At 65.1% G+C, this 49,353-nt stretch carries 42 protein-coding genes, 2 tRNA genes and 3 pseudogenes; 20 read left to right on the forward strand and 27 right to left on the reverse strand.

Features of this window, described 5'->3' with window-relative positions:
- Positions 1-202: pseudogene (locus Q319_RS26955) on the reverse strand (IS4 family transposase); the annotation flags it as partial.
- An 867-nt stretch (positions 203-1,069) separates the two neighbouring features.
- Here Q319_RS26955 and Q319_RS0108470 point away from each other — a divergent pair.
- A complete protein-coding gene (locus Q319_RS0108470) occupies positions 1,070-2,755 on the forward strand; it encodes an acyl-CoA carboxylase subunit beta (RefSeq protein ID WP_029481840.1) in 1,686 nt (561 codons plus the stop codon).
- Between the two features lie 116 nt (positions 2,756-2,871).
- Complete coding sequence (locus tag Q319_RS0108475; RefSeq protein WP_029481841.1) at positions 2,872-4,083, forward strand: acyl-CoA dehydrogenase family protein; 1,212 nt, start codon at positions 2,872-2,874, stop codon at positions 4,081-4,083.
- A gap of 48 nt (positions 4,084-4,131) precedes the next feature.
- Here the strand turns inward: Q319_RS0108475 and Q319_RS0108480 are convergent, their stop codons facing one another.
- Positions 4,132-4,662 carry a hypothetical protein gene (locus Q319_RS0108480; protein WP_029481842.1) on the reverse strand — a complete coding sequence of 177 codons (531 nt, stop codon included), beginning with the start codon at positions 4,660-4,662 and terminating at the stop codon, positions 4,132-4,134.
- A gap of 78 nt (positions 4,663-4,740) precedes the next feature.
- Between Q319_RS0108480 and Q319_RS0108485 the strand changes: the two genes are divergently transcribed.
- The gene (locus Q319_RS0108485; protein WP_029481843.1) at positions 4,741-6,447 is read left to right on the forward strand and encodes a helix-hairpin-helix domain-containing protein; all 1,707 of its coding nucleotides are present in this window, start codon (positions 4,741-4,743) and stop codon (positions 6,445-6,447) included.
- Between the two features lie 204 nt (positions 6,448-6,651).
- On the opposite strand, the gene Q319_RS0108490 is transcribed toward Q319_RS0108485, so the two are convergent.
- Together Q319_RS0108490 and Q319_RS0108500 are read right to left on the reverse strand one after the other, a co-directional pair.
- Positions 6,652-7,218, reverse strand: coding sequence for a CAP domain-containing protein (locus tag Q319_RS0108490; RefSeq protein WP_029481844.1), 567 nt, complete (start codon positions 7,216-7,218; stop codon positions 6,652-6,654).
- Positions 7,219-7,436: 218 nt separating this feature from the next.
- Entirely contained in the window at positions 7,437-8,732 is a 1,296-nt protein-coding gene (locus Q319_RS0108500; protein WP_029481845.1) for a tetratricopeptide repeat protein, read from the reverse strand.
- A gap of 327 nt (positions 8,733-9,059) precedes the next feature.
- Here Q319_RS0108500 and coaE point away from each other — a divergent pair, with 327 nt between their 5' ends.
- Positions 9,060-9,689, forward strand: coding sequence for a dephospho-CoA kinase (gene coaE / locus Q319_RS0108505; RefSeq protein ID WP_029481846.1), 630 nt, complete (start codon positions 9,060-9,062; stop codon positions 9,687-9,689).
- Between the two features lie 4 nt (positions 9,690-9,693).
- Here coaE and Q319_RS0108510 read toward each other — a convergent pair whose 3' ends face one another.
- The 7 genes from Q319_RS0108510 to Q319_RS0108540 all read right to left on the reverse strand — a co-directional run bounded on the left by Q319_RS0108510 (position 9,694) and on the right by Q319_RS0108540 (position 18,241).
- A complete protein-coding gene (locus tag Q319_RS0108510; protein ID WP_029481847.1) occupies positions 9,694-11,364 on the reverse strand; it encodes a CTP synthase in 1,671 nt (556 codons plus the stop codon).
- A gap of 128 nt (positions 11,365-11,492) precedes the next feature.
- Positions 11,493-12,332: a PilW family protein gene (locus Q319_RS25455; RefSeq protein ID WP_029481848.1), complete on the reverse strand. Its 840-nt coding sequence runs from the start codon at positions 12,330-12,332 to the stop codon at positions 11,493-11,495.
- The gene (locus Q319_RS0108520; protein WP_029481849.1) at positions 12,329-12,742 is read right to left on the reverse strand and encodes a hypothetical protein; all 414 of its coding nucleotides are present in this window, start codon (positions 12,740-12,742) and stop codon (positions 12,329-12,331) included. The genes Q319_RS25455 and Q319_RS0108520 overlap by 4 nt, the downstream gene beginning before the upstream one ends.
- A 16-nt stretch (positions 12,743-12,758) precedes the next feature.
- A complete protein-coding gene (locus tag Q319_RS0108525) occupies positions 12,759-13,235 on the reverse strand; it encodes a pilus assembly FimT family protein (protein WP_029481850.1) in 477 nt (158 codons plus the stop codon).
- Complete coding sequence (locus Q319_RS0108530) at positions 13,232-15,388, reverse strand: DUF4900 domain-containing protein (RefSeq protein ID WP_029481851.1); 2,157 nt, start codon at positions 15,386-15,388, stop codon at positions 13,232-13,234. The genes Q319_RS0108525 and Q319_RS0108530 overlap by 4 nt, the downstream gene beginning before the upstream one ends.
- A gap of 99 nt (positions 15,389-15,487) precedes the next feature.
- Positions 15,488-17,632 carry an SF1B family DNA helicase RecD2 gene (gene recD2 / locus Q319_RS0108535; RefSeq protein ID WP_029481852.1) on the reverse strand — a complete coding sequence of 715 codons (2,145 nt, stop codon included), beginning with the start codon at positions 17,630-17,632 and terminating at the stop codon, positions 15,488-15,490.
- A gap of 27 nt (positions 17,633-17,659) precedes the next feature.
- Positions 17,660-18,241 carry a Uma2 family endonuclease gene (locus Q319_RS0108540; protein ID WP_029481853.1) on the reverse strand — a complete coding sequence of 194 codons (582 nt, stop codon included), beginning with the start codon at positions 18,239-18,241 and terminating at the stop codon, positions 17,660-17,662.
- 47 nt (positions 18,242-18,288) lie between these two features.
- On the opposite strand from Q319_RS0108540, the gene Q319_RS0108545 reads away from it, so the two are divergent.
- On the forward strand, positions 18,289-19,467 hold the full coding sequence (locus tag Q319_RS0108545; protein ID WP_029481854.1) for an exonuclease SbcCD subunit D: 1,179 nt from the start codon (positions 18,289-18,291) through the stop codon (positions 19,465-19,467).
- Positions 19,468-19,561: 94 nt separating this feature from the next.
- Positions 19,562-22,297 (forward strand): AAA family ATPase, encoded by a 2,736-nt coding sequence (locus Q319_RS0108550; RefSeq protein WP_029481855.1) that lies wholly within the window; start codon positions 19,562-19,564, stop codon positions 22,295-22,297.
- Between the two features lie 86 nt (positions 22,298-22,383).
- On the opposite strand, the gene Q319_RS0108555 is transcribed toward Q319_RS0108550, so the two are convergent.
- The 3 genes from Q319_RS0108555 to ppsR form a co-directional block, all read right to left on the reverse strand.
- On the reverse strand, positions 22,384-23,409 hold the full coding sequence (locus Q319_RS0108555) for a PIN/TRAM domain-containing protein (RefSeq protein WP_029481856.1): 1,026 nt from the start codon (positions 23,407-23,409) through the stop codon (positions 22,384-22,386).
- 79 nt (positions 23,410-23,488) lie between these two features.
- Positions 23,489-24,865: an MFS transporter gene (locus Q319_RS0108560; protein ID WP_029481857.1), complete on the reverse strand. Its 1,377-nt coding sequence runs from the start codon at positions 24,863-24,865 to the stop codon at positions 23,489-23,491.
- Positions 24,866-24,942: 77 nt separating this feature from the next.
- Positions 24,943-25,779 (reverse strand): pyruvate, phosphate dikinase/phosphoenolpyruvate synthase regulator, encoded by an 837-nt coding sequence (gene ppsR, locus Q319_RS0108565; RefSeq protein ID WP_051655218.1) that lies wholly within the window; start codon positions 25,777-25,779, stop codon positions 24,943-24,945.
- 158 nt (positions 25,780-25,937) lie between these two features.
- On the opposite strand from ppsR, the gene ppsA reads away from it, so the two are divergent.
- Positions 25,938-28,313, forward strand: coding sequence for a phosphoenolpyruvate synthase (gene ppsA / locus Q319_RS0108570; protein WP_029481859.1), 2,376 nt, complete (start codon positions 25,938-25,940; stop codon positions 28,311-28,313).
- Between the two features lie 62 nt (positions 28,314-28,375).
- On the opposite strand, the gene Q319_RS0108575 is transcribed toward ppsA, so the two are convergent.
- Together Q319_RS0108575 and Q319_RS0108580 are read right to left on the reverse strand one after the other, a co-directional pair.
- Positions 28,376-29,161: a histidinol-phosphatase HisJ family protein gene (locus tag Q319_RS0108575; protein ID WP_029481860.1), complete on the reverse strand. Its 786-nt coding sequence runs from the start codon at positions 29,159-29,161 to the stop codon at positions 28,376-28,378.
- Positions 29,162-29,206: 45 nt separating this feature from the next.
- Positions 29,207-30,142, reverse strand: a complete 936-nt coding sequence (locus Q319_RS0108580) for an EamA family transporter (RefSeq protein WP_029481861.1) — start codon at positions 30,140-30,142, stop codon at positions 29,207-29,209.
- Positions 30,143-30,350: 208 nt separating this feature from the next.
- Here Q319_RS0108580 and argF point away from each other — a divergent pair, with 208 nt between their 5' ends.
- Genes argF through argC form a run of 4 tightly spaced genes read left to right on the forward strand, consistent with a single transcriptional unit; the run spans position 30,351 to position 33,446 of the window.
- Complete coding sequence (gene argF, locus Q319_RS0108585) at positions 30,351-31,274, forward strand: ornithine carbamoyltransferase (protein WP_029481862.1); 924 nt, start codon at positions 30,351-30,353, stop codon at positions 31,272-31,274.
- Positions 31,275-31,297: 23 nt separating this feature from the next.
- Positions 31,298-31,954, forward strand: coding sequence for an NUDIX domain-containing protein (locus Q319_RS0108590; RefSeq protein WP_281173830.1), 657 nt, complete (start codon positions 31,298-31,300; stop codon positions 31,952-31,954).
- Positions 31,951-32,535 carry a GNAT family N-acetyltransferase gene (locus Q319_RS0108595; RefSeq protein ID WP_034414355.1) on the forward strand — a complete coding sequence of 195 codons (585 nt, stop codon included), beginning with the start codon at positions 31,951-31,953 and terminating at the stop codon, positions 32,533-32,535. The genes Q319_RS0108590 and Q319_RS0108595 overlap by 4 nt, the downstream gene beginning before the upstream one ends.
- Positions 32,532-33,446 (forward strand): N-acetyl-gamma-glutamyl-phosphate reductase, encoded by a 915-nt coding sequence (gene argC / locus Q319_RS0108600; RefSeq protein ID WP_029481865.1) that lies wholly within the window; start codon positions 32,532-32,534, stop codon positions 33,444-33,446. Before Q319_RS0108595 ends, argC begins: the two co-directional genes overlap by 4 nt.
- A gap of 18 nt (positions 33,447-33,464) precedes the next feature.
- Here the strand turns inward: argC and Q319_RS0108605 are convergent, their stop codons facing one another.
- Entirely contained in the window at positions 33,465-34,319 is an 855-nt protein-coding gene (locus Q319_RS0108605; protein ID WP_051655220.1) for an endo alpha-1,4 polygalactosaminidase, read from the reverse strand.
- A 92-nt stretch (positions 34,320-34,411) separates the two neighbouring features.
- Here Q319_RS0108605 and Q319_RS0108610 point away from each other — a divergent pair, with 92 nt between their 5' ends.
- On the forward strand, positions 34,412-34,741 hold the full coding sequence (locus Q319_RS0108610) for a YegP family protein (RefSeq protein WP_029481867.1): 330 nt from the start codon (positions 34,412-34,414) through the stop codon (positions 34,739-34,741).
- A 40-nt stretch (positions 34,742-34,781) separates the two neighbouring features.
- Here Q319_RS0108610 and Q319_RS0108615 read toward each other — a convergent pair whose 3' ends face one another.
- The 4 genes from Q319_RS0108615 to Q319_RS0108630 all read right to left on the reverse strand — a co-directional run bounded on the left by Q319_RS0108615 (position 34,782) and on the right by Q319_RS0108630 (position 38,818).
- Positions 34,782-35,732: an acyltransferase gene (locus Q319_RS0108615; protein ID WP_051655221.1), complete on the reverse strand. Its 951-nt coding sequence runs from the start codon at positions 35,730-35,732 to the stop codon at positions 34,782-34,784.
- A gap of 89 nt (positions 35,733-35,821) precedes the next feature.
- A complete protein-coding gene (locus Q319_RS0108620; RefSeq protein WP_029481869.1) occupies positions 35,822-37,078 on the reverse strand; it encodes a hypothetical protein in 1,257 nt (418 codons plus the stop codon).
- Positions 37,079-37,450: 372 nt separating this feature from the next.
- Positions 37,451-37,526: transfer RNA gene (locus Q319_RS0108625), tRNA-Lys, on the reverse strand.
- Between the two features lie 26 nt (positions 37,527-37,552).
- Positions 37,553-38,818, reverse strand: coding sequence for a glutamate ligase domain-containing protein (locus Q319_RS0108630; RefSeq protein WP_081845952.1), 1,266 nt, complete (start codon positions 38,816-38,818; stop codon positions 37,553-37,555).
- Positions 38,819-38,865: 47 nt separating this feature from the next.
- Between Q319_RS0108630 and purE the strand changes: the two genes are divergently transcribed.
- Genes purE through Q319_RS0108645 form a run of 3 tightly spaced genes read left to right on the forward strand, consistent with a single transcriptional unit; the run spans position 38,866 to position 41,032 of the window.
- Entirely contained in the window at positions 38,866-39,363 is a 498-nt protein-coding gene (purE, locus tag Q319_RS0108635; protein ID WP_029481871.1) for a 5-(carboxyamino)imidazole ribonucleotide mutase, read from the forward strand.
- Positions 39,360-40,478: a 5-(carboxyamino)imidazole ribonucleotide synthase gene (gene purK, locus Q319_RS0108640; RefSeq protein ID WP_029481873.1), complete on the forward strand. Its 1,119-nt coding sequence runs from the start codon at positions 39,360-39,362 to the stop codon at positions 40,476-40,478. The genes purE and purK overlap by 4 nt, the downstream gene beginning before the upstream one ends.
- Positions 40,475-41,032: a GNAT family N-acetyltransferase gene (locus Q319_RS0108645; protein WP_029481875.1), complete on the forward strand. Its 558-nt coding sequence runs from the start codon at positions 40,475-40,477 to the stop codon at positions 41,030-41,032. The genes purK and Q319_RS0108645 overlap by 4 nt, the downstream gene beginning before the upstream one ends.
- A 162-nt stretch (positions 41,033-41,194) precedes the next feature.
- Here the strand turns inward: Q319_RS0108645 and argB are convergent, their stop codons facing one another.
- The 4 genes and pseudogenes from argB to Q319_RS0108665 all read right to left on the reverse strand — a co-directional run bounded on the left by argB (position 41,195) and on the right by Q319_RS0108665 (position 44,628).
- Positions 41,195-41,944 (reverse strand): acetylglutamate kinase, encoded by a 750-nt coding sequence (gene argB, locus Q319_RS0108650; protein ID WP_029481877.1) that lies wholly within the window; start codon positions 41,942-41,944, stop codon positions 41,195-41,197.
- A 77-nt stretch (positions 41,945-42,021) separates the two neighbouring features.
- Positions 42,022-43,101 (reverse strand): annotated as a pseudogene (locus Q319_RS0108655) (PilT/PilU family type 4a pilus ATPase); the annotation flags it as partial.
- 252 nt (positions 43,102-43,353) lie between these two features.
- The gene (locus Q319_RS0108660) at positions 43,354-43,971 is read right to left on the reverse strand and encodes a DinB family protein (RefSeq protein ID WP_029481881.1); all 618 of its coding nucleotides are present in this window, start codon (positions 43,969-43,971) and stop codon (positions 43,354-43,356) included.
- 54 nt (positions 43,972-44,025) lie between these two features.
- A complete protein-coding gene (locus Q319_RS0108665) occupies positions 44,026-44,628 on the reverse strand; it encodes a 5-formyltetrahydrofolate cyclo-ligase (RefSeq protein ID WP_029481883.1) in 603 nt (200 codons plus the stop codon).
- A gap of 112 nt (positions 44,629-44,740) precedes the next feature.
- Between Q319_RS0108665 and Q319_RS0108670 the strand changes: the two genes are divergently transcribed.
- From Q319_RS0108670 to Q319_RS0108685, 4 genes are all read left to right on the forward strand, one after another.
- Positions 44,741-45,211, forward strand: coding sequence for a hypothetical protein (locus Q319_RS0108670; RefSeq protein WP_029481884.1), 471 nt, complete (start codon positions 44,741-44,743; stop codon positions 45,209-45,211).
- Between the two features lie 183 nt (positions 45,212-45,394).
- Complete coding sequence (locus Q319_RS0108675; protein ID WP_029481885.1) at positions 45,395-46,315, forward strand: carbon-nitrogen hydrolase family protein; 921 nt, start codon at positions 45,395-45,397, stop codon at positions 46,313-46,315.
- Positions 46,302-46,850, forward strand: coding sequence for a GNAT family N-acetyltransferase (locus Q319_RS0108680; RefSeq protein WP_245619059.1), 549 nt, complete (start codon positions 46,302-46,304; stop codon positions 46,848-46,850). Before Q319_RS0108675 ends, Q319_RS0108680 begins: the two co-directional genes overlap by 14 nt.
- A 104-nt stretch (positions 46,851-46,954) precedes the next feature.
- Positions 46,955-48,301, forward strand: a complete 1,347-nt coding sequence (locus Q319_RS0108685; RefSeq protein WP_156039241.1) for an RNA-guided endonuclease InsQ/TnpB family protein — start codon at positions 46,955-46,957, stop codon at positions 48,299-48,301.
- A gap of 91 nt (positions 48,302-48,392) precedes the next feature.
- Here the strand turns inward: Q319_RS0108685 and Q319_RS0108690 are convergent.
- Positions 48,393-48,476: transfer RNA gene (locus Q319_RS0108690), tRNA-Leu, on the reverse strand.
- A 181-nt stretch (positions 48,477-48,657) separates the two neighbouring features.
- Here Q319_RS0108690 and rpsO point away from each other — a divergent pair.
- Complete coding sequence (gene rpsO / locus Q319_RS0108695) at positions 48,658-48,933, forward strand: 30S ribosomal protein S15 (protein ID WP_029481888.1); 276 nt, start codon at positions 48,658-48,660, stop codon at positions 48,931-48,933.
- Positions 48,934-49,065: 132 nt separating this feature from the next.
- Here the strand turns inward: rpsO and Q319_RS28220 are convergent.
- Positions 49,066-49,353 (reverse strand): annotated as a pseudogene (locus tag Q319_RS28220) (IS1-like element ISBeg1 family transposase); the annotation flags it as partial.

A 49,353-nucleotide genomic window follows, 5' to 3' on the forward strand; every position in this document is an offset into this window, starting at 1 on the left:
CGCTCCATTGGAGCGTATTCCACGGGAGGGCCTTTTGAAACCATCGGCGGAAGGTACGTTCGTGGAGTCCGCTGTAACGGCTGAGATTCAGGGCATTGATTCGGCCAGGAATGGCCTGCCACACCGGCATCAGGTGGAGGAAAAAACGCTGTTGGGCAGCGGGGAGATTGAGCAGGGTGAGCAGCACAGGTAAAATAGTCATTGGGTCTCCTTGGGTGTGGGCTTGAGAACCTCACCCTACCGGAGACCCGTTTTTTGGGCCACCCCTACTTTTCGTCAAAACTGTCCGAACCATTGATCATTCGGTTACAGGTGAATCTCTGCCTCCTTACGACAGCTCTAGAGGCAGATGTTTTTTTGTCAGCATAGATTTTTCAGGCTTCAGCGTCAGCGGGATCAATGCCGCACCACAGCGTCAATACGATTCGCAGCCCGTCAATGGATAGCAGTCCCATCGCCGTCAAAACCATTGTCGTTGCCACCTCACATTCCGAGGGGTTGGAGTGAGGAGCGTTGCGCTTCAATGTCAGCAACATCACTTCCAGCGCCGTGCGCTTCTTGCCGTCGCTTAACCCGTGGTCATAGGCCAGCGTGGAGTCAATCGCCGCCGCTTCGGAGAAGAAGGTGAGGTAAGCATCTTCACCGAAAGCGCTGTCTACAGCTTTTCAAGCCGCACTCCCAATCACGCCTAGATGCGGTCGTGCGCGGCATGGATAAAGCTGGGTGTTGGAAAATCCCAGCCACGATGACGGTGAAAATATCCCTTCGAAAAGGCCACCGTTAAAGTTCAGCCAGCAGGTCCAGAGTGCGCTTATCCGCCTGAATCTCGCGGGCCATTCACGCCAGAATTTCCTCGTCGGTCTGTTCTGGACGCGGTTCACGCTTGACTTCCTTAAAAGTGATGAATGTGCGCGTGTCCTCGTAACTTCTCTCTTCAGCTTTGCTCATGCGTGGCTTCCGCTCCCCCAGCGTAGCGCGGCAGCTCCGCCCTCACCGTGTCTTCACTCCCCAGAGTGTGCCCATCCTTGCCCCACAACCTAACGAGCGTTTGTTAGACTGTCCGGCACAGATGACCGAAACCGACACCAGCGCCCCGGCGCAGTCTGCCGCCAATTCAGGGCCAGTCAGCTCCGCATGGGCTGAGGCTCTGGCACGCCTTGAGGCCGATCAGAACAAGGTTCACGCAGGCGGCGGAGCAAAGGCACAGGCCCGCCAGCACGACAAGAACCGCCTGACCGCCCGCGAACGCATCGCCCGGTTGACCGACGACGGCACGCCCTTCGACGAGCTGATGACCTTCGCCGGTTGGGAGATGTACACCGACGTGGGCGGCTGCCCCAGCGGCGGCGTGGTCACCGGAATTGGCACTGTGGCAGGCCGTCCGTGGATGGTCATCGCCAATGACGCCACCGTCAAGGCGGGCGCATTCTTCCCCATCACCGCCAAGAAGGTGATCCGGGCGCAGACCATCGCACTGGAAAACCACCTGCCGCTGATCTATCTGGTGGACAGCGCGGGCGTGTACCTGCCGATGCAGGACGAGATTTTCCCCGATCAGGACGATTTCGGGCGCGTCTTTTACCTGAACGCCCGCATGAGCGCACGGGGCATTCCGCAGATCGCCGCCATCATGGGCAACTGCGTGGCGGGCGGCGCGTACCTGCCTGTCATGTGCGACACCCTGATCATGACCGAGGGTTCGGGCCTGTATCTGGCCGGGCCTGCGCTGGTAAAAGCCGCCATCGGTCAGGTCGTGGACTCCGAGGAACTAGGCGGGGCCGACATGCACGCCGCCATTGCCGGAACCGTGGACTACAAGGAGCCGGACGACGACGCGGCCCTGCGGCGGGTGCGGGCGCTGGCCGACTTATACGCGCAGGGCGACGTTGCCCCGTGGGCCAGACGCCGCGCGGAGGTTCGGGAGGCGTCCGGGCGTGACCTGAGCGAGATTGTCGGCTTCGAAAGCGGCAAGACCTATGACGTGCGCGACTTGATCACCTCTATTACGGACGGCGGCGAGTTCCACGAGTTCAAGCCGGAATACGGCGAGACCATCGTGTGCGGCTTCTCGCGGGTGGGTGGCTACCCGGTGGCCTTCGTCGCCAACCAGCGCACGGTCATCAAGAAGAAGCTCAAATCGGGCGGTGAGCCAGGGTTGCGAACACGCATTGAGGTGGGCGGCGTCATTTACGGCGACTCTGCCGACAAGGCTGCCCGCTTCATCCTGGACGCCAATCAGGCGGGCGTTCCCCTCGTCTTCCTGTCCGACGTGACCGGCTTCATGGTGGGCCGCGATTCCGAGCAGGAGGGGATTATCCGCCGGGGCGCGAAGCTGGTGAACGCCGTGAGCAACAGCGTGGTTCCCAAGATCACGATCATCACGGGGGGCAGCTTCGGCGCGGGCAACTACGCCATGAACGGCAAGGCGTTCGGCCCGCGCTTCATCTTCGCGTGGCCCAGCGCCAAATATGCCGTGATGAGCGGCAACGCGGCGGCCAAGACGCTGATGGACATTCAACTCGCGGCCCTCAAACGCGCCGGGCACGAACCGGACGACGAGGAATTGAAACGCCTCTATGACGAGGTCAAGTCCAAGTACGATACCGAACTCGATCCCCGCTACGCCGCCGCCCGCCTGTGGGTGGACGAGATCATCCCGCCCAACGACACCCGTGACCGTCTGATCCGCGCGCTGGACGCCTGCGCGGGCAACCCGCATCAGGACGAGCTGCGGGTGGGCGTGTTTCAAGTTTGAAGATGTCAAACGGTCTAACTACCCAACCGCAAACCGCAAAAACAATCCGCCCCCAGTCCTTAAGCCTTTAGACAGTTTGACTTTCAGACTGTCAGATATTCCCGGAGGGAACACCCATGACCAGCACCCTTGAACGCTCAGCCGCCGCCATCAGCCCCAACGTCCAGCCCATGAACGACGATCAGCGCACGATTGTCAGCGCCCTCAAATCCTTCCTCAAGAACAAGGTGGAGCCGGGCGCTGCCGAGCGGGACCAGACCAGCGAGTTCCCCATGCAGATCGTCAAGGAACTGGGCGAGATGGGCATCATGGGCGCGCAGACGCCCGAGGAATATGGCGGCTCGGCGCTGGATACCGCCACCTTCGCCATGATCATCGAGGAAATCGCGGCAGTGGACGGTTCGCTGTGCCTGACCGTCGCCAGCCACAACTCGCTGTGTCAGGGCCACATTCTGATCGGCGGGACCGAGGAGCAGAAGCAGAAGTTCCTGCCGGACCTCGCCAGTGCCAAGAAACTGGGCGCGTGGGGCCTGACCGAGCCGGGCAGCGGCAGCGACAGCGGCGGTCTTCAGACCAAAGCCGCAGAGCAGGCCGACGGCTCGTGGATACTGAACGGCTCCAAGAACTTCATCACGCAGGGCAGCGTGGGCGGCACCTACGTCATCCTGGCCCGCACCGACGCCGCACGCGAGGGCAAGGGCAAGAACGATGGCATCAGCGCTTTCGTGTTCAACCGCGACGAGGTTGAGGGCTTCAGCATTGGCCGCAAGGAAGACAAGCTGGGCCTGAGGAGCAGCGACACCGCGCAGCTTATTTTTGAAGACATTCATCTGCCTGCCGAAGCTCTGCTGGGCGAGCGCGGCAACGCCTTCAAGGACGTGATGAAGGTGCTGGACGGCGGGCGCGTGGGCATTGCCGCGATGGGCCTGGGCCTGGGCCGTGCCGCCTTTGAATTTGCCGCCAAGTACACGCTGGGGCGTGAGCAGTTCGGCAAGCCCATTGCTTACAACCAGGACATCTCCTTCCGACTGGCGAATATGGACACCAAACTGGAAGCCGCCCGCCTGCTGATTCGTAAGGCCGCCGATCTCAAGGACGCGGGCGAGAACTTCACCACGCCCGTCGCCCGCGCCAAGCTGTTTGCCACCACCGTGGGCGTGGAAGCTTGCGACGAGGCCATTCAGATGCTGGGCGGCTACGGCTACGTCAAGGAATACCCCGTGGAACGCTTCTGGCGCGACAACCGCCTGACCCGCATCGGCGAGGGCACCGATGAGGTTCAGCGGTTGGTGATCAGCCGGGACGTGCTGAAGCGCTTCGCGGACTGAACCAAATAAGCTGAAAGAGGGGCGGGAGGCTTGTGCTTCCCGCCTTTTTCAATCTTCTTCCAGCTCCTCCATGAACTCATCGTAAAGCCACTGGAGTTGATCGGAAAAGCCGTAGCCAAAGCCGTCTCCGTCCTTGACCAGCGCGGCGAGACGTTTGTGCGGCACCGCATCTGCGTCCAGCGTGCGCGCCCGCTTCAGTGCAGATTCAAAGACCTTTTCCATGCTGCTGTAATTGTTTTCCGGCCAGTCGCCGTAGGCGTTCAGGCAGCGAATCCCCGCCTCCACATAGCGCAGTTCCGCGTCCAGCGCCTGTATGGGTGAAGCGACTTTCAGGTACGCAGCCAGCGCTTTTTTGGCCCCGCCGACTTTCATGGTGGGCATCCGGCCCTCGTCCCGGAATGCCTTGAGCAATTCGCTGTCCAGCTTGGCGAGCAGATCAGACGAGTCCCCTTCCAGCAGCGCCGTGAGCAGACGTTTATTGGTCACGTTGGCCTTGAACAGCTCCTCAATCAGGCCCTGGAGTTCGGGGGCGTCCATCTCGGCAACCGTTTTTCGCAACTGGGTCAGGGTCAGGGGCATGGCCGTATTCTGCCCAGGATGGACACAGTCCAGCAAGCAAGAACCGAAAAGAACGGCAGGCTGCACTAAACTGCCCGTGTGGCTGACCTGACCCGCAAATCCCTTGTCCATGCCCTGAATTCCACCGCCGATCTGCTGGACCTGCTGGGCGAGGAAGCCTTCCGGGCGCAGGCGTACCGCAGCGCGGCCCGCAGCCTGGAGGGGCTGGAGGCCGAGGCGTCCGAGCTGGCGGCAAAGGATTTTGCGGGCATTCCCAAGGTGGGCAAGAACATCGCCGCCGAGCTGGGCGCGTACATGCAGACCGGCACCTTCGGCCCGCTGGAGGACGCTGCCAGCCAGATTCCCCCCGGTGTGCTGGGATTGTTCCGGGTGCGGGGGCTGGGGCCGAAGAAGATTCGCGCCCTATGGGACGCCGGATTCGATTCGCTGGAACGCCTGCGCGAGGGCGCACAGAACGGCGGGGTGGCGGGGACCAAGGGATTTGGGGCAAAAAGCGCGGCCACCATTCTGGAGGCGGTGGATTTCGCGCTGGCTTCGCAGGAACGCCAGAGCCTCAGCACCGGGCTGGACATCTCGGGGGCGCTGGCGGCGCGGCTGGCCGATCTGGACGGACGAATCGCGGGCGACGCGCGGCGTGGTCTGGACACCGTGCGGGTGGCCCGCGTGACGGTGACGGGCACGGCTGAGGAGGTGTCGGCGCGGCTGGCGGGCGCAGTGGAAGACCTGGCCCCAGTCGAAAAAAAGCCGGTGCTGGCGGGCCGGGTGGATGGCGTGCCCGTGGAAATCGCCTACGCGCCAGCCGGGGCACGCGGCGCGCTCGATCTGATGATGGGCGGCCCAGCGAAGTACCGTGAGGAACTGCGGGCAGAGGCAAAGGCGAAGGGCTTCGATCTCACCGGACGTGGGTTGAAAAAGGACGGCATCCTCATCCCCACGCCGACGGAGCAGGACGTGACCGACGCCCTGGGTCTGCCCCTGCGCCCCGCCGAATACCGCGAACCGGAACATGACGGGGTCTGGCAGACGCTGCCGCCGCCAGAGGAACTGGTCACGGTGGAGGATATACGCGGGATGCTGCACACCCACTCGGTCTGGTCCGACGGCGCGGCGACGGTGCGCGACATGGTGGGGGCGACGGTGGGCCTGGGCCACGGCCAACACTATCTGGGGACTGGGGATCATTCCCGCGCCGCGCACTACGCCAACGGCCTGAGCATCGAGCGCCTGCACGCCTACATCGCCGAAATCCGCGCTTTGCAGGCAGAAGGTCTACCCGTGCTGGCCGGGGCCGAGGTCGACATTCTGGACGACGGCTCTCTGGACTACCCGGATGACGTGCTGCTGGAACTGGATTACGTCGTCGCCAGCGTCCACAGCCTGTTCACGCTGGACCCGGTGAAGCAGACCGCCCGATTGGTGCGGGCAGCCTCACATCCACTCATTACCATTCTGGGCCACCCCACAGGCCGCCTGCTGCTGCGCCGCCCCGGCTACGCACTGGACCTGGAAGCCGTGCTGGCCGCCTGCGAGGCCAACGGGACGGTGGTGGAAATCAACGCCAACGCCGCCCGTCTGGACCTGGACTGGCGCGACGTCCTGCGCTGGCGTCAGCGCCTGACGTTTGCCATCAACACCGACGCCCACGTTCCCGGCGGCCTGTCCGACACCTGTTTCGGCGTGGCAGTGGCGCGCAAGGCGGGATTGAGGCCGGATGGGGTCATCAACACGCTGGGACAGGCAGAGTTTCTGGCCTTCGTGGCGCGGCAGCGGGCAGCGCGGGGCTGATACGGACTCCGATTGAAGGGTGTTGAAAACACCCGGAAATCCGAGCAGAGCGAGAAGGAGAAAAACGGGTTCCGGGCGTGAAGTGCAGGAATCGGCGCTCTTACGATTTCTGCCGCGTTACCGACGGAGTCCGAATGAGTCCAAGCCAGGAAGAAAGGGGCCGCGCCGATGCTGGCCCCGTTCACAGTGATCTGCTAAAGGTTCTCAGCGCGTGCCGAAATCCTGCACCCAGTAAGCATTGAACTGACCGCCCGTGGCTGGAGCGTAGCCAAAGCCCACTTCCCTGAACCCGGGATTCATCAGGGCCTCGCAGTGGCCTGTCTTGCTTTCCAGCCAGGCGTTCATCGCCTCGGGAATCTGGGAGTCGTTGAAGCCCGCCGCAATGTTCTCGCCCAGCTTCTTCCAGTCGGTATAACCGGCGGCCTCGGCACGGGTGGTCATGGTTCCACCATCTGGTGAAACGTGGTCAAAGTAGTTGCGCGCCGCCATGTCCTGCGCATGGGCGCGGGCCGCCTTGCCCAGCAGCCCGTTCCAGGCCAGGGCAGGAGCCGCCGCGAAATCCTTGCCCTGGCATTTGCGCGCTGTGGCGCGGGCCGTGTTCACCGCCTGAAGCATCTGGGCTTCTGCGGCACTGGGGGATGGTCCGGTGTCTTTTCCGCCGCCCTGCTTGTCCGGGGCAGGTGTTCCCCCACCACCGCAGGCCGTCAGAAGCAGGGTACAGGTCAGCAGCAGGCCGCTCAGGAAACGGGGAGAGGATGGGATGTTCTGCATCAGAAAGCTCCTTTTGAAGGGTCCGGGGAATGAATCTTGAACTCTCTCCAGGCTAGGACGGCCCGCCTTGCCAGGAGATGACAGCGAAAAAGATGAAGAGGGGATGTGTAGCGAGATGGTAGCAAACATGCTCCAGCCCACGCCAGAGGCCCAGCCCGTGCCAGAAAAGGGGAGCCATATGCACATGGCACTGGCTCCCCTCTTGACAGACTGACGCTCTAGCGCACGCGGGCCAGACCGTCCTGCGCGGCCTTGTATGCCGGGCTGAGTTGCAGGGCGCGCTCGTAGTTGTCGCGGGCCTTCAGGCGGTCCGGAGCCACCGCGCCCGCGCCGCGCTCGTAGCTGAGGCCCAGGTAGTACAAGTATTCCGGGGTGCGGCTGCCCAGCGAGGCGGCGCGGGTCAGCGAATCGCGCGCGCCCTTCAGATCACCAACATCCAGGCTCAGGCGGCCCAGGTAGTAGTAGAACTCGGGGTTGCGCAGCGGGTCCAGGGTCACGGCCTGGGTGAGCTGGGTCTTGGCGGTGGCGCGGTCCCCGGCCAGATAGCTGACCACGCCGTACTGCCCCACCGCGTAAGCGTTGGCGGGGGCCAGCCGGGCAGCCTGGGCCGCCTCGGACCGGGCCGCCCCTGTGTCACCGTTCAGGGCGAGCAGCTTGGCGTAATACGCGCGGTTGTAGGGATCGCGCGGATCGGCGATCACCGCCTGTTGCAGGTAGTCCAGCGCCGCCTTCAGGTCCCCGGTGGCGTAGTACATGTCGCCCAGGTTGAACAGCAGCACGCTGTTGTCGGGGTTCAGGGTGTTGGCCTGCTTGAAGGCTTCGATGGCCTTGCCCGCGTCGCCCTGCAATTTGTACACGTAGCCCCGGTCATTAAAAATCCGGCTGAGGCTGACCTCGCCCGGTTTGCCCGTCTGCGCCCTGGCAATGGCTTCGGCACCGTCCAGCACCTTCAGCGCTTCGGGCAGGTTGCCCACAAAAGCCTGCGGATCGCCCGAGCCGATGTACTGCTGCACGTAAGCCTGTGACAGATAGACCGAGGCGTTCAGGTTGCGCGGGTCCAGCGCCAGCGCAGCTTTCAGGGTCTCCAGCGCCGGACCGAACAGCCGCAGCTTGACCTGCGAACGCCCCAGCCCCAGCAACGCGTCCACATTTTTAGGGTCCAGTTCGGAGGCGGCGCGGAAGGCCACATACGCCTCGTCGTACTTGCCCTGCTCGTAATTGAACACGCCCTGCGCCACGTAGTTGGCCGCTGGAATGGTACGCACTGGCGCAGGCACAGGAAGGGGCGCAGTGGTGGGCGCAGGCACGGTGGGAACAGGCAAGGTGGGGGCAGTGGGTGCCGGTGCGGCAGGCGCAGGTGTGACGGGTGCAGGCACAACAGGCGCAGTCTGTGCGGGCGGCGGCTGAACCGGAGCGGGCGGCGGCGTCTGGGCCTGGGCCAGCGCGTGGCCCGGTGCGGCCAGAAGTGCGGCGGCCAGGAACAGCAGGCCGGAAATACTCGTGCGTCGATTCACTTGGAAAACCTCCGTGGGTTGGTGGTGGGGTAAGTTCCACAGATCATACTGTGCCGATCCCTCCTGGCCATCCGAAACCACGTCCTGATCGTCATGGGACACGCCCGGCATGATACGGGAGTGCCAGGCGCGCGGGGGTGAAGTGCCAGTGAGAGAGCCTGGAGTCAGGGGAGCAACAGGGAAAGCAGCAGAAAGGCGGTGCAGAGCGCGCGGGGACTTCATCTGGCCGCAGTGTCCGCCATCCATTTGACGCGGGGCTGATGGGCCACCGGATCGCCTTTGCGCTGTGTTGCCGCCCCATACAGCCACGGCCCTATAGTCACGGCCATGACCGATTCCGCCTCCTTCCCTGCCCCGCTCCGCCGTCTGGGCCTGACCGGCAGCATTGGCGCGGGCAAAAGTACTGTGGCGGCCCTGCTACGCGCACACGGACTGACGGTACTGGATGCCGACGCCCAGGCCCGGCTGGTCACGGAGGAACTGGAAACGCTGGAGCGGATCGAGGCCGCCTTTCCCGGCACGGTCAGGGGAGGCGTGCTGGACCGCCCCGCCCTGTCCGCCGTCGCCTTCGCCGATCCGGCACGGCTGGCCGAGTTGAACGCGATTGTCCACCCACGCGTGCGCGCCCGCATGGCGGCGCTGGAACAGCAGGCCGTGGCGGACGGCGCGCAGTGGACCGTGCAGGACATTCCCCTGCTGTTCGAGGGTGGATTGAATACCAGCATGGACGCCGTGCTGGTGGTGGACGCCCCACTGGAATTGCGCGTGGCGCGCGTGATGGAACGCAGCCAGTTCTCCCGCGAAGAAGTCCTGGCCAGAGACGCCCGCCAGACGCCCGCCGCCGAGAAACGGCAGAAGGCCGACTTTGTGATCGACAACAGCAGCACTGTGGAGGAGTTGGAGACTCAGGTGGACGCGGCGCTGGAAGCCCTCGGGATCTCCCAGCGCCGCGTTTAAACGTTTAGACCGTCAGGCTTTGCACTGTCTCGCCTCTGAGGCCCTTGTGGGCCAGCGCCGCCGCCACAAATCCCGCGAAGGGTGGGCTGGGGCGCATCGGACGGCTCTTGAATTCGGGGTGGGCTTGCAGGGCCACGAAGAACGGGTGGCCAGGAATCTCGATGCTTTCCACCAGCCCTGCACCCCGGCCCGCCACCCCCGGCGTCACGCCGCTGATGATCAGGCCCGCGTCTTGCAAACGCTCCGTGTAGGCCGGATTGACCTCGAAGCGGTGGCGGTGGCGTTCGCGCACGGTGCCGCCGTCCGGGACGCCGTACAACCTGGCAATCTGTGTGTCGGCTTTCAGGTCCATCGGCCAGTCGCCCAGGCGCATAGTGCCGCCCAGCCCGGCGATCTCCACCTGTTCGGGCATCAGGTCGATGACGCGGTGGGGGGCGTAAGCGTCGAACTCGGTGCTGTTGGCTCCAGAGAGGCCCGCCACGTTGCGGGCGTATTCGATCACGGCGATCTGCATGCCCAGGCAGATGCCCAGATACGGCACCCCGTTCGTGCGCGCGTACTCGGCAGCGTGGATCTTGCCCTCGATGCCCCGGATGCCGAAGCCGCCGGGGACCAGAATGCCGTCCACGTCACCCAGTTGCGCTTCCAGGCCGCCCTCTTCCTCACTGGAATTGTCCAGTTCCTCGGCGTTGATCCACTTGATGTTCACGCGGGCGTCGTTGGCGATTCCGGCGTGCGTCAGCGATTCCAGCAGACTGAGATAGGCGTCGGGCATGGCGGTGTATTTGCCCGCCAGCGCAATGGTGACGGCGTTCGTGGGCTGCTTGATGGTCCGCACGGCGTTGGTCCACACGCCCAGGTTGGGATGCACTCTCTCCAGCTTCAGCAGGTCTTCCACGGCCTTGCCCAGCCCCTGTTCCTCCAGCGCCAGCGGCACCTCGTAGACGTGCGACACGTCGAAGCTGCTGAAAACGCGGTTCTCGCGCACAGAGGTGAACAGCGCGATCTTGCGCGTGATCTCAGAGGGCAGTTTTTCCTTGCTGCGGACCATCACGATGTCGGGACTGATGCCCACCGAGCGCAATGTGGCCACAGAATGCTGCGTGGGCTTGGTCTTGAACTCGTTGGACGTGCCCAGGTACGGCACCAGCGTCAGGTGCAGGTACAGCACGTTCTCGTCGCCCTCATCGAAGCGGAACTGCCGGATGGCTTCCAGAAAGGGCAGCGATTCGATGTCGCCCACGGTGCCGCCCACCTCGATCAGCACGATCTCCGCGCCCGCACCCTCACCCGCCACCTTGATCCGGCGCTTGATCTCGTCCGTAATGTGCGGGATGACCTGCACCGTCTGGGACAGGTAATCCCCGGCGCGCTCCTTGCGAATGACCTCCTGATACACCTGCCCGGTGGTGATGTTGCTGCCCGGTGGAATGTCCAGATCAAGGAAGCGTTCGTAGTTGCCGATGTCCAGATCGGTCTCGGCCCCGGAAGCGGTCACGAAGACCTCGCCGTGTTCGTAGGGACGCATGGTCCCCGCGTCGATGTTGATGTACGGATCGATCTTGACCGCCGTGACCCGGTAACCACGCGCCCGCAGCAGCGCGCCCAGGCTGGCACTCGCCACGCCTTTTCCCAATGAACTGACCACGCCGCCCGTGACAAAGATGTATTTCATAGCTCCCCACACTCCAAGCGCTTTGCCCCCCGAACGCGGCCTGTACACGTTCTGCGGCGGGGCCAAAAAAGAAAAACCGGGGCGCTTGGCCTCCGGGATTTAATGGTATCACGCTCCGGCCCAGGCGTTCAGGGAGCCAGATTGCCCACGTTGCGCGGCGTGACCACCAGCGGCGTCACGCTCTGCGGCCCAGTGGTGGCAGCATTGCGCGCCGGCACCGTCACAGCACGCCCACCCACCTGCCGCGACAGGGCCAGATTGATGGTCACGGACGTGTTGCCTGGGGCCTGCGGCGCAGCAGTGGTTACCTCGAAAAGCGGTGGGGTGCCCGTCAAGGCCAGTGGCTGGGGCTGGACGTAATCGAGGAGGAGGCGGCCTTCTCCCCCACTTGCCGCGCTATAGGAAGGAACATTCAGTGTGGAGAGCGCAGGCGCTGAAACATAATTATTCCGATACTCCACCAGCACCCAGCGGTCTTTATTGATCTCGTCCGCACCTGGATTATTGAATGAGGTTGCGCCGCTCACCCAATCGCTGCGTTTCACTGGATAGTAGGCGATGAATTTATAGCAGCGGCGTATATCACCAGAAGCTGTTCCTGTACATTGCTCGCTCAGTGGACCAGTGGGATTCGGCAGCAGTTGCGGCGGGCGCACGAAAGCCACAATAGGTGCCGCCGCATCGCCCACTTTCCAGTCTCCAGTTACCGGTCTTCTTGTCGTGTATCCACCTCCCAGCGTGATCGTCGTCCCCACCGGAAACACATACACTGCTTCCCGAATCTGCGCGGCCATGTAGTTCTGGGCGATCTGGCTTTCCTCCAGCAACTCGTTGCGGCCCTGCAAATCCGTGGCGCTGCGCGACGAGGAAACTAGGAGGTTAGAGGCCACCAGAAAGATGGCCAACCCCAATGCGATGGCCACCAGCAGTTCGATCAGGGTCAGGCCCTGGATAGAGGGGCGCTTCATCGGCGGTCCACTTCCACAATCAGCTCGGCCAGCAGCTTATTGCTGTTCTGGGGGTCCACCTGAGTAATCCGCACACGCTTGAGCGGTGGCTGACTGATGACTGCCCCACAGGTGCCAGGTCTTCCCAGGGTGCCTGTGGGCTGGTTATCCACATCCAGAGCTGTAATCTCGATATTCAGACCATCCAGAACCGCCGGATTCGTCAGGCAATTCTTATCGTAATTGCTCTGACTCAGCCAGTCACCGCGCAGGGATTCCATCGCCCGCTGGGCCGCCTGAGTGGCGCTGACCTGCTGGTTGCTCTGGCGGGTCAGGCCAAAAAAGCCGGTCAGGGGGGTCAGAACCACCAGCACGATCACACTCAGGAGGGCGATGCTCACCAGCACTTCAATGATGGTCAGGCCCGCCATGTGACGGGGCGGAAGTTTAGTTCTCGGTTGCACTGAGCATCACCTTCCCCGTGATTCCAATGGCCTTGACCCACAGATTCAAGTTGGCGTTGGAGGGACTGGTGAGCTTCCAGGAAACGCCGGTGGCCGCCAGCGTGCCGAAGGGCGGCTGATAGCTCAGATTAACTGTATTTCCTACTGGACTGATGGTGACCCCATGCGGCAGCGTCAGGTTGCGGGTCTGGAGTGGACTTCCCGCGACGGTAAACGCATATGCGGAGGTGCCCGTGGTGACCGTGACACTGTTGACCACACCCGATTTCTGCGCGCCTGTTCGGGCGCGGCGCAGATCGCCCACCAGTTGATAGGCGGCGTCGCGCAGTTCGTTCTGGCGGATGGTCCGCAGCAAAAACAGACTGAACGCACCCGCGATAATGCCCAGAATCGCAATGACCACCAGCAGCTCCAGCAGGGTGAAGCCCGCCTGGAAGCGACCAGCTCGTATGCGTATCATTGCACCCCCTGGCCTGCGCTCACGGCGTCGCCCTGAAGGCGGATGCCCAGCCCGGTGTTTTTTTCCAGATCCTTATTCGTGCCCTGGATTCGCAGCACGATGGACCAGTCCTTCTGGGTGGGAAAGGCAGGCGGGCTGAAGCCATCATAGGTCCGCTGATCGTAGACGAAATTGCGGCCATAGCCCCGGCCATCGGTCTTGCCAAATGCGCCGTAATAGTCCTCAATGATCCCGCCGATCAGGTTGACCTTGCCCAGCGAGTTGTCGGGCGCGCCCTGATCGTAGCCCTCGACCTGCACCGCGCCCTGGCTGGCCATCAGGACCGCGTGAATCTGCGGGTTGGTGCCGATGTTAGGGCAGTTACCGATGCCGTCCGGGCAGCTCTTAGGGCTGATCAGGTTGATGTTGGCCGCCACCTTACTGCCATCGGCGTTCGTCTTACCACTGGCGTAGATGCCCAGGATGTTCTGGGCGTCCTGCCGGTCACACGGGGCGGCGGCGGTTTCCGTGTTCTGGCCCCCGCAGGGCGGCACCGTGTACTTGAGACTGCTGGTGATGTTCACGTCCCCAGTGGCCGCCACCGTGACCCCGGCGAAACTGGCGATGCTGGCCCCCGCCAGACCACTCTGGGCCACGTTGGGGCCGCCGTTGAGGTTAGCGATCTTGCCGCCGTCCACCGAGATAACGCCGTTGAAGGGATTGACCGTGGCGAAGGGGCCGCCCGCAGGTCCGACAGTTCCGGCGGCGTCACGTCCGGCAGGAACCCACGCCCCATTGTTCTCAATGAACAGGGTACCGTTCTGGCCATACGACAGTTCAACCGTTACGCCGCTTTGCTTGTAACTGATGCGCTGCCGCTCCTGCCCGCCGATCTCATCGCGCCAGAGCTGCATCTCCTGAACGTCGCCGCTGAGGGCCAGCCCAGCGGTCGGCAATGGTTTGAACACACCTGTCACCGGATCGAAGTCATAGCCCAGGGCGGCGGCCCGCTGATTCTGGGAGTTGGTAGGCAGCGGAATAAAGTCAGCGTCCCACTTGACCGATGACTTGAATTGCGGCTGAGTCTCGCCCACCCTGGGAGCGTCCGCTGTGGAAAGGTTATCGGGTGGACCTCGCCCAGCCATCTGCGCCGGAGTCAGGAATTGCGACGGCGCTATACCAAAGCGCGCGCCCGGCTCGGCGGGGACCAAGCAATCCAGCTTTCCCCCCACCTCACCGATCAGCCCCGGTCCCGGCGGACAACCTGCCGAGGTCACCTCGCCCCAGAAAGTGGGCGTCTTGTAGAACGTGAAGCGTCCATTGGTATGCACGGGGCCGCTGAACAGCGTGCGTTCAGTGAAGGTAATCAGCGTATCGTCGGCCTCCGCCTCTGGACTCTGAAACTGGCGGTTGGTGAACAGGCCGAACTTGGCAAACGGCTCGCGGCTGATCAGCAGGTAATATTCTCCCTTGCCGCCATTGGTGGCGCGGGCACTGAGCCGCTGGGTGGTGGTCCCGGTCACGCCCCGCGACTGCGCTGAAGGCACCTCAAAATAAAGCCGGTACTGATCCCGCTGACGGTCCAGCCGGGTGGGCACCAGGCCAAACTGAACGCCGTAGCTGCCGTTCTGACCTGCTGGACCGGCGTACTGCATGCCTGCCGTCCCGGAGAACATCTCTCCCCAGAACTTTGCGCGCGCCTGATCACCAGTGGCCCTGAAACCCTCTTTGGCAAAGTCGGCGGCCTTGACTGCGTTGGTGAGCAGAGTAACCCGCCCTCCGCCCGCATCCCGCAGGCCGTCCGCCGGAAACGTGCAGACGGTGGAAACCGGATTGGCCGGCGTGGGCAGCGGCTGGGGCGGCAAAACCGCCAGACCGCACATCGCGGCGATCTGGCTCTCGACTGCTGAATTCCGAGTGATTGCCGGAATGGTGGCGCTATCCAGCAGGGCCTTCATCACCTTCAGCCGTGCCTGCACCCGCGCCACCCCGGATTCGGCAGCGTAACGCGCGCTCAGCAGCGCCTGCTGGTCCACGCTGGAGCGCCGCGACGAAAGTGTGACCTGCGCCGTCACCGACATGATCACCGCCAGCAGCAGCATCACGAACAGCAATGACACGATCAGCGTGGCTCCCTCAGTGGTTCGGACGGGGGAACGGGGCGTAGTGGGCATGAAGTCAGTATGAAGGAAAAATGCAGAAAACTTCACCCCAGCTTGGGGGGGAAGTCAGAACTCTGTCAGTCTTAATGTGCGGGCCAAAAGGAGATCAGCTCAGCGCGCCCGCACCCGCTCCAGCAGCGCCGTGTTGCGCGTCTCGCGCTGCCGCCCCGCCGCCTTCTGCCACGCCGAGGCCGAGCCGACGGCGAAGAAACGCTCGCGGGCGCGGGTCAGGGCGGTGTAGGCCAGATTGCGCGACAGCATGGGCATATGCGCCTCGTGCAGCACGGTCAGGACACTGTGCCACTCGCTGCCCTGGGCACGGTGGACGGTCAGCGCGTAGCCCAGTTGGACGTTGAACAACTCTGCTCCGGCCAGTTCCACGATGTTGTTGTCGAAATCCACCGTCAGGCGGTTGTTCTCGGCCTTCAGCACGGTTCCCAGCGTGCCGTTGAAGACTTCATTGGTGTAGTCGTTTTTCGTCTGCACCACGATGTCCCCGGCGCGGGCCTCGCCGTCCGCGATTTTGATGCCGCCCTCGCCGGGATTGAACAGGCCCTGAAGGTGGTAATTCAGGTGTTCCATACCCAGCGGTCCCCGGCGCATGGGCGTCAGCACCTGCACCTGCGTCGGTCCCCCCAGATCACGCACCAGCAGGGCCACCCGCCGCGCGCCGCCGTCGGGATCGGCTTCCGTCAGGTTCAGGCGGGGATCGCCCCAGGTGGGGGCCGTGCCGTGCAGCAGGTCATGGGCCGCGCGGATGATGGGGTTCTGGGCGGCCTGACGATAGACCGTTTCCAACCGCACGGTGGGGGCGGTCTGCGTCAGCGCCAGCAGGGGCAATCCGGCGTCCACCGGGGGCAACTGATCGGTGTCGCCCACCAGCAGCACCCGCGCGCCCGCGCCCACTGCCGAGAGCAGCGAGAGCATCAGCCCGTCGCCGCACATGCTGACCTCGTCCACGATCAGCAGGTCATAGGGCGCAGGTTCCAGATGGTTGTGCCGGAATCCGGCGGGACCGAAGCCCAGCAGGCGGTGGATGGTGCTGGCACTGCGCCCCGTGACCTCGCCCAGCCGCCGCGCCGCCTTGCCGGTGGGGGCGCACAGGCCCACTTCCAACCCCATCCCCTCGGCCAGATCGGCCACCGCGCGGGTTGCCGTGCTTTTGCCGGTGCCGGGGCCACCCGTCAACACCACCAGACGGTGATCGGCCAGCAGCTCCAGCACCTGCGCCTGTTCGTCGGATAAATCCTGCGCCGCGCCTGCTGGCACGATCCATTCATCCCCGCCCGGCGGCGTCGCCAGCAGCGTGCGGATCAGGGAGGCCAGCTTCTTCTCGGCGCGCAACGTGGGCGGGAGGTAGATGCGGCTCTCGCTCCGGTTCTCCGCGCCCATTTCCTCGGCAAACAGCGGAGCTTCATCGTCCGACAATCGGCCCAGTTCCACCGCCGTCTCCACCGCCAGCTTGGCCTGGGCCGCACTGACGCGGGTGTAATGCGACACGCCGCGCTCGGCCCGGTGGCGCGGCAGGAAGGAGTGCCCGCCCTGCTGCGCGGCCTGCTGCAAGGCGTACACGGCGGCGGCGGTCAGGCGGCGCGGATCGTCCTGCAAGCCGCCCTGCGCGGCCCACAGCTTGTCGGCGGTCAGAAAGCCGATGCCCTCCACCTCGGTCAGGGCGAACAAGTCGGCGGTCAGGCGTTCCAGCGCCGCCTCCCCGAAGTGCTTGACGGCCCGCTGCGCCTGGGAAATGCTTAGACCCAGACCCTGCAATCCCGCCAGCAGACGCCGCTCCAGTCCCTGCTGTGACCAACTGCTGACCATTTTGTGCAGCGTGGACGCCGTGACGCCCGGCACCTGCAAGAGCCGGTTCGGATCGTTTTCCAGCACGTCGAAAGTGGTGGGGCCGAACATCCCGGCAATCCTCTTGGCCAGCACCTTGCCCACGCCGCCCACGCGGGCCTCCAGATAGGCGGCCACCCCGGCTTCCGTCAGATCGGCAGGGGCAGCCTCCAGCACCATGTTCAGCACGCGGTACTGGTAGCCGTACTCGCGGTGTTCTTCCATCAGCACGTCGGCGCTGAAGGTATCCCCGGCGTCCAGCGGGGGCATCACGCCGATCACGGTGGCGTCGGGGTCCTCGCCGTCGTCGTTGACAATCCGGGCGGTCATCACCGTAAAGCCCGATTCGGCGCGGAAGCGTACGCGGTTGACCCCGCCCGTCACGCGGAAGGCTTCGGCAGGGGGCGAAAAAGCAGTCACGGATTTAGTCTAGCGCCAGGGTGGGGGTCAGGACTGCGGTGACAGCACGCCGTCGTAAATCTCGTCCAGCGTGATGACGGTATTCAGGCAGGGCAATGCAATCTCGCCGTGGCCGACGTATTCGGTCAGAACCCATTCCTTTCCCTCGCGGCTGTAGGCGTACACGCGCCGCTCGGTCTGTTCGGCGATCAGGTAGGTCTGAAGGCTGGGGATAGAGGTGTAGGCGGGATATTTGACGAGATGGTCAATCTCACGGGACCGCTCGGAGATGATCTCAGCCAGAAAACAGGGTTCTGTTCCGTAATATTCCTCGGCAGGGTCAGTGGAATACACCGCCACATCGGGGTAGAAAAAGCAGTTGCTGGCGGGCAGATGCAACTTGAATTGCGAGATGAAAATGTCATAGCCGAGGCTTCGGCTCAGGCCATGCAGGAGAAACAGCACATTTCCAGCAATCTCGGCGTGCGCCCGGCTCGTCCCGTCCTCCTGCCCCGATTCGCCGTGCAGACCGTACCAGAAGCCGCCCACGTACTCGCGCCGGAACTCGCTTTCCAATTCAGTTTGCAGGTACTCCGCCTTGCTGATGGGGCCGTGGAGTGTGGGAGGCATGCGAAAAGAGTACGGCGCAAACCCTCCCCGTGCTAGATTTTTCTGCAATGCGCGTACTTCACACCGCTGATTTCCATGCGGGCCGCAACCTGCGTGGTTATGACCGCACCCCCGAAATCCATGAGGCTCTGATCGAGATCGCCGCCCTGGCCCGCAGCGAGAAGGCTGACGCTGTGCTGGTCTCCGGCGACCTGTTCGACACGGGCAATCCATCGGCGGACGCCGAGGCCGCCGTGTTCGACTTCTTTCTGCGCCTGCGTGACGCCGGGATTCCGGGCATCGTGATCGCCGGGAACCACGACAGTTCCGCGCGGCTGGAGTCGGTGACGGGCCTGTTGGGCTGGGTGGGCATTCAGGCGGTGGCGCAGCCCACGGCCAACCCGCTGGACATGGTGCGAAGTATTGAAACAAAGGGCGGCGAGACCCTAACCGTGGGCGCGCTGCCGTACCTGTCCGAACGCCGGCTGGTCAAGGCCGCCGACCTGATGGGCGGCGATACCGGCGCGTGGCGGCAGAAATACCGCGAGGGTATGGGCTTTTTCCTGCGCCGTCTGGGCGAAGGCTTCCGCGCGGGCAGCGTGAACATGTTGATGGCCCACGCGACGATGGACGGCGCGGTCCCCAGCGGCTCCGAGCGCACGCTGCAATTTGACCTGACCAACCAGTACACGCTGTCGGGCCTGCAACTGCCTGCGGGCGCGCAGTACGTGGCGCTGGGCCACATCCACAAGCCCCAGCAGATCTCGGAGGCTCCGCTGGCGTGCTATCCGGGCAGCATCATCCAGCTTGATTTCGGTGAGGGCGGCGAGAAAAAGCAGGTCAACCTGATCGAGGTGGAGGCCGGACGCCCCGCCAGAGTGCATGTCCTGCCGCTGGCGAGCGGGCGCGAACTGAAGACCATTCGCGCCGATCTGGACAACGTGGAGGCCCGGATCAAGGCGCTGGGCGACTTTGACGGCCTGCTGAAAGTCGTGGTGCGCGCCCCCGCCGGAACCGCCCTGCCCGGCCTGAAAGACCGTGTGCTGAAACTGGCTCCCAACACCCTGGCGGTGGATCTGGAGGCCAATCAGGAAGACCTGGCCCTGCCCGAACTCAAACGCGAGGGCCTGAGCCTGACCCAGTTGTACGAGCAGTATTACCGCGAACGGCGCGGCGAATTGCCCGACGATCTGCGCGCCGCTTTCAAGGAAGCGGACGAGGCGGCGCGGGCGGAGGAAGTGGCGTGAGGAGGTTGAAGGTTAAAGGTAGATGGTTGATGGAGAGTGGCTCTTTTTCCATCACCCATCACCTATCATCCATCACCGCGCCAAAGGCGCAAGCATGAAGCCCATCCGCCTCGAAGTCCAGGGCTTCACCGCCTTCCGCCAGTTCACCGAGCTGGACTTTGGCGATCTGGAACTGTTTGCCCTCGTGGGGCCGACGGGCAGCGGGAAATCGAGCCTGCTGGACGCCATGACCTTTGCGCTATACGGGTACACCGAGCGACTGGGCGGCTCCGGGCTGGACGCGCTGATCTCGCAGGGCGAGCGCGGCATGAGCGTGGGCCTGACCTTCGAGACGGGCGGCGTGACCTACCGCGCCTCGCGCACCAAGGGCCGCAAGCAGGCCGAGAACGAGGTGCGTTTCGAGCGCAAAGACGCCGACGGGCGCTGGGCCAACCTCAGCGACGGCGGCGTCAAGGGCGTCAACGAGCGCATTCAAACCGTGCTGGGCCTGACTTTCAAGAACTTCACCCGCAGTGTGATGCTGCCGCAGGGTGAGTTTGCCCGTCTGCTGCACGGTACGGGCAAGGAGCGGCAGGCCATTCTGGGCGAGCTGACCGGGCTGGAACACGTCGCTGCCATGCAACGCGTTTCTTCTGATAGGGCTAAGGAACTGAAGCACCGCGCGGGCAGCCTGAACAGCGTGCTGGAAAACGAATACGCGGATGTAACGGCGGAGGCTGTTGCAAATCTGCGTACCGAGCGCGAACGCACCGACGCCGAGGCCGAGACGTTGCATGACCGCCGTGAAGCCCTGCAAAACAGCCAGGCCCGCTTGCGCGAGACCGAGAAGGTCTGGAAGGCACGCGAGGACACGAATCGCCGCCTGACCGCGCTGGACGCCCGCGCCGCCGGGGTGCAGGCCGGGGCCGTGCGGGCGGTGCAGGCCCGCCGGGTGGCCGGGGTGCTGCCGCTGCTGGACGCTGCCGAACGCGCCCGAATTGCCGCCGAACGTGAGGCCCGCGCGTTGGCCGGAGCGCAGGGGGCCGCCACCCAGGCCAGCCGCGCCGCCGAAGCTGCCCAGACCAATCTGGACTCCGCGCAGGAAGCCGAGGCAGGCATTCCCAACCTGGAAGCCCGCGCCGACAAACTGCGTGAGGCCGAGGCCGACGCCGCCCGCCTCAAGCGTTCCGGCGGCACGCCCCAGACCACCCACGCACAGCCGCTGGAGTGGGACGAGGACGCCTTTCTGGTGGCCCGCGCCGGGGCCGAAAAGGCCGAGAAGAACCGGCAGGAACGCGCCAAGATTGAGGCCGAGCGACTGGGCCTGAATTCGGCGCTGACCCGCTTCAAGGCCGAGGAAACGGCGCAAGCGCAGGAAACGGCAGAGCTGGAACGCGTCAAACGCGACGGTCAGACGGCCAAGGCCGATCTGGAGGCCGCGCAGAAGGCGTTGGAGGAAGCCCGCCTCACCTCCGGGCTGGCCTCTTACCGCACACACCTGCATGTGGGCGAGGACTGCCCGCTGTGTTTGCAGGAAGTGCGCGAACTGCCTGATGCCCCGCATGCCGATCTGGGCGCAGCGCAGGACCGTGTGAAGGTATTGAGCGCCACGCTGGATGAGCGCCGCACCCGCTTCAGCGATCTGCGCGCCGCCCTGAAGGCCCGCGAGACGTGGCTGGCCGACAAGGAGGCCGAGAACCGCAACTGGCAGGAGGCCACCGGACAGCGCGAGGCCGATCTGCGCGCCGCCGAAGCTCTGGTGACGGGCGATCCGCAGACGGAAGCCCTGCGCCTGCTGGCTGGACTGGCGGGACGGGTGCGCGCGGCAGGAACGGACCCCGCCGGGAAACGTCGTCAACTCCTCAACGACGTGATCGCGATCCGCAAGCGTGTGCAGGAGGCAGGGGCGGCCCTGTCCCGTGCAGCGGGCGATCTGGCGGCGGCCAATGCCACGCTGGCGGCGGCGCAGAATGCCTCGGCGGGCCGGGAGACGGACGCCACGGAGGCCCAGGCCGCGCTGGATTCTGCCCTTTCCAGTCTGGGCATGGACGCTGCACAGGCCAGAGCCGCCGCATTGCCTGAAAACGACATCGCCGCGCTGGAAGAAGCCGCCCGCACCCAGGCTGCCCAGCGGGCGCAACTGGCCGAAACGCTGGCCGAACTGGAACGCCAGTTGGGGGCCGCCCCCTTCGATCCGGCAGAGCTGTCGCAGGTGGGCCGTGATCTGACCGCCACCGACGCCGCCCTGTCTGCCACCCGCGAACGCGCCGGGAGTCTGGCCGAGCAGGAACGGGCCGGACGCGAACGCCTGAAGCGCAAGGCGGAAATCGAAACACAGGCCGACGACACTGCCCGCAGCCTGGACACCTGGCAGACCCTGACCAACTCGCTGAAGGCCAACGAATTCCAGCAATTCCTGCTGGCCGAAGTCGAGGCCCAACTGCTCACCCGCGCGGGCCTGCTGCTGCACGAGATCAGCGACGGGCGCTACCGTCTGGCCCTGGAAAAGGGCGAGTACATGGTGCAGGACCTGTGGAACGCGGGCGAGGCACGCGGCGTCAAGACCCTATCGGGGGGGGAAACCTTCCTGGCCTCGCTGTCGCTGGCGATTGCCCTGAGCGACTATCTGGCCGGGAACAAGATTCTGGGGGCGCTCTTTCTGGATGAGGGCTTCGGCACCCTGGACCCGCAGGCGCTGGAAGCAGTAGCAAACGCCCTGGAAAGCCTGCGCACCCAGGGCCGCATGGTAGGGATCGTCACCCATGTGGAAAGCCTCTCCGAACGCCTGCCCAGCCGCCTGCTGGTGACCAAGAGCGTGGCTGGAAGCAGTGTGCAGCGGATGGATTTGTGACGGGTCTGAGGGTCAAGAGTCGAAGGGGCTGAGCAAAGAATTGGGCCGTTCTCCGACCCTCTAACGCTCAGACCACCACAGCGCCCCTAAGCCACTTCCTCCCGCTCCAGCTTGGCGAAGATCATGCGCCCCACGTTGGTCTGTACATTGTTCACCACTTGCACGCGGGTCTGCTTGCCCCGGAATTTCAGGCCGTCCTCTACCACCACCATCGTGCCGTCTTCCAGGTAGCCCACACCCTGGCCGGATTGCTGGCCGCCCTTGGTGATGGTCACCGCCAGCAGATCGCCCGCCTGCACCTGCGGTTTGAGGGCCACCGCCGCCTCATTGATGCTCAGGACCGTGACGCCGTGCAGCTTGGCGATCTTGCCCAGATTGCCGTCGTTGGTCACGATCTGGCCCCCCGTTTCGCGGGCTAGGCGGATCAGCTTGTCGTCCACGCTCTTCAGGGCCGCGTCGTCCCAGTCCTCGATGCGGATGGGCTTCAGCTCGCGCAGTTCTTCCAGCAGCCCCAGACCGCGTTTGCCGCGCGTGCGCTTCTGCGCGTCGCCGCTGTCGGACAGGAGTTGAAGCTCGCGCAGGATGAACCCCGGCACCACCAGTTCGCCGTCCAGAAACCCGGCACGCACCAGTTCCAGAATGCGTCCGTCGATGATTACATTGCTGTCCAGCAGCTTGCTGCCGCTGCGGCGGCGCACCTGCGGAAAGGCCAGCATCCCAAACGCCTCGGCGTGGCCCACCGCGAAATTGACGAAGAACACCGCCAGAATCACCGTGACCAGCAGGTTCCAGAACCAGTTGAAAAAGGGCAGGCTCTGAAACAGACTGCTTAAGAGGACACTGAGGAGCAGGGCCACGATCAGGCCGAAGGTTGCCGCCGCCACCGTGCGCGGCGACAGGCCCGCGTACCAGCGCGAGAAGCGGCCCACGCTGCCGGTCAGCAGTTTCTCGGCGCGCGGGGCGAACAGCAGCGCGATCAGGCTGCCCGCCAGCATCAGGCTGAGGGTATTGACCCGGTTGAGGTCCGTGGGCTGCGCCGAGGCCAGCGCCTGCCCAGCCAGCCACCCCAGCAACAATCCCAGCCCCATGACAAACAGACGAACAGCCAGCACGCCCCATAGTGTAGCGGCTGAGATGGTGTGAAACGGTTCAGAGGGCGGGATTCAGGGCAGGCGAATCGCAAGGCTGCCCTCAACCGCCAGATCCGCCCTCCTGCGCCGCCGCCGTCACCATTTTTGGCGCTTCTTCCACCCGCCGGATCACCGGATTGAACAGTTGCGCCGCCGTCACCCCGGCCAGCAGCAGGCCCGCGACGATGGCAACATGGCCCCCGGCATAGCGCGCGGCCAGCAATCCGGCCAGCGCAGTGCTGAGGGGCGAGGTGAACTGCGCGATCAGGCGGCGCACGCTGAACACGCGGCCCTGCATGGCGGGCGGCACCTGCGACTGCCAGATGCTCTGCGAGTGCGCGTTCATGGCCGGATAGGTCAGGCCCAGGACGAACAGCGCCGCACTGGCCCCCAGCACCGTGGAGCTGAAGCCGAAGGCCGCCAGCGCCAGCCCCGACACGAGCATCGGCAGCAGCACGCCCAGCACCCGCTGCGTTTTCAGGCCGCCCCACACGCTGATCAGGATGCCGCCCAGCACACCCCCCACACTCTGCGTGATGGTCAGGGTGGCCAGCGCGGCGGTCAGGGTGCTGCCCCGACTCTGCCAGTCGGCGGCCAGCCCGAACTTGACGATCAGCGGCTCCAGCACGCCCAGTCCGCTGCCGCATAGATTGGCGACGGCGAAGGTGAGAAGCAGCGCCAGCAGCGGCTTTCGGCTGCCGATGAACTTCCACCCGAAGGCCATGTCCTCCTTAAAGGAACGCGGCTGGCTGCGGTCCGTGACCTCTTTCGGGGACGGAACATGCAGGCGCGAGAGGATCAACGCGGCCACCACAAAGCTCAGGCCGTCCACGGCGTAGGCGAAGGGCACGCCGTTTTGCAGGCCCGAGAGCCAACCAGGCAAGGCATCAGATTTTCGCAGCAGCGCGGGCACGCCGATCAGCAACGCGGCCACCGCCGGACCCACCAGTCCGGCCAGACTCCAGATGGTCTGCATCATGCCGTTGGCGCGCGGCAGGCGCTCCTTGGGAACCAGCGTGGTGTAACTTGCATCGAAGGCCGAGCCGTGGAACGTTCCCACCAGCCCCATCAGGCCGGAGACGAGAACCAGCGCCCACAGCGGCGCGGCAGGCAGCAGCAGCAGGCCCAGGATGCTGAAGGTCAGCAGCGCGCCCAGCAGGTCTGCGGCCAGCATGATGCGGCGGCGGTCATGGCGGTCTGTCCACGTTCCGGCCAGCGGCGCAGTCAGGGTGGCGGCCAGACCCCAGGCCAGCGCCGTGGCCGACAGCGCCAGTGCCAGTTGCGGCTTTTGCTCGGCCAGCGGAAAGCGCGTGACGGTCAGGTAGATGTTGAAGGCAAAACCCGCCACCGCTGATCCCAGCACACTCAGGGCCTGCGAACTCCACAGCCACACGAAGGTGCGCCAGCCATCAGGGGCGGGTTGGGGTGCAGAGGTCATCTGAGATTAATTTACGGCGCTGCGGAGGGCAGAGAACATAGGCCATCTGGCGGGGTGGCGCCCCGCTCAGCGCGGCTTCAGCGTCGCCGCAAAGCGCTCAGGATGCCCGCCGCGATTTCCTCCACGCTGGTACTCGTCGTGTCGCGCACCGGCAGGCCCACGCGCTGGAACAGGCGTTCGGCGCGGCGGACCTCGAATTCGCACTGTTCGGGGCTGGCGTAGCGGCTGCCCGCCTTGCGCTGCGTGCGAATGGCGTGCAGGCGGCGCGGATCGATGGTCAGGCCGTACAGCTTGTCGCGGTGCTTTTCCAGCGGAACGGGCAGGGTCTCGCGCTCGAAGTCGTCCTCGGCCAGCGGGTAATTGCTGGCGCGGACGCCGTGCTGCAACGCCAGAAACAGGCTGGTGGGGGTCTTGCCCACCCGGCTGACCCCCACCAGGATCACGTCGGCCAGCCCGTACTGCCGGTCACCGATGCCGTCGTCGGTGGCCAGGGCAAAATCCAGCGCCTCCATGCGGCCCAGGTACGCGCCCGAGTCGTGCATGTCGTGGTAGTTGCCCACCGTGCGCGCCGCCGTCTGCGCCAGCTCTACCTCCAGATCGTTGATACCGGGGGTCAGCAGATCGAACAGGCGGGCGGGGGCGGCCTGCAACTCGGCCAGGACTTCGGGCTGGGTCACGGTGGTAAAGAGGATCGGGCGCTCACCCGCCGCGCTCAGGGCCGCCACTTCCTGCGCCACTGCCCGCGCCGCCGCCACGTCCGCCGTGAAGGGACGCGAGATGTAACGCAGCGGCTGCCCCGGAAAATGCGCCAGCAGCGCGCGGGCGATGTTGTCGGCGGTCAGGCCGGTGTGGTCGCTGACGAGCAGCACGGCGCGGGTGGTCAGCACGGCGCTGGCAGGCGGGATGGAAGGCATGGCCCCAGCGTGACAGGTCCGGCGGTGGGGGTGTCGCTGCCCCCGACACACCCTGCCCCCAACGCCCCACGCCCGCCCAAACCCGTTAAGCTGTGGGAGTATCCAACACTAACCCAGATGCTTTTCGCTCTTTCTATCCCACAGCAACGGAGAAACCCATGCAGATGACAAAAGCGTTCGAGACACTAAGGATGACCGATGTGGACACGGTAGGCGGCAAGAACGCCTCCATCGGCGAGATGATTCATGGGCTGGCGAGTGCCGGGGTGCGGGTGCCAGGGGGCTTTGCCACCACCGCCGACGCCTTCCGCCTGTTCCTGAGCGAGAATAGAATCGAGGAAAAGATCAACGCCCGCCTAAACGTGCTGGATGTGAACGACGTGGTGGCACTGGCCGCCGCAGGGAAAGAGATTCGCGGCTGGGTGGAGGGCGCTGCTCTGCCACAGCAACTGGAAGACGCGATTCGCGCCGACTACGAGGGCATGGCCCGCGAATCCGGCGTGACCGATCCCGACGTGGCCGTGCGGTCCAGCGCCACCGCCGAGGACCTGCCGGAGGCCAGCTTTGCCGGGCAGCAGGAAACCTTCCTGAACGTGCGCGGAATAGACAGCGTGTTACACCACGTCCGCCTCGTGTTCGCCTCTCTCTACAATGACCGCGCCATCAGTTACCGCGTCCACCAGAATTTCGCGCACGCGGAGGTGGCGCTGTCCGCCGGGATTCAGCGGATGGTCCGCACCGATCTGGGCGTGTCCGGGGTGGCCTTCACGCTGGACACCGAGAGCGGCTACCGCGACGCCGTGCTGGTCACCGCCGCGTATGGCCTGGGCGAACTGGTCGTGCAGGGCGCGATCAATCCCGACGAATTCTTCGTGTACAAGCCCGCGCTGAAGGCGGGCAAGATGGCCGTGCTGCGCCGCACCCTGGGCAGCAAGGCCCGCAAGATGATCTACGCGGACGGCGGCGGGGTGGACAGCGTGGATGTCTCGCCGGAAGACGCCCAGCGCTTCTGCCTGAACGACGCCGACTTGACCGAACTGGCGCGGCAGTGCGTCGCCATCGAGGACCATTACGAGCGCCCGATGGACATCGAGTGGGGCAAGGACGGGCGCGACGGCCTGATCTACATTCTCCAGGCCCGCCCCGAAACCGTGCAGAGCCGCAGCGGACGCACGCTGGAGCGCTTCGAGATGAGTGGCGGCGCGGGCACCGTGCTGGTGGAAGGCCGCGCCGTGGGCAACCGCATCGGCAGCGGCACTGTGCGCGTGGTCAGCGACATCTCTCAGATGAACTCCGTGCAGGACGGCGACGTGCTGGTGGCCGACATGACGGACCCCGACTGGGAGCCGGTGATGAAACGCGCCAGCGCCATCGTGACCAACCGGGGCGGGCGCACCTGCCACGCGGCGATTATTGCCCGCGAACTGGGCATTCCCGCCGTGGTGGGCAGCGGCAACGCCACCCGCGAGCTGAAAAGCGGTCAGACGGTCACGGTCTCCTGCGCCGAGGGCGATACCGGCTACGTGTACGAGGGCAAACGCGACTTCCAGGTTCACCGCATTGAGCTGGACGCCATGCCCGACGTGCCCATGAAGATCATGATGAACGTGGCCTCGCCGGACCGCGCCTTCTCGTTTGCCGCGCTGCCCAACGAGGGCGTGGGGCTGGCCCGCGTGGAATTCATCTGTTCCAACGTGATCGGCGTCCATCCGCGCGCCCTGCTGGACTACCCGGACGTGCCGGAAGACGTGAAGGCCGCCATTGACGAGCGCATCCGGGGCTACGCCTCGCCCCGTGACTTCTTCCGCGACAAGCTGATGGAAGGGGTGGCGAATATCGCCGCCGCCTTTGCCCCCAAGCCCGTGATCGTGCGCCTGAGCGACTTCAAGAGCAACGAGTACGCCCACCTGATCGGCGGCGCGGCCTACGAGCCGCACGAGGAAAACCCGATGATCGGCTTCCGGGGGGCCAGCCGCTACCGCAGCCCCGACTTCGCCGCCGCCTTCGCGCTGGAGTGCGACGCCATGCGGGCCGTGCGCGACGACATGGGCCTGACCAATGTGCAGATCATGATTCCCTTTGTTCGCACGGTGGGCGAGGCGAAAACGGTGCTGGAGATTCTGGAGAAGAACGGCCTCAAGCGGGGCGAGAACGATCTGAAGATCATCATGATGTGCGAGATTCCCAGCAACGCGATTCTGGCCGAGCAGTTTCTGGAACATTTCGACGGCTTCTCGATTGGCAGCAATGACCTGACGCAACTGACGCTGGCGCTGGACCGCGACTCGGGGCTGGTGGCGGACCTGTTTGACGAGCAGGACCCGGCGGTGCTGGCGCTGATGGCGCAGGCCATTGCCGCCGCCAAGAAAGCGGGCAAGTACATCGGCATCTGCGGGCAGGGGCCGAGCGATCACCCGGCGCTGGCACAGTGGCTGATGGACCAGGGCATCGACTCGGTCAGCCTGAACCCGGACAGCGTATTGAGTACCTGGCTGCTTCTGGCGGGGGAACGGGAGGCGGCAGCGACGGCCTGAGCGAGATCAGAAGGTTTGGGACAGATCCCTTTATGACTTGACCGGGGAGGGGCGGGAGCCGTTTACACCAAGCGTTTCCGCCCCGCATACGTCACAACCTGTCCGCCCACCCCTGCAATCAACGCCGCCGCATCCCCAAATCGGTACCCCACTTCCCCTGGCTTGTGCGCGTCGCTGCCCAGCACAAACCCAATACCGCGCTTCACCGCCTCCGCAACCAAGTCCGGCGAGGGATACGCCTCAGCCACCGGCTTGCGCCAGCCTGCCGTGTTGAAATCCAGACTCAGGCCAGCTTCCGCAACCGCGTCCAGCGCCCGCAACGCCGCCGCGCCGCCGGGGTCACGGTGGCCGAATTTCTTGGGCAGATCTAGATGGCCAATGGAGTCGAACAGGCCGGAGCGGGCCGCGCCTTCTATCAGCGCGTAGTAGTCGCCGTACAGACCCGCCAGATCGCGCGCCTCGTATTCAGCCACAAATTCCGGGTTGTCGAAGCCCCACGCGCCGATGTAATGCACGCTGCCGATCACGTAGTCCCAGTCGTGCGCGCTCAGTAGCCCTTCCACGAAACGCTCGGTGCCAGGGTGAAAGTCGGCCTCCAGGCCCAGCCGCACGTCCAAGCGTCTGGCGAAGTCGGCCTGCACGGCGCGGACCTGATCCACGTATTCCTGCAACTGGTCCAGGCGCATCCGCCACGGCGCGTCGTACCACGCGGGCATGGGGCAGTGATCGGTGAAGCACAGGCCCGCTAAACCCGCGTCCAGGGCGGCCTGGGCGTATTTGCGAGGCGTGCCCGTGGCGTGGCCGCACAGCGGCGTGTGCAGGTGGGAATCGAACAGGCGAGGGAGCATGGGGGACAGCGTACGCGAGGGCGGAGGGTTCAGGAGCAGGGGGCGTCAGTCTGCGCCGGGCACAGGGTCAGTCCGCCGCGCCGGGGGCCACACCCGCCGCCCGAACACATGCAGCAGCAGCCCCACGGCAATTAGGGCCGCGCCCGCCACCTTGCCCGGTGGAAAGACCTCGTGGTAGACGATAGCGCTGGAGATCAGCCCAAACACGGGGACCAGCAAGGAGAGCGGCGCGACGCGTCCGGCACCGTGGCGCTGGATCAGCAGGGACCACACGCCGAAGCCCAGCACAGTATTCGCCAGTCCCATGTACAGCACGGCGGCCCACAGCTCCCAGCCGCCGTGAAACAGCGCACGGGCCACTGCGTCCCAGCCGTTGACCACGCCCGACAGCAGGGTCAGAGGAAGAGGGGCGATCAGGCTGCTCCAGATCACCAGCGAGAAGACGTTCGCGCCGCCCGAGGCCCGCACCAGCAGGTTACTGACCGCCCAGCCCAGCGCGGCCACCAGCGTCAGGCCCAGCCCCAGAACGCTGACCTGCCCACCCGACAGCAGCCCGATCACCGCCATGCCCGCGAAGGCCAGCGTGATGCCCGCCGCCTGCCACGGCTGAATGCGTTCGCCCAGAAAAGCGGCGGCCAGCAGCGCCGTGAAGAACGCCTGAATCTGCATCAGCAACGAGGCCAGCCCGGCGTTGAGGCCCAGCGCAATCGCCAGATACAGCAGCCCGAACTGCACCACGCCCACCGCCACGCCGTAGCCCCACAAAATTCGGGCAGGAACGGCGGGAGGTCTGACGAAAAACACCGCCGGAACTGCCGCCACCGCGAAACGCAGGGCGGCCACCAGCAACGGCGGCGCATCGGCCACGGACCACTTGATCACCACGAAATTCAGGCCCCAGATCAGTGTGATCAGCAGCGCCAGCAGCAGGCCGCGCGTCCCGAGAGGCTGGGTTCCGGGCGCGGGGGCAGAAACGGTCATGTGGGCAAAAGTGTAACGCCGGGCCAGGAAAGGCCGTCCCCCTTCGCTGGATGCATGATTAAACGTTCTCTGCGTATACTCCTTGCCTATGACGAAGGCCACCAAGTCCGCAAAAAAGGCACTGAAGCCCGAGAAGGCAAAAATCGCATCTGCATCACAGATGAATAAAAACACGCTGCTGACCCCGGAGACCTTACCTACTCCGGTGATGGCGGGCCGCGACTTCCTGAGCAATCTGGACATGTCGGCTGCCGAATTGCGCGCCGTGATGGACACCGCCCATAGCATGAAACGCGGCAAGTGGCGCGGCGTCAAACCGCTGTCGGGCCTGAGTCTGGCGCTGGTGTTCGAGAAGTCCAGCCTGCGGACCCGCACCACCTTCGACGTGGGCATGTACCAACTGGGCGGCCACGCCATTACCCTCAGCAACACCGAGATCGGCCTGGGCACCCGCGAACGCGTGTCCGACGTGGCGCGCAACCTGGAACGCTGGGTAGACGGTGTGATGGGCCGGGTCTACCTGCAACAGACCCTGCACGAACTGGCCGATCATGCCGCCATCCCCGTCATCAACGGCCTGAGCGACATGCTGCACCCCGCGCAACTGCTGGCCGACTACCAGACCATCGAGGAAGAATTCGGCACCGATCTGCGCGGACGGCGGGTGGTCTACATCGGGGACGGCAACAACCTCGCCAACAGCCACATCCACATGGGCATCCTGACCGGCAGCGACGTCACAGTAGTGACCCCGGTGGGCTACGAACCCAACGCGGGCGTGCTGATGGACGCCGTGCAGCAGGGCACCCGCATTACCCTGACGCACGATCTGGCCGCCATCGAAGGGGCGGACGTGCTGTACACCGACGTGTGGATCAGCATGGGCATGGAAGCCGAGGCCGACATCCGCCGCCGCGCCTTCCAGGGGTATCAGGTCACGCCGAGGATGCTGGACACCCTGGCCCCGGACGGCATTTTTCTGCACTGCCTGCCCGCCCATTACGGCGAGGAAACCGTGCCGGAGGCCACCGAACACCCCAAGAGCCGCGTCTTCGATCAGGCCGAGAACCGCCTGCATGCGCAGAAAGCGCTGCTGTATCACCTGATGGGCGACATGAAACCACGGTGGTGAGCGTTCGACGCTAGGGTGTGAGCATGCAAGTGGGAGTCGTCACAGTGGACGCTGAAGGGGCCATCACGCTTCCGGCAGAGGCAGTGCAAGCGCTGGGAATCGCGGAGGGCGACGTGTGCTGTTTTGTTACAGACGAGCAGGGCCGCATCACCCTCCAACTCCTGCGCAGGACCCTGATGAGTGAACAGGATGAATGGCTTGATCTGGTCAACCGTCACAATCAGGTCATCGGCCAGATCACGCGGGAAGATGCCTGGGCCAAGCGTCAGCCCGTGCGCGTTATCAACGCCTTTCTGATCAACTCGCGCGGCGAATTGTGGATTCCACGCCGCACCGCCTCCAAACGGATGTTTCCGAACTGTTTGGATATGGGCGTGGGCGGTTATGTGGAACGCGGCGAGGACTACTTCAGCGCCTTTAGCCGCGAGACGCGCGAGGAATTGAATCTGGACGTGGATGGGCTGGACTGGCGAGAAATCGCCGTTCTCTCCCCTTTCCATACAGGTCTGAGCGCGTTCATGCGGGTCTACGAGATCAGGACTGATAGCGCGTCCGACTTTAATCCCGCCGATTTCAGCGAGGCGTGGTGGCTGACGCCTGCCGAAGTGCTGGCCCGCATTGCTGCGGGAGAACCGGCCAAGAGCGATCTGGCCGAACTTGTGCGGCGGTGCTATCCATGACCCCCCACCGCGTCGTCCTGCGCCATCTGCGCCCCCAGGACGCTCCCGCTTTCGTGGCCTACCGCAACGATCCAGAAATCGCGCGTTTCCAGGGCTGGACCCTGCCGTATGCCCTGAAAGACGCCGAAGCCCTGATCGAGAAGATGTACACGCGCACGCCAGAACAACCGGGCTGGACGCAACTGGCCCTGGTGGATGCCAGCACCGGGGAACTGCTTGGGGATTTCGCGGTCAATCGGGCTGTCCCTGATCACGGCGCACAGGCCGAGATCGGCTTCACGCTGGCCCGGCACGCCCAGGGGCGCGGGCTGGCGTCCGAGGGGCTGGGGCTGTTGCTGGCGCAACTGTTCGGCCCATACGGCCTGCACCGCGTCTACGCCCACATCGACCCGCGCAATGCTCCCGCCGCCGCGCTGCTGCACCGCGCAGGCTTTCGCCACGAGGGCACGGCGCTGGAAAGTTACTTGCACGCGACTTCTGAATATGGCGGAGAATGGACCGACGACGCCCTGTATGGGCTGCTGGCGCGGGAGTGGCGCAGTCACGCCAAACAGTCAGAACAAGGAGATGGCCTGATATGACCCCCAAAATCTTCATCGACGGCGAGGCGGGAACCACTGGCCTGCAAATCCGCACCCGCCTCCAGAACAGAACCGATATCGAGTTACTGAGGATTGATCCGGCGCAGCGCAAGGACGCGGGCGCGCGGGCCGAATTGCTGAACGCGGCAGACCTGAGCATTCTGTGCCTGCACGACGACGCAGCGCGCGAGGCGCTGATCCTGACCACCAACCCCCATGCCCGCCTGCTGGACGCCAGCACCGCCCACCGAACGGATAAAAACTGGGTCTTCGGCTTTCCCGAGCTGAACGCCACCCAGCCGGAGCGTATCCGCACGGCGCGGCTGGTGTCCAATCCAGGCTGCTACAGCACTGGGGCGATTGCGCTGCTGGCCCCGTTGACGGCGGCAGGCCTGCTTCCCGGCGATTTTCCCCTGACCATTCAGGGCTACAGCGGCTACAGCGGCGGCGGACGCGCGCTGGTGGACGCCCACGAGAAAGGCGAGGCCCACCCCATGCGCGGCGATTTCATCAGTTACGGGCTGACGCTGGACCACAAGCATGTGCCCGAGATCATGTACTACGGCGGGTTGTCACGGACACCCATCTTCACGCCGCATGTGGGCGGCTGGGCGCAGGGCATGACCGTGAATATTCCGCTGCATCTGGGCGAATTGGGTGTGACGGCAGATGCTCTTCGGGACGCACTGGCGGCCCACTATGCTGGACAGAAATACGTGCGCGTCTTTTCTGAGGCCGACAATCCCGCCGTCCTTGATCCGCAGACCCTCAACGGCAGCAACGATCTGGAGCTGTTCGTCTACGGCTCAGCAGACGGGCAGCGGGCAGTGCTGGCGGCGCGGCTGGACAACCTGGGCAAGGGGGCGGGCGGCGCAGCGGTGCAGAATCTGGAGCTGATGCTGAACCTCTAAGACGGCCCTATCTCAAGACTACTTTGCTGGGCAGGCCACGCGCCGGTAAGCGGCCTCGCGCCCGCCGCGCAGATACGGGTCTTTGAACATCGAATTGATCTTCAGGCGGCTGGCCCCGGCGCAGTTCAGGAATTTCTGCCTGTACTCCACGTTCAGGGCAGGCTTGCCGCGCCGGACGTACTCGGCCAGCGGCTCACACTCGTCAAATTCATGGCAGCTCTCGTTCAGGATGCCGTCGAACTTGTCAGCCAGCCGCCGCCCGGTGCGGTCTTTCAGCAGCACCTTATCGGGGCCGTTTTTCTGGAAGATCGCCAGCCCCTGCGCGTGCGCCTCGTCGGCCAGCCAGCCGGAGAAATCCACCTGATCCTGAAGGGAGATCACGCCCCCCGGCACGTTTTCGTCGTTCTGGAGGTTGTCCGGCTCCAGCGCCTGAAACCCTTTCTTGCGGCACATCCGCAGCCTCTGGCGCAGAATAGCGGCCAGCACCGAATGGGGCCGGAAGACGTCACGCACGTCCACGAACGCCTCGTCCTGCCAGTTGGGGTCCACACCCAGTTTCAGCCGGGCCGGGTAACGCGCAGAGTCGGGGCGGTACGGCTCATAGCTTCCAGCGTTGATGTAGCACACCGTGTACAGGCCCTGTCTTTTAAGCTGGGCCACCTGCGCCGCCGTGGTCTCGAAGCCGTCCAGATCGATCAGCCTGATGCCCGGCGGAACGCGGACCTGCGCCGCCGTCTGCGCGCCGATCTGCCAGTCCCAGCCGTACAGCCCGGCGGGCGGCGGCTGAATGCGCGGCACAGGCAGACCCAGCCCCGACTCGCTCAGCAAACCACACACCGTCAGGATGCCCAGAGCCAGCCCCGCCTTTCTCATCCTTGTACCCTATCCCCAAAATAAGCCCGACGGCGGCTGCTGACCTGATGTACAGTAAGCAGACCGACAATTCACCCCCTGGAGGAATCCCTATGGCAGCGAAGTTCGTGTTGAAGATGTCCGGCGATCAGTTCATGTTCAATCTGGTGTCCGGCAACGGCCAGACCCTGCTGACCAGCGAGCGCTACACCACCAGGGCCGCCGCAACAAACGGCATCGCCTCGGTCAAGAAGAACGCCGCCAACGACAGGATGTACGAGATGACCGCCAGCGGCAAACGCTTCAACCTCAAGGCGGGCAACGGTCAGGTGATCGGCGGCAGCCAGAACTACGCCAGCGAGGACAGCGCCAGAGCGGGCATGGAATCGGTCAAGGGCGCAGCAGCGGAAGCGCTGGTAGACGATCAGACGGCAGAGACCTGACTGAATCAGCCCTGAGAAGAACAGACCCGGTTGAGCGGCCTCAGCGTTCGCCTATTGCCAATTTCACCGCAGGCTGAGAAGCAGGGCGCTGGGCTTCCGGTCCGGCCTCATCGGGCCTGCGGGTCTGGACGGGGGTGGGGTCCGGGAACTGCGGATTGGCCTTGCGGTCCGGCGTGCGGGGGTAGGTGCGGGCATCGACGCCCCCAGCGACATCAATGCCGCCGATCTGGCCGGATTCGCGCAACTTCAACCGGGTGGTGCGGGCGGGCAGGCCCATCGCGATGCCGTGCGGCTCGATGTCGCCGCGCAGCAGGGCGTGGGTGGCCAGCAGGGCGTCGTCGCTGACCACGCTTCCGGCCAGCACGGTGCTGTGGTAGGTGATGCGCGCCCCGCGCCCGATCACGGTGCGGCGCAGGGTCACGTCCGGGCCGTCCAGCACGCTGTGGGTGTGGCTATAGATGTTGACGTAATCGCTGATGCTGGCGTTGTCGTGCAGTTCGATACCGCCGATGTCGTCCAGCAGCACATGGCGGTGGACCACCACGTCGTTGCCGACCTCCATGTTGTAGCCCACGCTGAATTCCACGTTCTGCCAGCATTTGAAGTCGCGGCCCACACGTTTGAAGATGTGCCCGGCCAGAATGCGCCGCAGCGGAATGCCCATGACCGGATTCTGGCCCACGGGGGTCAGGTCCATGTTCTTCCAGAGCCACAGCAGCGGCTTGACCGCCGCGAACTTCTCCGTGTCGGTGGTCAGGTAATACTCGGCCTCGAAGGTCACGTTGCGGGCGTCCAGATTCAGGGCGGCCAGCGGGGCGTCGCTGAGCAGATCGGCGTAACTGCGCCCGTACATGGCCTGCGCCAGCACGTCGCGCGCCAGGACTGCACGGTCACAGCCTGGATCGCTCAGGCGGGCGTCCAGATCGCCCAGAAAGGTGGTGTACGCGGCCTGGGCGTCCGCCGCGATGTCTACCGGTTTGAGCCAAGTCACGCCCGATACTTTACTCGCCTACTGTGAAAAGTAAAGTGGGTTTGTGCGGACAGGTGAAGTGCTGTCCGTTCCCGCACCTGACGGCCTGGTTAGTTTTTCAGACTGAGGGGCGGTTTCCGGGGACCGACCACCATCTTGGCGGCGCGTAACTTGCCCTGCCATAGCGCCAGCTCCCCGCGCTCAGTGGTTGCGTCGACGGCGCTGGCCCGGTTGTTGCGGCAGACGCTGCGGGTGGCGCTGGTGCAACTGGGGGTCCAGAGGTTGTTGTACCAGGCGTTGCCGTTGCCGTGAAAGCGCGTCCAGCCGATCAGGTTGTCCTGGACGGAATTGCCAAAGAAAGTGGGCGGGGACTGGCGTGCGCCGCCCAGAATGTCCCACACGTAGATCCCGACATTCGCGGTGGGGATGATCTCGCCGCCCGGCAGGCGGCCCGTGGACAGGATGCGGTTTTGCCAGACGTGCTGATCGTGTCCGCCCGCGATGGCCACGCCCTGATTGGACGTGTTGATGATCTGGTTGCGGTAGACCTCTGTGTGGCCCCCGGCCACCGACAGGTCCTTCTCGCTGCCGTCGCCCAGCATGATGCCGCCCCCCGAATAGGCCTTGTCTTTCAGCGGATCGACGGCGTAGGCCCCGTGAATGTAATTGTTGTGAATACGGATGGGACTGCTGGCCGTGCCGCTGGTCTCGTACAGGTTGATGTTTTCCTCGGGCGCGCTCTTGCCGGGCTGGTTGACCATCGCGTTCCAGGCAATTTCGATGTTGGGCACGCCGACCACACGGTTGAGCTGGACCGCCTGCACGTTGTAGCGGCTGCCCGTCGTGCGGCCCGTGCGGTCCACATAGCGGCCATCGACATCCTGCACCTTGTTGCGCAGAATCTTGATGGTCTGGCCCAGGGCCGCATTTCCCTCGAAGCGGTTGATATACATGCCGGACGTACCTTGCAGGTAATTGTTCTCGGCCCGCAGATTGGCGATAAATTCGACGGCCAGGAACCGCCCCGGATAGGCCCCGTCCACCTGTGGATTCAGGCCGTAGCCGTGGGTGTTGCGTACGGTCAGATTGACATGAAAGCCGCGAATCAGGTCTCCGCGTCCCCGCAGGTAAGAATCCTCGATGATCACCGGCTCGCGCGTGGCGATGGTGATCACGGGAATTCTGGGGTTCAGGCTCTGCCAGTTGCCCCGGTACGTGCCCCCTTTGCGGATGACCACAGGGCCGCTGTAATCCAGGGCCGGGCCAGGAAGGAGAGTCATATTCGCCGGGGTCAGGGAAAGGGCGCTCAGGCCCAGTCCCATCACCAGTGCCGCTGCCAGGGCAGCCCGGATGGACGCGTGATTCAAACCTGTTTACCTCTGCTTCATCTTAACCGCACGGAATACCGTTCGGGATGAGCTTTTTCTTACTTTTCACACTTCAGGGGGGGGAGGGGGTAGAGCAACGGCAATAGACCGCCCCACGCCCCGCCGCTCTCAGCTTTGAAGATGACGCCCCCGGAGACATCGTTGCGAACCACGCCCAGGGCTGCCCAGCAGCGGCCAAATGCGCGGCAGGACGGAAACGACAGCGATATCCAGCTTGGGAAGCACTTGCGGGAGCTTTTAGCTTTTGGCGGTGAGAGAAGCCAGAGACCTATCGAAGCGGTCTCCACGTACCCGACAGTGGACCAACAAGCAGGGAATTAATAAAGCCCCGCGCTGGGCGAGGCTTTCTGGTGGTGGATCGTGTAGGAATCGAACCTACAACCCGCTGATTAAGAGTCAGCTGCTCTACCAATTGAGCTAACGATCCAGAGCAGAGCGGAGTATAGCAAGTTCTCAGCCTCTGTCAAGCCGCGCCTGCACGTCCGCCGCCAGATACAGGCTGCCCGCCACCAGCAACGTGCCGCCCACCGGGGTCAGCGCCAGCGCGTGGGCCAGCGCCTCGGCGGGATCAGGCAGGGCCACGCCGCCAAAACGGGCAGCCAGTTCCTGCGGTGGCGTGGCCAGATCGCCCGTGGCCGTGAAGACCCGCACCCCCGTCAGCGGCAGCAACGGCGCAAGCGTGGCCGGGGTGTCCTTGCGGGCCAGATTGCCGAACAGCAGCACGTCGGCATGGGGCACGGCCAGGGCCAGGGCGCGGGTGGCGTGTGGGTTGTGTGCGCCGTCCAGCAGCACGGTTTTGCCGTCCACGCTCAGGCGTTCCAGGCGCACGGAATGCCGGGCGTTCAGCGCCGCCGCCACACCGCCGCCGTGACCCAGCGTCCGCAGGGTGGCGGCGGCCAGGGCCGCGTTGAGATGCTGATGCGCGCCTTCCAGCCAGGGCGCGTGGGGCAGGGCAAAGAGTTCAGAATGGGTCCGGGGGGTCAGCAGCGGTGCGCCGATCTCGCCCGCCACCTCCCGCGCCACGGTCAGCGCCTCGCCAGTCGCGGTGGTCAGCAAAGGAACGCCAGGGAGGGCCGCCCCCGCCTTGTCACGGGCGATCTGGGCCACGGTGGCTCCCAGCACCCCCGTATGATCAAGGTCCGCGTTGGTCAGCGCAACCGCCACCACATTGCCCAGCGTCTGGGTGGCGTCGCTCCTGCCGCCCACGCCCGCTTCCATCACAGCCACCTCTATCCCGTCCTCGGCAAAGACCCGACAGGCCAGCGCCAGGGTCAGATCGAAGAAGGCGGCGTCCGGGGCATGGATTCTGGCCCACTCGATAAAGCTGCGTGTGCGTGCCGGACTCAGGTTGACGCCGTTCACGCGGATGCGTTCCTCGTAGGCGTGCAGATGCGGGCTGGTGAAGCGGCCCACGCGCAGCCCAGCGGCCAGGAGGCCCGCTTCCAGCATGGCGCAGGTGCTGCCCTTGCCGTTGGTGCCGATCACGCGGATGGACTGAAAGCGGGTGTCGGGTGACCTGAGCGCGTCCAGAAGCGCCCGTGCGCCCCCCGGCCCCCGCGCGCGGCCAGAGCGGGTGCGCGAGAATAGCCAGCCATAATCGGGCAGAGCAGTACCGGGGAAAGCAGTGTCGGGCAGCCGGGTCACAGGCCCAAAGTAGCGCACCGGCCCGGACGCACAGGCCAGCGCGTCCGGGTAGCATGCGGGGCGTGAGCCAGACATCGTTCCCGAGGCAGGCACCGTCCCCAAGTCAAACACCGTCGCCCCGCGTGGGTGTGGTGATGGGCAGCCGCAGCGATTTTCCCACGATGGAGGGAACGCTTGAGATTCTGGCCCAACTCCAGATTCCCTACGAGGTCCGGGTGCTGTCGGCCCACCGCACGCCGGACCTGCTGCCCAGTTACGCGGCGCGGGCCGAACGCTTGAATCTGAGCTGCATCATCGCCGGGGCGGGCGGGGCGGCGCATCTGCCAGGAATGCTGGCAGCCTTCACGCGCGTGCCGGTGCTGGGCGTTCCAGTGCAGTCCCGCGCCCTGAGCGGCAACGACAGTCTGCTGAGCATCGTGCAGATGCCGGGGGGCGTGCCCGTCGCCACCTTCGCCATCGGGACGGCGGGGGCAAAAAATGCCGCGCTGTTCGCCGCCGCCATCCTCGCCACCACGGATGAAGAAGTTCGGGACCGGTTGAACACCTTCCGCCAGCAGCAGACGCAGGCCGTGCTGGACGATCCTTTTTTTGAAGGCCACCCCGAAGCAGGCGCGGAATGAGCGCCGACTCCCCGCATCTGGGCATTCTGGGCGGTGGGCAACTGGCGCAGATGCTGGCGCTGGCCGCCCTGCCACTGGGCGTGCGCGTGACCGTGCTGGAGCCGGACGCGCTGGCCCCCGCGCGGCTGTGCGCCACGCACCTGCACGCGCCGTACACCGACGCGGCAGGGCTGGACGCGCTGGCCGGGTGCGACGCCGTGACGCTGGAATTTGAGAACGTGCCGGTTGAGGCGTTGACGGCGCTGGAAGGCCGCGTGCCCGTGCGTCCGGGTCGGGGGCTGCTGGAGCGCAGCAAGCACCGCGCCCGCGAGAAAGAGGCGCTCCAGGAGGCGGGGGCGCGGACTGCACCGTTCGTGGTCATCGAGACCGGGACCGATCTGGACGGCGCGCTGGAGCGGGTCGGCGGGCAGGCCATCCTCAAGACCTCCGAACTGGGCTACGACGGCAAGGGGCAGGCGCGCGTATTGGATACGGCAGGCTTGCGTGTTGCCTGGGACGAACTGGGGCGCGTTCCCTGCGTGCTGGAAGGATTGGTGCAATTCGGGCGCGAGGTCAGTCTCGCGGTGGCGCGTGGCCCGGACGGTGCGCTGGCCTTCGGACCCCTGACCCAGAATGTCCACAGAGACGGCATTCTGCGGACCAGCCTGTTTCTGGAGGGTGACCCGCACGAGGCCCAGGCCCGCGAGATCGCCGGGCGGGTGGCGGGGGCGTGGGCACTGGAAGGCTTGATGACGCTGGAATTCTTTCAGCTCCCCGGCAGCGAACTGCTGGTCAACGAGGTGGCCCCGCGCGTCCACAACAGCGGCCACCTGACCCAGGACGGCGGCGGCGTCAGCCAGTTTGAGGCGCAGGTGCGCGCCGTGCTGGGGCTGCCGTTGGCCGACTGGCGGCCCCTGCACCCCTGCGCGATGGTCAACATCATCGGGATAGAGGGACCAGATGGGCAGAGTCTGGGGCCGGACTGGGCGGGCATCGACGCGCTGCCCGGCACGCGGCTGCATCTGTACCACAAGGCGTGGCGGGCGGGGCGCAAGCTGGGGCATGTCAACCTCGTGGCCGCAGACGAGGCGACCCTGCGGGAGCGGCTGGCACAACTGGAGGCGCTGATTCCATGACGGCCCCGCACGTTCCCAGCGAACTCCGCACGCCCCGGCTGTTGCTGCGCGCTCCCCGGCCAGAGGACGCGGCGGCGCTCCACGCGGCAGTTCAGGTCTCGCTGCCCGAACTCCAGAAGTGGATGGTCTGGGCGCAGGACCCGGCTGATCTGGCTGAGACTGCCGAGAATCTGCGCGGGGCCGCTGAGCGCTACGCCACCCGCGAGGAACTGCGCCTGCTGGTCTGGAATGCGGCAGGAACGGAACTGATCGGCAGCAGCGGCTTTCACGCCCTGAACTGGCGCGTGCCGAAGGGCGAGATCGGCTACTGGATTTCTAGCGCCCACACCGGCCTGGGCTACGCGCAGGAGGTGGCCGGGGCGCTCACCACCTTCGGCCTGAAGACGCTGGGGCTGCGCCGCATCGAGATCCGTTGCGACAGCGCCAACGAACGCAGCGCCCGCATTCCCCGCACGCTGGAATACACCCTGGACGCCACCCTCAGAAACGACGCGGTGGCGGCGAACGAGCCGGGCAGGCTGCGCGACACCCTGATTTTCAGCGTGGTGCGCTAAAGCAGTGTCATAAAAAGACCATTTTTATGACCGAGCGGAGCGAGAGACTTTTGTCGAGCAGGATGGACTTGCAAAGCTGCGGAGCAGAGAATGGAGTCGCCGGAAGTCCTTTTTTCCGGCGACGTAATTCGGAAACCTGCGCTAGCGCCTGCCCAATCGGTATCAGGGTGTGATGCGCGTGCCCGCCTCGCCCCGTACCGCCGCTGCCAGCACCCCCGCCGTCATCCCGCTGGCGATGGTGGCGAACGGTGCGCCGCGTTCCAGGGCATCCAGCGCGGCACGGACCTTGGGAATCATGCCCCCGGCGATCCAGCCTGCCGCCACGCCCGCCTCGACCTCAGCACGGGTCAGGTGCGGGGCCAGACTGGCAGGATCGGGATAGGCGCGGTAGACGCCGTTCACATCAGTCAGGAAGACGATGCCCTGGCCCAGTGCCCCGGCCACCGCCCCGGCTGCCGTGTCCGCGTTGATGTTCAGGGCCTCGCCGTCCGGTCCCACGGCGACGCAGCCCAGCACCGGGGTGATTCCAGCACCCAGCAGGGTTCGCAGGAGATCGGCATTCACCCCCGTCACGCGCCCCACCCGGCCCAACTCGGGATCGAGAATTTCGGCGCGCAACAATTCGCTGTCGCGGCCCATCAGGCCCACCGCCTGCCCCACCTCCTGACTCAGACGCTTGTTCAGCGCACACAGCGCCATTTCCACCACGTCCATCAGTTCGGGGGGCGTGACGCGCAGCCCGTCTTTGAAGGTGCTGGTCAGGCCGCGCACACTCAGTTCCCGCTCGATAAAAGGACCGCCGCCGTGAACCACCACGGGCAGGTGTTCAGCGCGCAGGGCCGCGATCTCGGCGGCCACCGCCCGGCGCAGTTGGGGGTTTTTCATGGCGTTGCCGCCGTACTTGATGATCATGGGAGCAGTTTAGGGGAGGGGTGTCAAACCCGTCTGAATCTCCTGTTCAAACGGTTTGACGATTCCCGTCAGCCTCCCTACGCGTACTGATGCTGCATCAGCAGAATCTTCAGCTCGTGTGGACTGGTGGCCGAGGCCATCGCGTCCTCGGTGGTCATGTGGCCGCCCTGCACCAGCGAGGCAAGGTGCTGATCGAAGGTCTGCATACCGCGTGCGCCGCCTTCCAGCAGCGCCTGCTTGATTTCCTCGGTGCGTTCGGGGTCCTTGATGCACTCGCGGACGGTGGGCGTGCCCAGCAGGATTTCCATGCCCAGCACCCGGCCCCCGCCCTGGCGCGGCAACAGACGCTGACTGACGATGCCCACCACGCTCTCCGAGAGGCTATGGCGCACCTGGAGGCGCTCGTGCGGCGCGAAGAAGTCGATGATGCGGTTGACCGTGCGAACGGCGTCCTGGGTGTGCAGCGTGCTGAAGACCAGATGCCCGGTCTGCGCAGCGCTCAGGGCCGCCTCCACCGTTTCCTTGTCGCGCATTTCGCCGATCAGGATCACGTCGGGGTCCTGACGCATGCTGGCGCGCAGGCCCGCCGAGAAACTCAGGGTGTCCATACCCAGTTCGCGCTGGCTGATCATGGCCGCACGGTCCCGGTGCAGCACCTCGATGGGGTCTTCCAGGGTCACGATGTTGACCGGCTGATGGGTGTTGATGTAATCGATCATGCTCGCCAGCGTCGTGGTCTTGCCCGATCCGGTGGGGCCAGTCACCAGCACCAGACCACGCTCGTGCTGCGTCAGTTCCTTGAAGGTACCCTGCGGCAGTCCCAGTTGCTCGAATGTGGGAATGGCCTTGTCCTCGATCACGCGCATGATCAGGCCCACCGTGCCGCGCTGGTAGTAGGCGTTGACCCGGAAACGGGCCAGCCCGGCAATCCCGTAGGCGAAATCGGCCTCGCGGCGGTCCTGAAACTGTTCCCACATGGTCCCCGGCATCATCTCGCGGGCGAAATCGGCGACATGTTCGGGGGTCAGGCGGCCCTCGCCGTAGCGTTTGATCAGGCCGTTGACCCGTCCTGCCGGGGCACTGCCCGCACGCAGATGAATGTCGCTGGCCCGGTCTTTCACGATGGCCGTCAGTATGGAATTGAGAACACTCATCTGGACACCATCATCTGATTCTCAGAGTAGTGGCCGGGGTCTTACAGTTTTCTGCGTGGCTGGGCGGGCAGATCCTGCCTTCAGGGCGACAGACGGGCCGAGGAGTCGTCAACTTGAACCGCACTGGACAGCAATTCCAATGCTTTTACGCCGTCTGTGCAAAACGTGGCAGCCCAGGGCAAGACCAAAAGAACTGCGTGTCAGAGCGACTTCTCGCCTCCAACACGCGGTTCTGCCGCCCCAAGATCAGAAGTTTCAGGACGGAGCGGCTTCCGGCATGACCTCGTCCTGCGGGCGGGCCGTGTCCTTCTCGCCGCGCAGCCTGCGGCTTTCCAGGTCCGCGTGCTGGGTCAAGTAACGCAGCCACGCCTTGGCCGTCAGCGGTCCCAGGCCGTTGTGGTTCACGGTTGCGCCGTCCTCCGGCGGGTTGGCGTGCAGTTGCCGTGCCAGATCGACGGTGCCGGAGCGGGTCTGGGACAGCAGGCTTCGCAGTTCGCCCAGCGTCACGTCCTGCGCGGGGCGGTAGGCATGGTAACTGTCGGATTCGTGCAGCCGCTGCCCCAGCGCCATCCGCAGGCGGTTCTGGCCCCAGCGCTCGATGCCGATGATGTGAGACAGCACCTCGCGGTTGGCCGGGGTGTCGGCGGCCCGCGCGGCGCGTCCGGCCAGCGCGATGCCGCCGCGTTCCAGGCCCTGGCCCAGATCGGTGTAGCTGCTGCGCCCGGCGGGGGCTTCCAGCACGCGCGACACCACGAATTCCTTGACTTCTCCCTTGCGCTGGCGGGCCAGATACGCGGCCCCGGCGGCCAGCCCCACCCCGGCCACCGTGATCAGCGCCGGAACGAGGGTCTTGTTGCTGCTCGACTTGGTCATGGTGCAGTGTACGGGGCCAGGGCCAGGGAGGTTCCCGTCAGGAGGTCTGAAAGCCTAAAGGTTTGAAGGCTCCAGCACCCCGTCCGGCGTGCCGATCAGGACCACGCGCGAGTCGGCAGCGCAGGGCAGCACGGAACTCAGCATCAGCGGGTGGGCCAGGGTCAATTCGGGCAGGCCCAGGCCCAGGCCACGCGCCGCCCAGCCGAAGCCCTTGCCCAGCCGCGCGCCGTCCCCGCCCACCGCCACGCTGGCGATCACGGCGGCCTGCGCGCCTTCCAGCGGGTGTTTGCCCGGCACGTACAGCACCGGCTCGCCCACCCCCGGCATGGCGCTCAGGCGTGCGCCCGCCGGGTCTGTCAGCCGCCAGTACCAGACCTGCCCGTGCTGGGCTGGCTTCTTCTGGTGGGGCACGTACAGCGTGACTCCCGCTTCCAGCGCCAGCTTCCTGAGCGGAGCCAGCACCCGTTCCGGGCCGACGATCAGGGTGTGCAGGCCCGACACCTGCGGATGGGCCAGCAGGTGGCGGCCCGCCTGCCGCGCCCGCGTGAAGTTGGGGTGGTGGCCGTGCGGCGGCAGCGGGTAGGCGCAGGCCCGCGCCCGCATCAGCGCGGTCCAGAGCTGTTCGCGGTACGCGCCAGGGGTGACGGAACTTTCCACCCTTCAGGGTAACCTCGCTGCAACCTCACTGCCCCTGACGGGGGATACGCCCAGGGTCATTTGAGCGTAAATTGAGAGGTAGACCGGATCCCGATTGCCGCTGGAGGCTTCCATGAAAAGACCGCTGCTGCTCGCTGCCGTACTTTATCTCGCCGTCTCTGGGGGGGCGCTGGCCGACCATCAGGCCGCGAACCTGAAAGCCTTCAAGACGGTCTGCGTCTCCGGGGATTTTAAGGAACAGGGCGAGGCCAACGAGGCCGTGCTGGATGAATTGCTGGGGCGCATGGGAGACGCCCTGGACGGGGCCGGGATCAAGGTTGCCACCGACTGCAAGCTCGAAAACAGCGTCACGGGCAAGACGCAGCTCAACCTGTACTTCACCTTCACCACCACCAAGGCGGGGACGGCCTTTGAGGCCGCCCTGGAAGCCTGGCTGAACACGGACGGCCCCTATACCGATGTCACCATCTGGCGCGATTCCTTCTTCGGCACCATTGAGGTGGGCAGAGGGGCTGATCTGGCCGCAGACGATCTGGATGAGCTGCTGGACGGCTTTATCGATGAATGGGACAGCGTCCACTGAGGGTCGTGTTGTCTGGGACAGGCGGGTCAACCCGCTTCACCCCGGTTAGAGCAGTTGTCATAAAAATGGTCTTTTCATGACCGAGCGAAGCGGGTGACTTTTACCGAGCAGGATGGAGAATGGAGTCACCGGAACAAAAGACTTCCGGTGACTCCATTTGGAGAACTGCTCTAGACTCTGCCCATGACAGTGGTGCGGGTGGCGGCGGCGGCCTACGGGGTGGACTTCCTGCCTGACTGGGCGGCCTACGGGGCGAAAATCGGCGGCTGGGTGGCCGAGGCGGCGGACGCGGGCGCGGAGTTGCTGGTCTTTCCCGAATACGCGGCACTGGAACTGGTGGCCCTGCTTCCCGCCGCCCTGCACCACGACATGCTGGGAATGCGGCCCGCGCTTCAGGATCTGCTGCCCGGTTTCCTGGGCCTGCACGCCCGGCTGGCCCGGCAGCACGGCGTGTGCATCGTGGCGGGCAGCTTTCCAGTTCAAAACGGCAACAGCTTCACCAACCGCGCCCACGTCTTCGCGCCGGACGGCAGCCACACCTGGCAGGACAAGCTGCTGATGACCCGTTTCGAGGCTGAGGAATGGCAGATTTCCCCTGGCGAGGGGGTGCGCGTCTTCGCGCTGGACCTGCGGGGCGGCGAGACCCTGCGCTTTGGCGTCGCCATCTGCTACGACAGCGAATTTCCTGACCTGGCCCGCAGGATGGCCGAGGGCGGTGCGGAATTGCTGTTGGTGCCGTCCTTCACGGGCAACCGCGCCGGATTTACCCGCGTGCGGGTGGGCAGCATGGCCCGCGCCCTGGAGGGCCAGTGCTACGCCGTCCACGCCCCGCTGATCGCCGACGCCCCGTGGTCCTACGCCCTAGAGGACGCCGTGGGCCGCGCCGCCATCTACGCCCCCGCCGACAATGGCCTGCCCGAGGACGGCATCGTGGCTGAGGGCGGCTGGAACACGCCGGGCTGGCTGATCCATGACCTCGATCTGGCCCTGACCCGCCACGTCCGTGCGGACGGCCACGTGCTGAACTGGCGGGACCGGACGGCGGCTGGAGAGCGGGCCACCACTGCCGAGGCCATGAATCTGGGGGTGGGTGTTGTCCTCTGAAATGATGGTCCGGCGGCTGACCGCCGAGGACGCCGCGATCTACCGAGAGGTGAGGCGGGCCGCCCTCCACAGTGACCCGGACGCCTTTATCACCACGGCTGCCGAGTTTGAGGCCAGGACGCTGGAATCCATCGCCACGCAACTCGCGCCGCGCCCAGCGTTCGTGACTTTCGGCGCGTTTGTGGGCAGCGAATTTGTGGGCAGCGAACTGGTGGGTCTGCTGAGCCTGGGACGCGAGGAACGGCCCAGGTTGAAACACCGGGCCAACATCTTCGGCGTGTCCGTCTCACCGCAGGCACGGGGTCAGGGTTGCGCGGACGCGCTGATGCGGGCAGGGCTGGCCCACGCACGAGCCTGGGACGGCGTGACCTCGGTCCACCTGTCCGTCACCGAAAGGCAGACCGCCGCGCGCCGCCTGTACGAGCGCCACGGGTTCTGGGTCTGGGGCACGCAGCCCGACGCCGTGCAGGATGACGGAGGCCGCGCGCTGATCGAGCATCACCTGTCCCTGCTGCTGGGCGGGGCCATAGCCTGACCTGATGCTTCACGCAAGCCCCTGGCTTTAGACATGGGGTCAGTGAAGCCGAGTCGCTACGCGACTCGCTTGCTTTTCATCGTTGCTGAAGCCATAATCTTGATGTGTTATTCCGTCAGAGCAAGAACGAGAAGCGGCGATATTTCGTCCGCAAGCTCACCTTGCCTGGCCGTTTAAAGCCCCGTCTGGATGAGCTTTCTCTGGCAAGTGGAGCGTTGTACTCGGCGGTGGTCACGGCATTCTGGCGGACCCTGCGCCGTTCAGCGGGACGCAGCAAGAAAGGCGGTCCGCGTGATCCCCGCCGCAAAGCGGTGTTCCTTTCTTCGGGGACGCTTCAGAAGTGGTTCCCGAAGGATGCGGAGGGTCTGCTGCACTCTCACACCTGCGACGCGGTGGTCGATCATTTCGTCGCGGCGATGGACTCTGCCCGCACCCGGAAAAAGCACGATCCGGCTGCGCGGTTTCCCCGCCGACTCAAAAAGTACTTCAAGGTCACCTTCAAGAGCACTGCGGTTCGGGTGCGGGATGGACAGCTTCTGCTGTCCACCGGGGATAAGAAGCGGCCGGTGGTCATTCCCTGGACCTTCGAGCTGCCTGTTGCTGTCGAGATCGGCTGGCGGGAGTCGGGGGGCTACGAGCTGCGGGCGATGTACCCGGACACCCGGGGGGTTCAGGTCGCCATCGGGGAAAAGGTTGCTGGCCTGGACATCGGTGAGCTCCGCATCGCCGCTGTGTACGACGGCGAGGAGGTTGAGCTGCACTCCGGCCGGCTGATCCGGGCAAGGAATCACTACGCGAACAAGCAGCAGGCGAAGCTCGACGTACGGATCAGCAACAAGAGGAAGCTGACAAAGGCCGGAACGCGCAGTTCGAAGCGGCTCAAACGACTTCAGCGGGCCCGGCGTTTGATGCGCGCGCGCATCAAACGGCAGAACAAAGATCAACTGCGCAAGCAGGCCAGAACTATCGTCTCCACCCTCCATGAAAGACGGGTGCAGACGGTCGCGGTTGGTGACCTTTCCAACATTCGTGACAGCATCGACTTCGGAAAGAAAGCCAACCAGAAGCTGCATTTGTGGGCATTTGGCCAGTTTCTGGCCGAACTGAAACTCCAGGCGACAAAGTTTGGCCTCAGCGTCAAGGTGGTCGATGAATCGTTTACCTCTCAGACGTGCCCGTGGACCGGAGGCCGGAAAAAGCCGAAGGGCCGAACCTTTGTTTCGCCGTGTGGAACGCACCACATGGATCGAGACGGCGTGGGAGCGGTGAATATCAGGGCAAGGTATCTGGAATCCCTGGCAGGCAAGGGTTCGGCCTACGGCCGAACCCCCACGCTGCCGTGGACTCCCGTAATAGCCGGGATGGCACCGGTCACCCGTGGCAGACGCTACCGGGTGTTACACGCTCAGAGGAGTAATCCTCAGGGCATGGAAGGGTCGACAAGACCTTAAGAATCCCCTGCCTTCAGGCATGGGGAGTGTCAAAGCGCAAAGGCCAGCGCCGGACCCTCAGAGAGAATCCGGCGCTGACCCTTGAAAACGTTGGTGCTCGGGATGGGACTTGAACCCACACAGCTAAGCTACACGCACCTCAAGCGTGCGCGTCTACCAATTCCGCCACCCGAGCGCAGATCAAGCGAGGCAAAGCAATCTTAGGGGCGACCCCGGCCCATGTCAAGACGTGACCACTTGGGCTGTGGTACCTTTACGTTTGCCGCCGCGAGCGGTTCGGCCCGACTTCCGAAGAGTGAAGCCGGATTTTGCCGGAGCTGCTGCGCGCGGGACTTCAAATAAGAGAGGCAACACCCATGATCGACAAGAAAGCCACCATCCAGGCCCACGCCAAGAGCGACAAAGACACCGGCAGCACCGCCGTCCAGGTGGCGCTGCTGAGCGCCCGCATTAACAATCTGGGCGCACACCTGGCCGAGAACAAGAAGGACAAGCACGGCCAGCGCGGCCTTCAGCTCATGAACGGCCAGCGCCGCCGCCTGCTGAAGTACCTGGAGCGCACCAGCTACGACGAGTACATCGCCCTGACGGATCAGCTCAAGATTCGCCGTGGCCAGCGCATCGTCCGCTAAAGTCCAGCAACTGCAAAAGCCGCCGCCCGGAAGATGGGGTGGCGGTTTTTTGTGGCCTGGACTTTGAGCTGAAGCGTATTTTTGTCGGTGGCCCGCTTCTCGGTAGGACCACAGAACGGCGTGGAGTCGTGGTCAAGCGGCTTGAGGAGGCGGCAACCGAAATAAGAGGAGTTCTTCCATCGTCCAGGGATGATCCGTCAGGCCCGCCGCCATTCCTGGCGTTCGCTCGGTCCAGCGACGATCTCCCCGCAGCCGAAGGGAGCGATGGGGACGGATGAAGTTGTAGGCCACCAAAACCAGAAAGAAATGGCGTTCCAGTCGCTCCTGATCGCTCCCGGCATGCCGGGAGCGTCGTGTCAGTGCTGGGAGCCACGTTCGTAGGGTTGCATTCAGACGCTCGACAAACGCTGTATTGATCGT

This window comes from Deinococcus marmoris DSM 12784, from assembly GCF_000701405.1.
Taxonomy (GTDB): domain Bacteria; phylum Deinococcota; class Deinococci; order Deinococcales; family Deinococcaceae; genus Deinococcus; species Deinococcus marmoris.

What these genes read in the sequence shown, in the direction of transcription:
- Q319_RS0108510 (WP_029481847.1), bottom strand. Translation starts at nt 11,364, where the DNA reads ATGAAATACATCTTTGTCACGGGCGGCGTGGTCAGTTCATTGGGAAAA.
- Q319_RS25455 (WP_029481848.1), bottom strand. Translation starts at nt 12,332, where the DNA reads ATGAAGCGCCCCTCTATCCAGGGCCTGACCCTGATCGAACTGCTGGTG.
- purK (WP_029481873.1), top strand. Translation starts at nt 39,360, where the DNA reads ATGAGCGCCGACTCCCCGCATCTGGGCATTCTGGGCGGTGGGCAACTG.
- Q319_RS0108490 (WP_029481844.1), bottom strand. Translation starts at nt 7,218, where the DNA reads ATGCAGAACATCCCATCCTCTCCCCGTTTCCTGAGCGGCCTGCTGCTG.
- Q319_RS0108525 (WP_029481850.1), bottom strand. Translation starts at nt 13,235, where the DNA reads ATGATACGCATACGAGCTGGTCGCTTCCAGGCGGGCTTCACCCTGCTG.
- Q319_RS0108560 (WP_029481857.1), bottom strand. Translation starts at nt 24,865, where the DNA reads ATGACCTCTGCACCCCAACCCGCCCCTGATGGCTGGCGCACCTTCGTG.
- rpsO (WP_029481888.1), top strand. Translation starts at nt 48,658, where the DNA reads ATGATCGACAAGAAAGCCACCATCCAGGCCCACGCCAAGAGCGACAAA.
- Q319_RS0108545 (WP_029481854.1), top strand. Translation starts at nt 18,289, where the DNA reads ATGCGCGTACTTCACACCGCTGATTTCCATGCGGGCCGCAACCTGCGT.
- Q319_RS0108645 (WP_029481875.1), top strand. Translation starts at nt 40,475, where the DNA reads ATGACGGCCCCGCACGTTCCCAGCGAACTCCGCACGCCCCGGCTGTTG.
- Q319_RS0108550 (WP_029481855.1), top strand. Translation starts at nt 19,562, where the DNA reads ATGAAGCCCATCCGCCTCGAAGTCCAGGGCTTCACCGCCTTCCGCCAG.
- argF (WP_029481862.1), top strand. Translation starts at nt 30,351, where the DNA reads ATGGCGGGCCGCGACTTCCTGAGCAATCTGGACATGTCGGCTGCCGAA.
- Q319_RS0108475 (WP_029481841.1), top strand. Translation starts at nt 2,872, where the DNA reads ATGACCAGCACCCTTGAACGCTCAGCCGCCGCCATCAGCCCCAACGTC.
- Q319_RS0108675 (WP_029481885.1), top strand. Translation starts at nt 45,395, where the DNA reads ATGACAGTGGTGCGGGTGGCGGCGGCGGCCTACGGGGTGGACTTCCTG.
- Q319_RS0108470 (WP_029481840.1), top strand. Translation starts at nt 1,070, where the DNA reads ATGACCGAAACCGACACCAGCGCCCCGGCGCAGTCTGCCGCCAATTCA.
- argB (WP_029481877.1), bottom strand. Translation starts at nt 41,944, where the DNA reads ATGATCATCAAGTACGGCGGCAACGCCATGAAAAACCCCCAACTGCGC.
- Q319_RS0108630 (WP_081845952.1), bottom strand. Translation starts at nt 38,818, where the DNA reads ATGTCTGGCTCACGCCCCGCATGCTACCCGGACGCGCTGGCCTGTGCG.
- Q319_RS0108540 (WP_029481853.1), bottom strand. Translation starts at nt 18,241, where the DNA reads ATGCCTCCCACACTCCACGGCCCCATCAGCAAGGCGGAGTACCTGCAA.
- argC (WP_029481865.1), top strand. Translation starts at nt 32,532, where the DNA reads ATGACCCCCAAAATCTTCATCGACGGCGAGGCGGGAACCACTGGCCTG.
- Q319_RS0108530 (WP_029481851.1), bottom strand. Translation starts at nt 15,388, where the DNA reads ATGCCCACTACGCCCCGTTCCCCCGTCCGAACCACTGAGGGAGCCACG.
- ppsA (WP_029481859.1), top strand. Translation starts at nt 25,938, where the DNA reads ATGCAGATGACAAAAGCGTTCGAGACACTAAGGATGACCGATGTGGAC.
- coaE (WP_029481846.1), top strand. Translation starts at nt 9,060, where the DNA reads ATGACCGATTCCGCCTCCTTCCCTGCCCCGCTCCGCCGTCTGGGCCTG.
- Q319_RS0108590 (WP_281173830.1), top strand. Translation starts at nt 31,298, where the DNA reads ATGCAAGTGGGAGTCGTCACAGTGGACGCTGAAGGGGCCATCACGCTT.
- Q319_RS0108480 (WP_029481842.1), bottom strand. Translation starts at nt 4,662, where the DNA reads ATGCCCCTGACCCTGACCCAGTTGCGAAAAACGGTTGCCGAGATGGAC.
- Q319_RS0108575 (WP_029481860.1), bottom strand. Translation starts at nt 29,161, where the DNA reads ATGCTCCCTCGCCTGTTCGATTCCCACCTGCACACGCCGCTGTGCGGC.
- ppsR (WP_051655218.1), bottom strand. Translation starts at nt 25,779, where the DNA reads ATGCCTTCCATCCCGCCTGCCAGCGCCGTGCTGACCACCCGCGCCGTG.
- Q319_RS0108520 (WP_029481849.1), bottom strand. Translation starts at nt 12,742, where the DNA reads ATGGCGGGCCTGACCATCATTGAAGTGCTGGTGAGCATCGCCCTCCTG.
- Q319_RS0108670 (WP_029481884.1), top strand. Translation starts at nt 44,741, where the DNA reads ATGAAAAGACCGCTGCTGCTCGCTGCCGTACTTTATCTCGCCGTCTCT.
- Q319_RS0108580 (WP_029481861.1), bottom strand. Translation starts at nt 30,142, where the DNA reads ATGACCGTTTCTGCCCCCGCGCCCGGAACCCAGCCTCTCGGGACGCGC.
- Q319_RS0108595 (WP_034414355.1), top strand. Translation starts at nt 31,951, where the DNA reads ATGACCCCCCACCGCGTCGTCCTGCGCCATCTGCGCCCCCAGGACGCT.
- Q319_RS0108660 (WP_029481881.1), bottom strand. Translation starts at nt 43,971, where the DNA reads ATGACCAAGTCGAGCAGCAACAAGACCCTCGTTCCGGCGCTGATCACG.
- Q319_RS0108605 (WP_051655220.1), bottom strand. Translation starts at nt 34,319, where the DNA reads ATGAGAAAGGCGGGGCTGGCTCTGGGCATCCTGACGGTGTGTGGTTTG.
- Q319_RS0108610 (WP_029481867.1), top strand. Translation starts at nt 34,412, where the DNA reads ATGGCAGCGAAGTTCGTGTTGAAGATGTCCGGCGATCAGTTCATGTTC.